Consider the following 56,333-nt stretch of genomic DNA (forward strand, 5'->3'; position numbering starts at 1 on the left):
ACATCGCCCGCGGCGCCGCCTCCGGCGACCTGGACGGCTACTTCGCCGAGCTGAACAAGAAGTGGTCCCAGGCACAGAAGACCGTCAACGGCTGACCCCACCGGCCCAGTTGACCGAGCGGCACGGCCGGAACCCCACCGGCCGCGCCGCCCACCGGGTGTCAGGACTTGAAGAAGGAACGGAAGATGACTGCACTGCAGAGGGACCGGGGCGCCGGAAAGCCCCCCGCGCAGGCCGCGGCGGACGGCGGCGCCGACCGGGCCGACCGGCGCCGCGCTCCCCGGCGCAAGGCTCTGCGCCGCCACTGGTGGTTCACGCCGTGGCTGTACCTGGTGGTACCGCTGGCGTTCCTGGTGACGTTCACGTACCTGCCGATCGGCGACATGATCGGCTACAGCTTCACCGACTGGGACGGGATCAGCCCGGAGCGCAACAACGTCGGCCTGGAGAACTACACCGACCTGTTCACCCGGCCCGAGCTGTTCAAGGTGTTCCTGGTCTCCGGCGTCTACCTGGTCGCCGCGGTGCTGCAGATCGCGCTGGCCCTGTACTTCGCCACCGTGCTGAGCTTCAACACCCGCTTCCGGAACCTGTTCAAGGGCATCCTGTTCTTCCCGTACCTGATCAACGGCGTGGCGATCGGGTTCGTGTTCCTGTTCTTCTTCCAGCCGCACGGCACCCTCGACTCGCTGCTGTCGCTGGTCGGCGTGCACGGCAAGCACCAGTGGCTCGGCGACCCGGACCTGGTCAACAAGTCGCTGGCGGGCGTGTCGGTGTGGCGCTACACCGGGCTGAACCTGGTGCTGTTCCTCGGCGCCATCCAGTCGATCCCGCCGCACCTGTACGAGGCCGCGGCGCTGGACGGCGCCAACCGCTGGCAGCAGTTCCGGCACATCATCGCGCCCAGCATCAAGCCGGTGATCAGCCTCAGCGCGATCCTCGCGGTCTCCGGCTCGCTCGCCGTCTTCGAGATCCCGTACATCATGACGGGCGGCGCCAACGGCTCGCAGACCTTCGTCATCCAGAGCATCAACATGGCGTTCAAGTTCGACAAGTTCGGGCTCGCCTCGGCCAGCGCCGTCGTGCTGATCGTCCTGATCCTGATCGTCACCTGGATCCAGCGCCGCCTGGTGCCGGAGGAGAGGGTGGAACTGTCGTGACCACCAACGCCGCTACGAACGACCGCCGCCGTTTCCACGCCCGCTCCGCCGCCGCGTCCGGTGCCAAGTACCTGTCGCTGGTGCTGGCCAGCGCCGTGGTGCTGGTGCCGCTGCTGGTGATCCTGTTCACCTCGCTGAAGACCCGCAAGGAGGCCCTGGCCACCGGGCCGCTGGACCTGCCCGCGAACTGGTTCAACTTCGAGAACTTCAAGATCGCCTTCACCCAGGGCCACATGATGCCGGCGTTCCTGAACACCGGGATCATCCTGCTGGTCTCCGTCACCGGCACCGTGCTGATTGGCTCGATGACCGCCTACGCCATCGACCGCTTCGAGTTCCGGTTCAAGAAGCTCGTCATGGCCGCGTTCCTGCTCGCCAGCCTGGTGCCGTCGGTGACCACCCAGGTCGCCACCTTCCAGATCGTCAACGAGCTCGGCGCGTTCAACAGCCGCTGGGCGCCGATCCTGCTCTACCTCGGCACCGACATCATCTCGATCTACATCTTCCTGCAGTTCATCCGCTCCATCCCGGTCTCGCTGGACGAGGCGGCCCGGCTCGACGGCGCCAACTCGTTCACCATCTACTGGCGGATCATCCTGCCGATGCTCAAGCCCGCCATCGCCACCGTGGTGATCGTCAAGGGGGTGACCGTGTACAACGACTTCTTCATCCCCTTCCTGTACATGCCCTCCACCGACCTGGGCACCATCTCCACCTCGCTGTTCCGCTTCCAGGGCCCGTTCGGCGTCAACTGGGAGATCATCTCGGCCGGCGCGATCCTGGTCATCCTCCCCACCCTGGTCGTCTTCCTCGCCCTGCAGCGCCTCATCTACGCCGGCTTCGCGGCCGGCTCCAGCAAGTGAGCCGCCGCACCGGGGGGAACGGGCGGCGGTCGGCAGGGAACGCGCGGCGGCACCGCACCTGCGCCGCGGTGCCGCCGCGCGGGGAGCCGGCGGGACGGGAGGCGGGGCGATGAGCGGACGCGTCACCATCCGGGAGGTCGCCGCCCTCGCCGGGGTCTCGGCCGGGGCCGTCTCGCTCGCGCTGAACGACCGGCCCGGGGTGTCCGCGTCCACCCGGGAACGGATCCGGGCCGCCGCCGAACAGCTCGGCTGGGTGCCCAGCCAGGCCGCCCGCAGCCTGGCCCGGCTCGCCCCCGGCACCGACACCGTCGGGTTGGTCATCACCCGCCCGGCCCGCCAACTCGGCCTGGAACCCTTCTACATGGAGTTCATCTCCGGCATCCAGAGCGTGCTGGAGGAACGCTCGGCGACCCTGCTGCTGCGGCTGGTCCGCGACCGGGAGCAGGAGATCGCCGTGCACCGCACCTGGTGGCGCACCCGCCGGGTCAGCGGCTCCGTCCTGGTCGACCTCACCGAGGCCGACCCGCGGATCCCCGCGCTCGCCGCGCTCGGCATGCCGACCGTCGCGGCGGGCCACCCCGGCCTGGCCGGAGGGGAGTTGGCCGCCGTCTGGACCGACGACTCGGCCGCCGTCGAGGACGCCGTCCGCTACCTCGCGATGCTCGGCCACCGCCGGATCGCCCGGGTCGGCGGCGACCCCGGCCTCGGCCACACCGCGATCCGCACCAGGGCGCTGGCCGCCGTCGCCGCACAGCTCGGACTGGAGCCGCCCCGCAGCGTCCCCACCGACTTCTCCGGCCAGGCCGGGGCCCGCGCCACCCGGATGCTGCTGGCCTCCGCCCACCGCCCCACCGCGATCATCTACGACAACGACATCATGGCCGTCGCGGGCATCTCGGTCGCCGCCGAGTTCGGCCTGCACGTCCCCGCCGACCTGTCCCTGATCGCCTGGGACGACTCCCAGCTGTGCCGCCTCACCCACCCCGCGCTGTCCGCGATGAGCCACGACGTGCACGGGTACGGGGCCCTGGTCGCCCGCACCCTGTTCGACGTCATCGAGCACCGCGGCGCACCCGTCGGACCGGCCCCCACGCCCGTCCTGGTGCCGCGCGGCAGCAGCGCCCCGCCGACCCACTGACCGCCCCTCCCGCAGACTCCCGGTCCGTCCACGACTCCCTTTGAGGGTAAGGAAGTTCGCGGACGGGCCGGGGCACCACCCGCCCGGAGCGCACCCGATGACCGCCGACCTGCTCACCACCACGATCCGCCGCTACGCCTGGGGCTCGACCACCGCGATCGCCCACCTCACCGGCCGCCCGCCCACCGGCGAACCCGAGGCCGAACTCTGGATGGGCGCCCACCCCGGCGCCCCCTCCCGGATCGACCGCGGCACCGGGAGCGAACCGCTCGACGCGGTCATCGCCCGCGACCCCGCCGCCGAACTCGGCCCCCGGGTCGCCGACCGCTTCGGGCCCCGACTCCCCTTCCTGCTCAAGGTGCTGGCCGCCGAACACGCCCTGTCCGTGCAGGTCCACCCCACCTCCGCCCAGGCCGCCGCCGGGTACGCCGCCGAGGACGCCGCGGGCGTCCCGCTCGACGCCCCGCACCGGATCTACCGCGACCGCAGCCACAAGCCCGAACTCATCTGCGCCCTCGGCGAGTTCGATGCCCTCTGCGGCTTCCGCGACCCGCACGCCACCGCCGACCTGTGGCAGCGCCTCGACCTGCCGGTGCTCGCCCCCTGGATCGACACCCTGCGCACCGCCCCCGCCGGAGCGGCCCTGCGCACCGTGCTGACCGGCGCGCTCGCCGCGGACCGCTCCCGGGGCGAACAGGCTGCCGCCCAACTCCCCTCCGCCCTGCGGAAGTTGGCTGACAGTGCCGACCCGGACGCGGCGAGCTGGGCCGCGTACCTGGCCGCCGCCCGCGACTACCCCGGCGACCCCGGCATCCTCGCCGCGATGCTGCTCAACCACGTCCACCTCGGTGCCGGGCAGGCCCTCCACCTGGACGCCGGAGTCCCGCACGCCTACCTGCGCGGACTCGGCGTCGAGATCATGGCCAACTCCGACAACGTGCTGCGCTGCGGGCTCACCCCCAAGCACGTCGACACCGCCGCCCTCGCCGAGGTCGTCGACTTCCGGCCCACCGCCCCGCACCGCGTCCCCGCCGTCCCCGTCGGCCCCGGCGAACTCGAATTCCTCACCCCCGCCGAGGAGTTCACCCTCTCCCGGATCGAAATCGGCGCCCCCGCCGTGCTCGACGACGACGGCCCGCAGATCCTGCTCTGCACCCGTGGCACCGTCCACCTCCACGACGACTCCACCCTCGGCCCCACCCTCGGACCCGGCGAATCCGCGTACGTCCCGGCCGCGAGCGGGCCGCTGCGGCTGGCCGGGGACGCGACCGTGTTCCGGGCCAGGGTGCCGCGGGCCCGCTGAAACGGCGGCATGCTCGTGGGGCGACGGGGAACGAACCCCACGAACCCGTCCGTCCGTCCACCCGTCCACCCACCCGTCCGTCCACCCGTCCGCCCGCCGCCCGGCGACCGTCACCCCGGGCGGCGGGCCCCCGCGCGAGGAGAGCCGCATGCAGCCCGCCGCCACCGTCCTGTTCCAGGGCGACAGCATCACCGACGCCGGACGCGACCGCGCCCGCCCGGACGACCTCGGCCGCGGCTACGCCGCCCTGGCCGCCGCCGCGCTGCCCGGCACCACCACCGTCCTCAACCGCGGCATCGGCGGCGACCGCCTCACCGACCTGCGCGCCCGCTGGGAGACCGACACCCTCGCCCACCGGCCGGACCTCGTCTCGCTGCTGATCGGCGTCAACGACACCTGGCGCCGCCACGACAGCGGCCTGGCCAGCCCCGTCGACGCCTGGGAGGACGAGTACCGGGAACTGCTGCACCGCCTGCACGCCCACTGCGCCCCCCGACTCGTCCTGATCGAACCCTTCCTCGTCCCCGTCACCGCCGCCCAGTGGACCTGGCGCGAGGACCTCGACCCGCGCATCCAGGCCGTCCGCCGCCTCGCCGCCGAGCACGACGCCCTGCTGCTCGCCGCCGACGGCCTCCTCAACCAGGCCGCCCGCACCGCGGGCGACCCCGCCCTGATCGCCGCCGACGGCGTCCACCCCACCCCCCTCGGCCACCGCCTGCTCGCCGACGCCTGGCTGGCCCTGGTCACCGAGGGGGCGTGAACCCGGCCGTCGCCGCCGCCGAAATCCGCTGGACGGGGTCCGTAGGGTCGACCGCATGACGTACGAGATCTCGTTCTGGCGGGTGCCCGAGGGCAGCACGCTGGAGGACGTCCAGGCGGAGCGGAACGCCGCCTACGACGCCTGGGTCGCCGGGACCGGCGGGGACGACTGCTACCCCCACGGTCTGACGGAGCGCCACCGCGCCGACTGGGCGCGGCTGCTGCGGCGGATCACCGAGGAGATCGGGCCCGGCGAGGCCGAGGAGTTCCCGTACGGCCTGGACTTCTGGCGGATCGGCCCTGACGGCGCCTTCCAACTCCAGTACACCGGCGACACGGCGAGCATCGAGATCCCTCACCGTCACCCGGGCGAGGCCGCGCTCCCGATCACGGACGCGGCGTACCGGGCCGCCCGGATGGTCGAGGAGGAACTCGGCCTGCTGGGCCACGACCACGAGGTCGACCAGCCCGTCCGCACCGGCGACCCGCGCCGGGCCGCCGCCCGCCTCGGCGGCGTCGCAGCCTGGGCGCAGCGCACCCTGGGCTGAACCGGCCGTCGGCCCGGCGGCCCGGCGGCCTACGGCCGGAAGCGGACGGGGGAGGGGCGGGCGTGCCGGGCGGGGCGGTGCGCGCACTATCCTCCCTGACATGACCAGCAGCCCTGCCAGCAGCTCCCGCGGTGCCCGACCGACGATGAAGGACGTCGCGGCCGCCGCCGGGGTCGGGCTGAAGACGGTCTCCCGGGTCGTCAACGGCGAGAGCGGCGTGACCCCCGAGATGGCCGCCCGTGTGCAGGCCGCGATCGAGGCGCTCGGCTTCCGGCGCAACGACAGCGCCCGGCTGCTGCGCACCGGCCGCACCGCCAGCGTCGCGCTGCTGCTGGAGGACATCAGCGACCCGTTCTCCTCCGCGCTCTCCCGGGCCGTCGAACAGGTCGCCGCCGCCGAGGGCTGCCTGCTGTTCACCGGCTCCAGCGCCGAGGACCCGTCCCGGGAACGGGAGTTGGCACTCGCCTTCTGCGCCCGCCGGGTCGACGGACTGATCGTCGTCCCGGCCGGGGACGACCACCGCTACCTGCTGCCCGAGATCGAGTCCGGCACCCCCGTGGTCTTCCTGGACCGCCCCGGCGCCGGCATCGACGCCGACGCCGTGCTCAGCGACAACGCGGGCGGCGCCCGGGCCGGCACCGCCCACCTGATCGCCCACGGCCACCGCCGGATCGGCTTCGTCGGCGACCTCCCCACCATCCACACCGCCGCCGAACGCGCCCGCGGCTACCGCGAGGCGATGGCCGCCGCCGGACTGCCCGTCGACGAACGCTGGGTCGACTGCGGCCCCACCGACCGCGCCCGGGTCGCCGCCGCCGTCCACCGCCTCACCACCGGCCCCGACGCCGTCACCGCCCTGTTCACCGCCAACAACCGCGTCACCCTCGCCGCCCTCCACCACCTCCCCGCCGACCGCCGCCCCGCCCTGGTCGGCTTCGACGACCTCGAACTCGCCGACCTCCTCACCCCCGCCCTCACCGTCGTCGCCCAGGACCCCGTCGCCCTCGGCGCCCTCGCCGCCCGCCGTCTCTTCGACCGCCTCGCGGGCGAGAGCACGCCCCCCGCCCGGCTGGAGATCCCGACGCTGCTCATCCCGCGCGGCTCGGGCGAGACGCCGCCCGGCGGGCGCTGAGAGCGGAAGCGACGGTTCTTCTCTTCAGGCCCCGGGGTTCTTCAGGCCCGGTGGTAGACCAGGTCCAGCCAGTAGCGGTGCTCCTCGTCGAGGAGGTGCGGCGGCAGGGCCGCGATCCAGTCGGCGACCTCGGGGCCGACCGGGAGCTCGCGGTAGAAGCCGAGGCGGAGGTCGGGGAGGCGGGCGGAGTGCAGCCAGTCGCCGACGGTGCGGATGAGGTGCCGTTCGGCGGTCGGGGTGCGGGCCTCCGTCCAGGCGGCGAGCCAGGGGGTGACGGCGCCGGTGGCGACCGCCACGGTCTCCAGGGCCTCGGACGCGTTCGCGCAGTGGCTGGCGAGGGTGGCGGACCACCAGGCGTCCAGGACCTCCCGGACGAGCTCCGCGTGCTGCCAGCCCGACCAGTCGGCGGCGACCAGGCGGGCGGCGACCAGCGGGCCGTCGACGTGCAGCGTGCCGGTGGTCAACTGCCGCAGGATGCGCGGGGCGAGGCGCCGGTACAGGGTGGGGAAGTCGCCCCAGTGGTCGGGGCCCTTCGCCGCCACCGAGTGCAGCAGCCGGTCCGGGACCAGGTCGGGCGGCCCGGAGAGGGCGGCCAACTGCCCGTCGGTGTAGCAGTGTCCGCAGCCGTCGACCACCGGCCCGGGGCGGGCGGTGCGGGCGAGGGCGTCCAGGGCGTGGTGCAGGCGCTGCTGCGCGGTCGTCATGCCGTGTCCCTGCTGGGGTACTCCACCGGGTCGCCCGGCGAAGATTGCGACGCTACCAGGAGCCGATGTGCCGCCCCGCGCCGGGGACCTGACAGGATGGTGACCCGCAGGTGGCGGGTACGCGAGGGACGGGGTGAGCAGCAGGATGCAGCGCCGGGTGACGATCCGGGACGTGGCGGCCCGGGCCGGGGTGTCGGCCGGCGCGGTCTCGCTGGCCCTCAACGACCGGCCGGGCGTCTCCGACGCGACGCGGCGCCGGATCGTCGAGGCGGCCCGCGAACTCGGCTGGTCGCCGAACCTCGCGGCCCGCTCGCTCGCCCAGGGCGACCGGGTGCACACCGTCGGCATGGCGCTCACCCGCGGCGGCGCCGGGCTGGACCAAGTGCAGATGGCGCTGATCGGCGGCATCGAGCAGGTCCTCGCCGAGCGGCCGTGCGCGCTGCTGCTGCACACCGTCCCGGACCGGGACGCCGAGATCGCGCTGTACCGGCAGTGGTGGCAGTCCGGGCGGGTCAACGGATCGGTGCTGGTCGGCGTGGTCACCGACGACCCCCGGCTGGAGCCCGTGCACAAGCTCGGCATGCCCGCCGTCGCGGTCAGCCAGCCCGCGCTGTCCGGCCCGTTCCCCGCCGTGTGGACCGACGACGCCGCCGCGATCGCCGAGGCCGTCCGCTACCTCGCCCTGCTCGGCCACCGCCGGATCGCCCACGTCACCGGCCCCGCCCCGCTCGGCCGCACCCTGCTGCGCGGCGACGCCTTCACCGCGACCGCCGCCGAACTCCCCGGCGTCACCGCCCGCAGCCTCCCCACCGACATCTCCGCCCACGCGGGCGCCCGCGCCACCCGCACCCTGCTGACGGCCGCCGACCGGCCCACCGCGATCGTCTACGACAACGACCTGATGGCCGTCGCCGCGATCGCCGTCGCCGAGGAGCTCGGGCTGCGCGTCCCGCAGGACGTCTCGCTGGTCGCCTGGGACGACTCCGACCTGTGCCGGATCACCCGCCCCCAGCTGTCCGCCCTCAGCCACGACCCGTTCGCGGTCGGCGAGGAGGTCGCCCGCTGCCTGCTGGAACTCATCGACGAGGGCCGCGCCCCGTCCCGCCCGGCCGGCACCCCGGTGCTGGTGCCACGCGGCAGCACGGGGCCCGCGGCGCGCTGAGGCCTGCGGCACGCTGAGGTCCGCGGCGCGCTGAGGCCCGCGGCGGGCTGAGGGTCGCGGCGCGAGGCCGCCTACGGCACGTCGCGGCGGCGCAGGGTCCGCAGGGCCATGGCGAGGGTGACCTCGGTGCCGTCGCTCCAGGAGCAGACCTCCAGCCAGGAGAGGTAGCCGCCCCGGGCGAAGGCCAGCACCTCGCCGGGGCAGTCACCGTCCTCGGTGCGGATCAGGGCCTCGGCGGCCACCACGGTGCGCGGGCCGGACGGCGCGGGCCGGACCGCGGCCGTGTCGAGGTCGAAGTGGGCCGTGCCGCACCCGCACGTGCAGCGCTCCCGCACGCGCAGGTGCGGCAGTTGGGCGCGCAGTGCCAGGTGCACCGGATCGTCGCCGCCGAGGAGCACGTCGAGCACCCCGGCCACGTCGGGAGGAAGGTGCTCGGGCATGCCCGCACCGTACCCCACCTGCACCGTCACCTCACCTGCCGGGTTCCGGGGCGCACGCCCCGGGCGGCGTCCACATCACCCGGACCCGGTCGGCGGTCGCGTCGTAGCCGAGCAGCGGCTCGGTGCCGCCGCCCTCGGAAAAGAGCGGGACCGACCTGCCCAGCCGCCGTCCGATCGCTGCCAGGAAGCCGGACAGCACGTCCAGCCTTTCCTGGCTCTGGAGTTCGCGCAGGTCGACGTCGAAGTCGATCGCCTCGTCGGAGAGGAAGCGGAAGATCGCGCAGACCTCCGGGGCCGGCCACACCAGCAGGTTCGGGCACTCCGCGTCGTCCGGGCGGGAGAGCACGGCCCCGGCCCGCGGCAGCGGCAGCACCGCGTCGCCCTCGCGGTACTCGTGGGCCCAGCCCCGCTGTTGGACCAGGTCGAGGACGGCCTGCCAGTCCGCCGCCGTCGTGCCCGTGACGAACGCATCCGGCAGGTAGCCCCCCTCGGACGGGTCGAGCAGCCACGCGGTCAGGTCGTCCCAGAACAGGTCGGTCATGCCGCCATCCTGCCCTCCGGACACCGCCGGACCGAACGGATTTCCGGGCGCCGCAGCCCCGACGGGGAGTCAGCCGCGGCCCCGACGGGAGGTCAGGTGCGGAGCAGCGCGAGGGCGAGGGCGAGGGTGCGGGCCCGGCCGGACAGCGAGGCGTCCCCTCGTGCAGCCCGCCCACCAGCTCGGCCGGCCCGCCCCGCCGCGCCCCCGGGAGCAGGTCGCCGACCGCGGCCGCCACCCGCAGCGCGAGCCGCCGGGTCTCCTCCGCCGGAGCCGCCAGGCACGGCAGCAGGGCGGGCAGCACCCAGCGGGGCGTGCAGCGCCGCGCGGGCCGGGAACGGGACGGCGGCGGCCGACGCCGAGTGGACCGGGCCCCGGTGGCGGATCGCGTTCACCGGCTCGTCCTGCGCCGCCGCGACGGCCGCCGGGCCCTCCCCGTACAGGGCCGCCGGCAGTTCGGGCAGGTCCGCCGCCGGGCCGTACGCGGACGGGACCCCACCGCCGCGGGGCTCAGTCGGCGGGCGGGGCGGCGGTGGAGCCGCGGGGGGTGAGCTGGGGGGCGAGGTCCTCGTAGCCGTCGACGGGGCGGCCCGCGACGAGGTCGAGGAGGGTGCGGGCGGCGTGGGCGCCGTAGGCGTGGATGTCGCGGGTGAGGGCGGTGAGCGGGGGGCGGACGACCTGGACGAGGGGGGAGTCGTCCCAGGCGACCAGGGAGAGGTCCCGGGGGACGGAGAGGCCGAGTTCCTGGGCGACGGAGAGGCCGGCGACGGCGGTGATGTCGTTGTCGTAGAGGATCGCGGTGGGGCGGGTGGGGGAGAGCAGCAGGCGGCGGGTGGCGCGGGCGCCCTCCTCGCCGGTGTAGTCGGTGTGGACAGTGGGCAGCGCGTCCAGGCCGAGGTCGGCGCAGGCGGCGGTGAAGGCCTCGTCGCGGATGGCGGTGTGGACCAGGCCGGTGAGTCCGGCGACGCGGCCGACCCGGCGGTGGCCGAGGGCGGCGAGGTACTCCATGGTCTCGCGGACGGCGGCGGCGTCGTCGGACCAGACGGGGGTGAGCCTCCCGGAGCCCGAGGGGTGGCCGATGACGACGGTGGGCAGGCCCATCTCCTCCAGCGCGGGCACCCGGGCGTCGTCGCGGCGCAGGTCGACCAGGATCGCGCCGTCGATGTGGCGCTCGCCCCACCAGCGGCGGTACGCCTCCAGGCCGCGTTCGTGGTCGGAGACGACCTGGAGGGCGAGCGAGTAGGAGGCGTCGGAGAGGACCTTCTCGATGCCGCCGATCAGCTCCATGAAGAAGGGCTCGGTGCCGAGCATCCGGGCGGGCCGGCAGAGCGCGAGCCCGACGGCGGCGGCCTTGGCGCCGCTGAGGGCGCGGGCGGCGCTGTTGCGGACGAAGCCGAGTTCCTCGGCGACGGCGGCGATCTTGGCGCGGGTGGCGTCCGAGACGCCTGGTTGACCGTTCAAGGCGTTGGAGACGGAGACCTTGGACACGCCCACGATCTTGGCGATGTCGGCGATGGTCGGCCGCTTCGCCGGCGGGCTCTGCTGCTGGGACACCTGCTCCACGGAACCTTTCAGGACTGCTCGTCGACCGCCCGTCGACCGTTCTGGTGCCGGACGCGGACCTGCTGTGCCCTCTCAAGCTACTACGCGCACCCCGCTCCGCTGTAGCCCGGCGCCCCTACCGGGAGGGTGTTCGCAACAAACGGTTAACCAGGCGTTGACAACGATGTCGAGCCGCCAATACGGTCTTCACGCCTTAATCGGTTAACTGCCGATCGGGCAGGCCGCTGGACGCCTGCCCCGCGCACGAGGAGCACCTCCCCGCAAGACCCGGTGCGGACGGCACGCCCCAACGAACGTCGCCGTCCGCACCGCCGGCCCCGAGCCCCCGTGATTGGGACACCCGGCGGCCGGGGCACCTCACACCCGCACCTCCCACCCCCACAGCCGGGACGAAAGGCACTCGCGTGAACCCGAGACTCCAGCACCACCGCTCCACCGCCCCCACCCGCTCCACCCGCTCCACCGCCCCCACCTCCACCCGCCGCTCCGCCAGGCGCCTGGCGCCGATGGCGTTCCTGCTGGCGGCCTCCGTCGCCGCGGCCGGGCTGACCCTCGGCCGGGCCGACACCGCGCAGGCCGCCGGGGCGGACTCGTTCGCGACCCGCTGCGGCGTGCACTTCTGCCTGGACGGCAAGGAGTACTACTTCGCGGGCACCAACACGTACGACATGTTCACCTACGGCGGCAGCTACGGCGACACCGAGACCCAGTTCATGGACAAGGCCCGGATCGACGCCCAGTTCGCCAACCTCCAGGCCGACAAGGTCGACGTGGTGCGGCTGTGGATGTTCAGCCACGAGAACTGGCACGGCTTCGAGAAGTCGAAGGGCGTCTACGACGAGCAGGAGTTCGCCCAGTTCGACTACATCATCCAGTCCGCCAAGGCGCACGGCATCCGCCTCGTCCCGGTGTTCGAGAACTACTGGGAGGCCTACGGCGGCATCGACACCCGCCTGCAGTGGGAGGGCCTCTCCGGCGGCCAGCCCGGGCGGGCCGCGTTCTTCGACAAGACCCGCTGCCCGGGCTGCTTCACCTCGTACAAGAACTACATCTCGTACGCGCTGAACCGGGTCAACCACTACAGCGGCGTCAAGTACAAGGACGACCCGACCATCTTCGCCTGGGACCTGATGAACGAACCCCGGTACCAGGACCAGAGCGCCGCCGAGAACGTCAACGGGACGACGCTGCGCGCCTGGGTGGACGAGATGGGCGCGTTCGTGAAGTCGATCGACTCCAAGCACCTGCTGGGCGTCGGCCTGGAGGGCCACGGCAGCAACTACGGCTTCGGCGGGGACGAGGGCAACCCCTTCGTCCACGTGCAGCAGTCGCCGTACATCGACTACACCTCCGCGCACCCGTACCCGACCGAGTCCTGGGCGAACCTGAGCCTCGACCAGACCAAGGCGCTGATCCGCTCCTGGATCACCGACTCGCACGACAAGGTCGGGAAGCCGTTCTTCATGGGCGAGTTCAACGTCCACAACGTCGACCGCTCGGCCTGGTGGGGGCAGCTCTACCCCGACTTCGAGGCCGCGGGCGGCGACGGCAGCGCGTTCTGGTGGTACGCGGACCGCAGCGTGGACGGGAAGTTCGGCGTGCTGGCCGGGGCGCCCGAACTGTCGGTGTTCCGCGCCCACTCGGACCGGATGCGTGCCAAGTCCGGTCTGACCAGCGGGACTTCCAGCCCGACGGCGAGCGCGAGTGCGAGCGCGAGTGCGTCCGCCAGTGCGTCGGCCAGTGCCAGCGCCAGTGCGAGTGCCTCCGCGTCCGCGTCCGCGAGCGCGTCCGCGAGTGCCTCCGCGTCCGCGAGTGCCAGTGCCAGTGCGCCCGCCGGGAGTTGTGCGGTGCACTACGGGCTGTCGGACTGGGGCAGCACCTTCAACGGCGACGTGACGGTGAAGAACACCGGCAGCGCGCCGGTCAACGGCTGGCAGGTGGCGTTCGCGTTCCCCGGTGACCAGAAGGTCACCAACATGTGGAACGCGGTGCCGGTGCAGACCGGCAAGCAGGTGGTGGCGAGCAACCCGGCCTCGTACAACACGGTGATCGCGGCCGGCGGCAGCGTCAACTTCGGCTTCAGCGGCAGCTCCAGCGTGGGCACCAACGGCGTTCCGGCCGCCTTCACGCTCAACGGCAAGGCCTGTAGCACCTACTGACGGACAGTCAATTCACTTCGGCTGCCCGGTGGTCGCCCGGTGAGGGGCGGCCGCCGGGCGGTCGGGCACGAGCAAGAGGGAAGCGATGCGCAGAGGATGGGCCGCCCTGGGGTCGGCGACCGCACTGGTCCTGGCCCTGGGCGGGTGCACCGGCGGGGGCGGGCCCGCTCCGCTGGAGGGGGTGGTGGCGGAGGCCGACCGGTCGAAGGTGTCGGGGTCGATCACGGTGCTGACCAACCGGGTCGACCAGGTGAACAGCGGGCTGCTGAAGAAGTACGCGGCCGAGTTCAACGAGCTCTACCCGAAGGTGGAAGTGCACTTCGAGGGCTTCGTCGACTACGAGGGCGAGGTGGGCAAGCGCCTCGCCGAGGGCGACTACGGTGACGTGCTGCTGATCCCGGACGACCTCCCGGCGGGCCAGTTCCCCACCTACTTCGCCTCGTTGGGCAACGCGCGGGAGCTGTCGGACACCTTCGACTACATCGACTACGGCACCGTCGACGAGCGGGTGTACGGCATCGCGAACATCGGCATCGCCTCCGGGATGGTCTACAACAAGGCGGTGTGGGCGCAGGCGGGCATCACCGAGTGGCCCGCCACGCCGGACCGGTTCCTCGCCGACCTGAAGGCGATCAAGGAGAGGACCGGGGCGATCCCGTACTACACCAACTACCACGACGGCTGGCCGCTGCGGCAGTGGACGGACGCGATCGGCGTGCCCAGCTGCGACAACACCGCGCGCGACAAGCTGGCCGCCACCGCCGCACCCTGGGCGCCGGGCGGCGACCTGCACGAGATCGACGGCCTGCTGTACCGGATCGTGCACGGGAAGCTGGCCGAGTCCGAGCCGCAGAGCACCGACTGGGAGCAGTCCAAGAAGCTGCTCGGTACCGGCCGGGTGGCCACCATGGAACTGGGCTCCTGGGCGATCGCGCAGATGCGGGAGGCCGCGCGGGACGCGGGCGCGGATCCGGACGACATCGGGTTCATGCCGCTGCCGGTGCAGCACGACGGGCACTTCTGCACCGTCGTGCAGCCGGACTACAAGTACGCGGTCAACGTGCACTCGGCGCACCAGGACGCGGCCAAGGCCTGGCTGGAGTGGTACGTCACCCGCTCCGGCAGCGCCGCCGCGGAGGAGTCGATCTCCGCGGTGCGCGGCGCCCGGCTGCCCGCCTCGCTGCAACCGCTGGACGACCGGGCGGTGCGGATGATCCCGCAGACCCGGGAGCAGCTGGCGAAGGTCGACGCGATCGACCGGGCCGCGGGCATCGGCCTGGACGCGCCCGACTACCGGCGCAAGCTGGTCGACCTGGCGGCGGGCACCGCCCCCGGCGACCTGGACTCCTACTTCGCGGACCTCAACCGGCGCTGGGGCCGGGCGCAGAAGGCGGTCGGCTGAGTGCTCCCGCCGGACCGGCCCGTCTGGTGAACCGGTAAACCTGCTGTCCCGCCCAGCCCGCCCGTGGCTGGTGGGGCAGCAGTGCCGTTCCCGGCTTTCCAGCAGTTCGCGGGCGAGTCGGCGGGCACTGAAACTCATCAAGGTATTCACATAACCGGTTTATAGACAGGGCCGCTCCGGCGGGGTTACGGTTCTGCTCGCGCCGCAAACCCGACCACCGGTCCGGCCGAACGACCAAGGAGCCGCACGCATGAAGGACACCACCCCGCTCGACCAGGGCTGGAGCCTGCACCACGAAGGGGACCGGCTGCCCGCCACCGTTCCGGGCTGCGTCCACACCGACCTGCTGGACGCCGGGCTGATCCCCGACCCGTTCCTGGACACCAACGAGCTGGAGGTGGCCTGGGTCGGCCGCCGCGACTGGACCTACACGCTGGAACTGCCCGCCCACGGCAGCCGCCACGAGCGCACCGACCTGGTCTTCGACGGCCTCGACACCGCCGCCACCGTCACCCTCGGCGGCACCGAACTCGGCTCCACCCGCAACATGCACCGCCGCTACCGCTTCGACGCCACCGGCCTGGACGGCGAACTGCAGGTCGCCTTCACCAGCGCCTACACCGAGGCCGAACGCGTCCGCACCCTGGTCGGCGACCGGCCCAACGTCTACCCCGAACCGTTCCAGTACATCCGCAAGATGGCCAGCAGCTTCGGCTGGGACTGGGGCCCGACCCTGCCCAGCGCGGGCATCTGGAAGCCCGCCCGGCTGGAGCACTGGTCCACCGCCCGGATCGCCGAGGTCCGCCCGCTGGTCACCGTCGACGGCAGCACCGGCCTGGTCGAGCTGCACGTCACCGTCGAGCGCACCGCCACCGGCACCGGCCGCCCGCTCACCCTCCGCGCCTCGGTGGCCGGCGCCCTCGCCGAGGCCGTCCTGGACGGCGACACCGCCGTCCTCACCCTGGAGGCCGCCGACGTCGCCCTCTGGTGGCCCCGCGGCTACGGCGAACAGCCCCGCTACGACCTCGGCCTCACCCTCGCCGACGGCGACGACCTGCTCGACGCCTGGCAGCGCCGGATCGGCTTCCGCACCGTCGAACTGCACCGCACCCCCGACGCCACCGGCACCCCCTTCACCCTCGCCGTCAACGGCGAGGCGCTGTTCGTCCGCGGCGCCAACTGGATCCCCGACGACACCCTGATCACCCGCGTCACCCCCACCCGCTACCGCCACCGCCTCCAGCAGGCCGCCGACGCCAACATCGACCTGATCCGGGTCTGGGGCGGCGGCATCTACGAGCAGGAGGCCTTCTACGAGGCCTGCGACGAACTCGGCCTGCTGGTCTGGCAGGACTTCCTGTTCGCCTGCTCCGCCTACCCCGAGGAGCAGCCGCTGCGCGGCGAGATCGAGGCCGAGGCCCGCGACAACGTGGTGCGCCTGATGCCGCACCCCTCGCTGGTGCTGTGGAACGGCAACAACGAGAACCTCTGGGGCTTCCGCGACTGGGGCTGGGAGGAGGAGCTCAAGGGCGACGCGGCCGGTGCCGACTCCTGGGGCGAGGGCTACTACCTCGGCGTGCTGCCCCGGATCGTCGCCGAACTCGACCCCACCCGCCCGTACGCGGCCGGCAGCCCCTGGTCCGGCAGCTGGGACCACCACCCCAACGACGTCGACCACGGCACCCACCACTCCTGGGAGGTCTGGAACCGCCAGGACTTCGCCGAGTACCGCGACAGCGTCCCCCGCTTCGTCGCCGAGTTCGGCTGGCAGGCCCCGCCCGCGTACGCCACCCTGCGCCGCGCCCTGCCGACCGAGGACCTCGCCGCCGACTCGCCCGGCATGCTGCACCACCAGAAGGCCGAGGACGGCAACGGCAAGCTGAACCGCGGCGTCGAGCGGCACTTCGAACTGCCCACCGGCCCCGGCGCGTTCGACCGCTGGCACTACCTCACCCAGCTGGTCCAGGCCCGCGCGATCGCCACCGGCATCGAGCACTGGCGCTCGCACTGGCCGCACTGCGCCGGCACCGTCGTCTGGCAGATCAACGACTGCTGGCCGGTCTCCTCCTGGGCCGCCGTCGACGGCGACGGACGCCTCAAGCCGCTCCACCACGAACTGCGCCGCCTCTACGCCGACCGGCTGCTCACCCTGCAGCCCGCCGACCGCGACGGCGCCCCCCGGATCGCCCTGGTCAACCAGGGCGCCGAGGCCTGGACCACCGCGCTGCGCCTGCGCCGCCTGGACGCCGACGGCCACGTCATCGCCGAGACCACCGCCGAACTCACCGCCGACCCCCGCAGCGTGCACCAACTCCCCGTCCCCGACGGGCTGCTGCCCACCGACGGCTCCGGCAAGGAATACCTGGTCGCCGACGCGGACGGCCTGCGCGCCGTGCACTTCCCCGTCCCCGACAAGGCCTTCGCCTACCCCGCCCCGGAGTACGACCTGGCCGTCGAGGAGACCGGGGACGGCGCCCACGAGGTGGTCGTCACCGCCCGCACCCTGGTCCGCGACCTGCTGCTGCAGGCCGACCGGATCGACCCGGCCGCCACTGCCGACCGCGGCCTGACCACCCTGCTGCCCGGCGAGCACACCACCATCCGGGTGCACGGCGTCACCGGCACGCCGACCGCCGAGCAGGTCCGGGCGGCCCTCTTCTGCGTCGAACCGTCCTGAACCGCCTTGCAGTAGACGGTAGTTGAGATCCGTGCCACGGGCCGGGCCCGCCTCCGGGCGAGCCCGGCCCGGGTGCGTGCGGGGCCCCGCTGTGCCTTGAATGGTCGCGGTGCCGCCGTCCAGCCGCCCGGGCCGTACGAGCGCACCGCCCGGGCCGCACGAGCGCTCCGGAGCACCACGCCCGCCGGGCCCGGCCGTCCGCCGCCGCCCGGCCCCGGATCGGAGACACCCATGCCCCACTGCACCACCCGCGACGGCGTCGAGATCTTCTACAAGGACTGGGGGAGCGGCCGCCCGGTCGTCTTCATCCACGGCTGGCCGCTGAACGGCGACGCCTGGCAGGACCAGCTGAAGGCCGTCGCCGACGCGGGCTTCCGCGGCATCGCCCACGACCGGCGCGGCCACGGCCGCTCCACCCCCGTGTGGGACGGCTACGACTTCGACACCTTCGCCGACGACCTGAACGACCTGCTCACCAGCCTCGACCTGCGCGACGTCACCCTCGTCGCGCACTCCATGGGCGGCGGCGAACTCGCCCGCTACATCGGCCGGCACGGCACCGCCCGGATCCGTTCCGCGGTGCTGCTCTCCGCCATCCCGCCGCTGATGCTCCAGGGCCCGGACAACCCCGAGGGCGTGCCGCAGTCCGTCTTCGACGGCATCAAGGCCGGCATCCTCAAGGAGCGCTCGCAGTTCTGGAAGGACTCCTCGGTCGGCTTCTTCTCCGCGAACCGCCCCGGCAGCAAGGCCACCGAGGGCAACAAGGACGCCTTCTGGTACATGGCCATGGCCGAGACGATCCAGGGCGGCGTCGCCTGCGTGGACGCCTTCGCGCACACCGACTTCCACGAGGACCTGAAGAACTTCGACGTCCCGCTGCTGGTCGTCCACGGCGACGACGACCAGATCGTCCCGATCGACGCCACCGGCCGCAAGACCGCCGCCCTCGTCCCCGGCGCGGTGCTCAAGGTCTACGAGGGCGGCTCGCACGGCATCGCCCTCGTGCCCGGCGACAAGGAGAGGTTCAACCAGGACCTGATCGAGTTCCTGAAATCCTGAAGTCCCGACGCCCCCTCCGGGCGGTTCCGGCAGGATGCACGGCATGACCGCCACCCCCGCCACCGCCCGGCAGGCCGCCCGCGACGCACTGGAGGGCCTGGCCCTCGGGGACGCCTTCGGGGAGCGCTGGTTCAAGCTGTTCCGGACGCCCGCCGAGGCGTTCGAGCAGATCCGGACCCGGCGCACCCCCGAGGAGGCGCCCTGGTACTGGACCGACGACACCGCGACCGCCCTGTGCGTGTACCGGGCACTGCTCGACTACGACGGGATCGGCCGCGACGGGATCGGTCGCGACGGGATCGGTCGCGACGGGATCGGCCGCACCCGGCTCGCCGCGATGTTCGGCGCCACCTTCCTCGCCGACCCGGGCCGCGGCTACGGCCGCGGCATGAAGCGGCTGCTGCCCGTCCTCGCCGAGCACCCGCAGCGCTGGAAGGACGAGGCCGTCACGCTGTTCGACGGGCAGGGCAGCCTCGGCAACGGCGCCGCGATGCGGGTCGCCCCGCTCGGCGCCTGGTTCGCCGCGGACCTCGACGAGGCCGCCGAGCAGGCCGTGCACTCCGCCGAGGTCACCCACGCCCACCCCGAGGGCATCGCCGGGGCCGTCGCCGTCGCCCTGGCCGCCGCGCTCGCCGCCCGCGGCCGGACGGACGCGGGCGGCCGGCCGGGCGGACGGCCGGGGAACGCCCCGGCCGGGGCGGAGCTGCTGCGTGAGGTCGCCGCCCGCACCCCCGGCGGGGCGATCCGCGAGGGCGTCACCGCCGCCGCCGACCTGCCCGCCGCGACGGAGCCCTGGCGGGCCGCCGACCTGCTCGGCAGCGGGCAGCGGGTCCGCGCCTCCGACACCGTGCCGTTCGCACTCTGGTCCGCCGCCCATCACCTCGACAGCCTCACCGACGCGCTGTGGACCACCGCCGAGGGCCTCGGCGACGTCGACACCACCTGCGCCATCACCGGCGGCGTGGTCGCCGCCCGCACCGGCCTGTCCGGCGTCCCGGCCGCCTGGCGGGAGCGCCGCGAGGAGCTGCCGGGGTGGGTGGCGCACCCGGGCGTGCCGGGGGAGTAGCGCCGCTACCCGGCGGGCCGTAGCGGTGCTGAGCGGCGGGCCGTAGCGGTGCTGAGCGGCGGGCCGTAGCGCCGCTACCCGGCGGGCCGTAGCACCGCTAAGCGGCGGGGGCGTCCAGCAGGGCGAGTTGGGCGGCGGTCAGGCGCAGGGCCCCGGCGGCGAGGTTCTGCCGCAGGTGCTCGGGGTTCGTCGTGCCGGGGATGGCCAGCACGTGCGGGCCGCGGTGCAGCGTCCAGGCCAGCCGGACCTGGGCGGGCGTCGCGCCGTGCGCGGCGGCGACGGCCCGGACCCGGGCGTCCCGTTCGGTGCCGGGGGCGGCCTCCCGGGCGGTGCCGGAGATGGCGAAGAACGGGACGAAGGCGATGCCGAGTCCGCGGCACAGCTCCAGCAGCCCGTTCTCGTCGGCCAGGCGCCGGTCCAGCCCGTAGGAGTTCTGCACGCACACCACGGGGGCGATCGCCCGGGCCTGGTGGACGTGCTCGGGGCGGGCGTTGGACAGGCCCAGGTGCCGGACCAGCCCGGCCCGCTGCAGCTCGGCGAGGGCGCCGAAGTGCTCGGTGACGGACTCCACGTCCGGCCCGTTGCGGCGCAGGTTGACCACGTCGAGGTGGTCGGTGCCGAGCTGGCGCAGGTTCTCCTCGACCTGGGCGCGCAGCTGCTCGGGCCGCGCCATGGTGTGCCACTCGCCGTCGGGGGTGCGGCCGGGCCCGACCTTCGTCACGACGGCGACCCGGTGGCCGCGCCAGCCCGCCAGCGCCCGGTTGAGCAGTTCGTTGGCGGAGCGCAGCGGCGAGAAGTAGAACGAGGCGGTGTCGACGTGGTCGACGCCCTGCTCGAACGCGGCGTGCAGCAGCCGGACGGCCGCCGCCCGGTCGATCGGCGGGCCGTCGGAGTTGCCGTGCATGCCGTTGCCGGTCAGCCGCATCGCGCCGTAGCCGATCCGGTTCACCTCCAGGTCGCCGAGCCTCCAGGTGCCTGCCGTCGCTGCGTCGCCCATGCGCACGTCCCCTCCGTCGGATGCCAGGAGACGGAGTATGGGCCGGTCAGGGGGTGGGCCGACAGGGCCCGCGGGTGCGGGGAATCTCACCTCCGGACGGGGAACGAACGCATCGGCGCCGGGAGTTGGATCCGGTGTACGAAGGGACGTCGACCGGCCGCCGAGCGGCCGTCGGCGGGCTCGGGGGAGGGGGTCGGCGGGGGCGGCAGCAGCGGATAGGCTGACCCGGCTGGTTCTTTGCCGAAATTTTCCTGTGCGCCGTACGACGTGTCGACGGCCTTGTCCTGCCCAGACGGAGGTACTCCGCCTTGCACGTCGACCAATGGATCAACGACGTCCCACCGACCCTGGTGTACGTCATCATCGGCCTGATCATCGGCCTGGAGAGCCTGGGCATCCCGCTGCCCGGCGAGATCGCCCTGGTCACCGCCTCGCTGCTGGCCGCCAAGGGCACGGTCAGCCCGTGGGGCGTGGCGCTCTGCGCGATCGCGGGCGCGATCATCGGCGACTCGATCGGCTACGCGATCGGGCACAAGGGCGGACGGCCGCTGTTCGAGAAACTCGGCCGCAAGTTCCCCAAGCACTTCGGGCCCGACCACCTGGCCACCGCCGAGCGGCAGTTCCAGCGCTGGGGCATGTGGGCGGTCTTCTTCGGCCGCTTCGTCGCGCTGCTGCGGATCTTCGCGGGCCCGCTGGCCGGCACCCTGCGGATGCCGTACTGGAAGTTCCTGATCGCCAACGTGCTGGGCGGCGTGGTCTGGGCGGGCGGCACCACGCTGCTGGTCTACCAGGTCGGCAAGGTCGCCGAGAAGTACCTGCAGGGCGCCTCGTACATCGGGCTGGGCGCGGCCGTGCTGTTCGGCGCGGGCTCGGCGCTGTGGCTCAAGCGGAAGGCCAAGAAGTCCCGGGCCGAGCACCCGGAGCAGTCCGGCGGCAAGAGCGGCGAACCGCTCGCCGAGACCTTCGCGGAGAGCACCGACTGACCCCGCGCCGCCGCCCGTCCGAGGCCGCCGCGACCCCACCGGGTCGCGGCGGCCTCGGCGTGTCCCGGCGCGTGCCCGGGTAGGTTCGGCAGGCCCGAAGTGATCGCGAAGTGGGGAGAGCCATGCAGAACGACCCGCAGCTGTGGAGCGCGGTGGACGAGTACGCCGAGGCGCTGCTGATCGGCCCGGACGAGGCCCTGGACGCCGCGCGGGAGGCCGCCGACGAGGCCGGGCTGCCGCAGATCGCGGTCGCCGCGAACCAGGGCAAGCTGCTGCACCTGCTGGCCCGGATCCGCGGCGCCCGGCGGATCCTGGAGATCGGCACGCTGGCCGGCTACAGCACCATCTGGCTGGCCCGCGCCCTGCCCGACGGCGGCACCCTGACCACCCTGGAGCTCGACCCGGCGCACGCCGCCGTCGCCACCGCCAACCTGGAACGGGCCGGCCTCGCCGACCGCGTCGAGGTCCGCCTCGGCCCGGCCCTGGACACCCTGGCGCAGCTGGTCGCGCAGGGCGGCGAACCGTACGACTTCTTCTTCGTCGACGCCGACAAGGCCAACATCCCGCAGTACGTCGAGGCCGCCCTCGCACTGGCGGGCCCCGGCGCGGTCGTCGTGGTCGACAACGTGGTGCGCGAGGGCCGGCTCGCCGACGCCGACAGCACCGACCCGGCGGTGCTCGGCGTGCGGCGGATGCACGAGCTGATCGCGGGCGAGAAGCGGCTGGACGCCACCACCGTGCAGACCGTCGGCAGCCGCGGCCACGACGGGTTCACCCTGATCAGGGTCCTGGAGGGGTAGCCCCGCCGGGGCCCCGCGCTCCCGGCGGCCGGGGCCGAGGTGGAAGACTGGGCGGCATGCGCATCGGACTCCTCGGCACCGGCCCCTGGGCGGGCTTCGTGCACGCCCCCGCCCTGGCCGCCCACCCCGACGTCACCTTCGCCGGACTCTGGGGCCGCCGCCCCGAGGCCGCCGCCGAACTCGCGGCCGTCCACGGCGTCCCCGCCTACCCGACGGTCGACGCCCTGCTGGCCGACGTGGACGCGGTCGCGGTCGCCCTCCCGCCGGACGTGCAGGCCGAGTACGCGGCCCGGGCCGCCCGCGCGGGCAAGCACCTGCTGCTGGACAAGCCGGTCGCCGCGACCGTCGACGCCGCCCGCGCCGTCGAGGACGCGGCCGCCGCCACCGGCGTCGCCTCGGTGGTCTTCTTCACCACCCGCTTCGGCCCCACCCAGGAGGCCTGGATCACCGAACAGGCCGCCGCGGGCGGCTGGTTCACCGCCCACAGCCACTGGATCGGCTCGGTCTTCACCACCGACAGCCCGTTCGCCGCCTCCCCCTGGCGCCAGCAGAAGGGCGCACTGTGGGACGTCGGCCCGCACGCCCTCTCCGTCCTGCTGCCCGTCCTCGGCGAGGTCGACCACCTCACCGCCGCCCCCGGCCCCGCCGACACCACCCACCTGGTGCTCCGCCACCGCGGCGGCGCCTCCAGCACCGTCACCCTCAGCCTGACCGCCCCGCCCGCCGCCTCCGCGAACGGCGCCGCCGTCGAACTCCGCGGCACCACCGGCGTCACCGCCCTCCCCGACCGCGACACCGAGGCCACCGACGCCTTCGCCCGCGCGATCGACGCCCTCCTGGCCGCCGCGGCCACCGGCACCCCGCACGCCTGCGACGTCGCCTTCGGACGGCAGGTGGTCGAGGTCCTGGCCGCCGCCGAGGAACAACTGCTGCGCGGCGGACGGTAGCCGACGGCGGGCCGGGGCAGGGGACACGGGCCGGAGCACGGGCGGGGGACGGTCAGAGCGGCTCGGAGCGCTCCGCCGCCGCCGGACCCTCCCGCACCGCCCGCTCGACCTGCTCCTCGGTGCAGACCCGGGCCGGCGTCTTGCGGAGGTGCGCCTCCCGGCCGATGCGCACCCCGGGGAGGTTCGCGGCGTACATCGGCACTGCGGACCTTCGCCGAACGTCCACCGGGGGCGGTAGCCGGGCCAGGGTGCCCGGGGCGCGCCCGGGGCACGGTCAGGGGCCGGCGGGGCGGCGGTCGGCCGGGCGGCGGGGCGGGATCGGGGTGGCGGGGAAGTCGCGGGGGCCGGTCCACAGGGCCGGGACGGCGTCCGCGCGGCGGGCCAACTCGTAGGCGACCGCCTCGTAGTTGACCCGCCAGCCGCGGAAGTGCGGCCAGGCCTCGGCGACCGTCCGCTCCAGGCCCATGCCCGCGGAGGTGACCAGCTCCGCCGCCGCGTCGAACTCCGCGAAGGACAGCCGGATCGGGCCGTCCGGGTCCGGGTCCGGTTCGAAGGGGATGCGCAGCGCCGTCGCGATGTCGCGCAGCGCGGTGAACCCGGCGCGCAGCAGCAGCCGGGCCTCGGGCGGGGCCGAGCGCGGGTTCAGGGCCAGCTGCATCGCGGCCGCGTCCATCACCGCGATCAGGCCCACCACCCAGCTGCGGTACGGCTGCGGCGAGCGGAACGAGATCAGCACCGGGTAGTTGGAGTGCCCCTCGCCGAGGTCCGCCGCCAGCCGCTCCCAACTCCGGTACAGCTCCGGCAGTTCGCCCTCGGTGCGCACCAGCGCCTGCCGGGCCAGCAGCTCCGGGCCCCAGGCCGGCTCGCCCGCCCGCGACTGCAGCAGCGTCACCTCCAACTCCCGCCGGTTGTACGCCCCGTAGAGCGTCGGCAGGTAGGCGATCAGCAGCGCGATGATCAGCGGGCCGTTCGCCGCCGCCAGGAAGTCGATCACCGACAGGTGCAGCCGGTCGCCGCTGGCGAAACCCAGCGTGAACAGGCTCGACCCGGCCTCCCGGAACGCCACCCGCCACCCCAGCTCGGACGTCCCGCGCAGCAGCAGCGTGTACGCGCACAGCGTCGACACCAGCCAGCAGCCCAGCATCCCCAGCAGGATCAGCGGCGCCAGCCAGGTCTGCGCCCGGTCGATCGCCCGGTAGCCGCCGAGCGGCGCCGCGACCGCCCGCACCACCCGGCGCAGCACCGACCACAGCCGGATCACCAGCGCCGAGTACAGCCCGCGCGGCACCACCAGCGTCCGCAGGATGCTGGCCGCGGTGGCCAGCAGCAGGACGGCCCCGGCCAGCGTGAAGATCACTCTCATGCGGTCATTGTGACGTCCGGTCGGCCTGGGCCGGACGAGGGTCCGGTCGCCGGTCCGTCCGCAGCCCCGTCCGCCGGTCCGGTCGCCGGTCCGTCCGCCGGGCGGGTGCGCAGTCGGCCGCGGGCCGCCAGCCGGTCGAGGCGGCGCTGTTCGGCGGCGGCCCAGCGGGTGGCCCGCTCGGGGGTGAGCGAGGTGCCGTGGCCGACGTGCAGCCGGGTCGGCCGGAGGGCCAGCATCGCCCGCAGGCTGGCCAGGTTGGCCCGCCGGTCGTCGTGGAAGGGCGGGTTGGCGGGGCGTCCGGGCAGCAGCCCCATGAACGAGTTGGCGATCAGGTCGCCCGCGACCAGCTCGCCGTCCCCGGTCAGCACCGACACCGCCCCCGCCGTGTGGCCGGGCGTCGGCACGATCCGGGCGTCCACCCCGAACTCCGCGAGCGCCGTCGGCCCGTTCACCAGCACGTCCGGCACGAACGGCTCGGCCCGCACGTGCAGGGCCCGGCCGCGGGCCATCAGCCGCCCCATCGGCCCGGTCGGCAGGTACGGCTCGCGCACCCGGCCGGTGGTGTACGGGGGCAGGTCGGCGACGTGCGCGGCGATCGGCGCCCCGGTCAGGCGGCGGAGCTCGGCGGCCGCGCCGAAGTGGTCCAGGTGCCCGTGGGTGACCACGAGCAGCGCGAGGTCGGTCGGGTCGACGCCGTGGGCGGCGAGCAGCTCGGTGACCCGGCGGCCGCTGCCGGGCGTCCCGGCGTCCACCAGGACGGGGCGGCGGCCCTTCAGCAGGTAGGTGTTGACGGCGCGCCGACCCAGGACGGGCAGGCGGACGACCTCGATGCGGGGCATGCGGGTTCTCCTGAACGGTGAAGTGGGTTCCGGACATCGGACACGGGGTGTCGCGGGGCGGTGCGGCAGGTCTCAGCGGCTCTCGGCGGCTCTCGGCAGGTCTCGGCAGGTCCTGTCAGGTCTCAGCGGGCGGGGCCGGGTGCGGGCGGAAGCGGCGGCGGTACTCGGCCGGGGTGGTGCCGGTGCGGCGGCGGAACGCCCGGTGCAGGGTCTCCACGGTGCCGAGCCCGCAGACCGCGGCGACCTCGGGCAGCGTCCGGGAGCCGTCCTCCAGCAGGCGGCGGGCGGCCTCCACCCGCAGCTCCTCCAGGTAGCCGGCCGGGGTGCGCCCCGTGTCGGCGCGGAACACCCGGCCGAAGTGGCGCACGCTCAGGTGCACCCGCCCCGCCATCTCCTCCAGCGGGACGGGCCGGTGCAGGTTCTCCACCAGCCAGCGGCACAGTTCGCCGATCCGGTCGTCGGCGCCGTCCTGGACGGACAGCGGAACGCTGAACTGCCGCTGCCCGCCCGGCCGTTTGACGTACATCACCATCGCCCGGGCGGTCTCCAGCGCGACCTGCGGGCCCAGGTCCTCGGCGACCAGGGCCAGCGCCAGGTCCAGCGCCGCGGTCACCCCCGCGCAGGTCCAGATCCGTCCGGAGCGGATGAAGATCGGATCGGCGTCGACCGCGACCTCCGGGTGCTCGGCGGCCAGCTGACCGGCCGTCAGCCAGTGCGTGGTGGCCGGGCGCCCGGCCAGCAGCCCCGCCGCGGCCAGCACGTGCACGCCCGCGCACACCCCGCCCAGCCGCCGGACGTGCGGTGCCGCCCCCGCGACCCAGCCGACCAGCTCAGGCGGGACGACGGCCCGCAGCACCCCGCCGTCCGGCGCCATCGCCCCGGCCACCAGCAGGGTGTCGACCCCCGGGCCGACCTCCGCCAGCGCCCGTTCCGCGACCAGCCGCACCCCCGCCGCCGTCACCAGCGGCCCGGCCACGGGCGCGACGACCTCCACCCGGTACCCGGGCGCGGCCGGACCGGCCAGCCGGGAGGCGACCGAGAAGACCTCGGCCGGACCGGTGACCTCCAGCAGCTCGACCCCGGGGAAGGCGGCGATGACGACGGTGCGCGGCTCGGACACACCACGATCCTCCCGGCGGCGGCACCGCGGCCACAAGGACGGGTCCCTGACGGATCAGGACACCGCCGGGCGGGTGGCCCGGCCGCCCGACGCCCGCCGCCCGGCCGCCACCACCGCGGGCCGCCCGCGTGAAAGCATCGGGACGACCGCCCGCCGCCCGCGAGAGAACCGAGCCCCGACGTGCCCGTGCCGACGCCCCCCGACGCGCCCGTGATCCGCATCGACGCCCCCGGCTCCTTCCCCCGCGCCGTCTTCCGGGAGCGCCACCCCGTCCTGGTCCGGCAGGTGCTGGACGCGCTGCCCTACGGCCCGCGGCAGCGGGCGGCCCTGGAGGAACTGCTCGCGCGCAGCACCGGCGGCGCCCCGCTGGAGCCGCTCGGCCCGGACGCGCCCGACGCCGCGCAGTGGCGGGCCTGGGGCGGAGGGCTGTGGGGGCGGCCGTGGGACGAGGCGCCGTTCCTGTGGGCGGAGAGCTGGTTCTACCGGCTGCTGCTGGAGGCCACCGGCTACTTCCGTCCGGACGGCGCCTGGCGGGGGGTCGACCCGTTCGCACCGTTCAAGGCCGCCGAACTCACCGGCCCCGCCGTGGACGCCGAACTGGCCGCCCTGGACGCCCTGCCCCCCGACCCGCGCCCCGCCCTGCTGGCCGCCGCCCTGTGGGGCAACCGCGCCGACCTCAGCTTCCAACTCACCGCACGCGACGGCGACCGGGCGCCCGACCTGGTCGCCGACGACGGCGCCCGGCTCTGGGCCGCCCTCGAACGCGCCCCGGGCGGCCGGGTCGGCCTGGTCGCCGACAACGCCGGACGGGAACTCCTCCCCGACCTGGTGCTGGCCGACCACCTGCTCACCTCCGGCCTCGCCGGACACGTCGCCCTGTACGTCAAACCCCAGCCCTACTTCGTCTCCGACGCCACCACCGCCGACGCCCTCGTCACCCTCGCCCGCCTGCGCACCGCCCCCGGCCGGGCCGCCGCCGCGACCGGCGAACGCCTGTGGCGGGCAACGGCCGACGGCACCCTGACCCTGCGCACCCACCCGTTCTTCTGCGCCCCGCTGCCCTACGCCGCGATGCCCGCCGACCTGCGCGCCGAACTCTCCGGCGCCACCCTGACGATCCTCAAGGGCGACCTCAACTACCGCCGCCTGCTGGACGACCGCCACTGGCCCGCCACCACCCCCTTCGCCGCCCTCACCGCCCACTTCCCCACCCCCGTCGCCGCCCTGCGCACCCTCAAGTCGGACGTCCTGGCGGGCGTCGCCCCGGACACCCTCGCCCGCCTCGACGCCACCGGCCCCGACTGGCGCACCAACGGCCGCCACGCCCTCGTCCAGGTCCGCGCCTAGGCTGCCCGGTCCGCCCCCGGTCGCCCCTGGAGCGCGGCGCCGTAGCCCGTCGACCCCGCCAGCAGTCGGCGGTGGCCCGCCGCGCCGGGCTCCCGCGCGGCGGTGCGGCGGGCGATCCGGCGCGCCTCGGCCAGCACCGGGGCGGCCTCCGGCAGGTGGTCCGGGTGCTCCAGCGGGAAGGCGAGGGCGAGCAGGTCGCGGACCTCCCCGTCCGGGCAGGCGGTGAAGCACTCGGCGGCGGCCAGCCAGAACCGCGGCCACAGGTCGGCGTACGGCTCGGCGGGCCGGTGGGCGAGCCGCAGCGCCTCCAGGTAGCGCTCCGGCAAGCGCTCGCGGGGGAGCGGGGCGCTGCGGTGCTCCGCCGCCAGGACGGCGAGCGGGGCCGGGTCGCGGTGGAAGGGCAGGTGGTAGGCGGCCGCGGCGGCGTTCCCGCGCTGCTGCCAACTCCCCTGGTGCATAAGGGCGGTGAGACCCTCCAGGGTGGCCCGGTGGCCGATCGCGCCGACCAGCGGACCGATCAGCTGGGCGTTCCACGGCCGCTCCCGCACGAGCAGCCCCAGCACCCGCCCGGCCAGCCGCGCGGTCGCCGCCCGGTCCGCCCCCAGCGCCGCGCCGAGCGCCAACCGGGCGGCCTCGACCCGCTCGTAGGCGTCCTGGCCGTCCCGGCCGTCCCGGTCGTCCCGGTCGTCCTGGTCGTCCTGGCTGTCCTGCTCGTCCTGGCCGTCATGTCCGCCCCGTCCGGTGCCGCGGCGCTCCGCCTCGGCCAGCAGCGCGCCGAACGCATCCAGCCGGGTGGTCAGTTCGGCGTCCTGGTCGGTCAACTCCGTTGCCCCTCCGTCCGATCCGCGCCGCCCCGTAGTCGTCCTCCCGGACGCCGGTGCCCACGACGACGTCCACGCGCCCGGGATCGCCCGGCGTGGGCCAGTGGGCCAGGGCGGGCGTGTCCTCCAACTCCCAGTAGCGGGCCGGCCCGCCGTCCGAGGGGGCCGCGGGGTTCAGGCGCCGGTGCGGCCGTCGAGCAGCTCGCGCAGGACGTCCAGGTGGCCGTTGTGGCGGGAGGTCTCCTCGATCAGGTGCAGCAGGATCCAGCGCAGGTCGACGTGGCGGCCGTCGCGGATCGGCTGCTTCGCGGTGGCGTCCAGGCCGTGCGCGGCGACCAGCTCCCGGAAGCGGGCGGACTGCTCCTCGTACTCGGCGAGCAGTTGCGGCAGCGGGACGTCGACCGCGGTGCGCATCTCCGGGTCCGGGTCGTCCTCGGTGGCGTGGACGAGCGGCCCCTGCTCCTCGGCGCCGAGGAGGACCACCTCCAGCCAGTAGTGCTCGACCCAGCGCAGGTGGCTGATCAGGCCGCAGGGCGTCATCAGCGGGGAGCCGGGCAGCGGGGAGCGGCGGGCGTCCTCCGCGGAGAGGCCCTCGCACTTGGCGCGGGCGGTGGCCCGGGCGTAGTCGAGGAAGGTGGTCAGCTGGGTGCGCTCGTCCCAGGAGGGCGGCGTGTCGGTTCGCTCGGTCATCGCGGGCAGTCTGCCCGACCCCTGACGGGACGTCGACGGGTTTTCGCCCGGACGTCGACGGGTTTTCGCCCGGACGGCGCCGGGGCGCGGCCCGGGAGAGGGTGCACCCCGGCCGGGCGGCGAGCAGCGGGGCGGCGGCGAAAACCGGTTGGGGGAGCGGGGCGCGGACGGGTAGAAAGGCCGGGTTTGCCGGACGGGCGACGGGACGACGTCGCACGAGGGTGCACGAGGGTGCACGAGGAGAGGAGCACGGCATGGCACTGCCGGACGGAATGACGGTGCGGCCCGCCGCGGTCGCGGACGCGGCGGAGGTCTGCGCGCTGCTGAACCGGGTGGACGAGATCGAGACCGGCGAGGCGGGCACCGACCTGGCCGAGGTCGAGCAGGAACTCGCCCACCCCGAACTGGACCTGGCCGCCGACAGCTGGCTCCTGCACGACGGCGACGGGCAGTTGGTCGGCTACGGGCTGGTGCGCGACCGCTCCGGCGGCGAGCGGATCGACCTCGACCAGTACCTGCTGCCCGACCAACTCGCGGGCGGACTCCACCTGTTCGACCTGATGGAGGCCCGCGCCGCCGAACTCGCCCGCGGCAACGGCGCCGAGCGGGCCGTGCTGCACCTGCTGCTCAACAGCACCCCCACCACCGACACCGACGCGATGCGCGCCCGCGGCTGGCGGCTGGCCCGCCGCCACCACTCCCTGCACCGCGCGATCTCCCCGGCCACCGACCCGCTGCCCGAGCCCCCGGCGGGCGTCCGGCTGCGCGACTGCACCGAGGAGGCCGACCGGCAGGTCGCGCACCGGCTGATCCAGCAGACCTTCGCCGAGCACTACGACTTCAAGCCCCGCACGTACCGGCAGTGGCTCCAGGACATCGGCGCCGAGACGGTCGACTGGTCCCTGGTGTGGGTCGCCGCGCTCGACGGCCACGGCGACGTCGCCGTGCTGCGCACCGGCGTCCGGCCGCCCGGCACCGCCTGGGCGTCCAACATCGGCGTGCTGCCCGCCGCCCGCGGCCGCGGCCTCGGCGGCCACCTGCTGCGGCACTTCTTCGCCGCGCACGCCGCCCGCGGCCTGACCGGCGCCGGCCTGGGCGTCGACACCGAGAACGCCACCGGCGCGATGGAGCTCTACCTCAAGAACGGCATGGAGCTCCAGTTCGCGGTCGACACCTGGGAGTTGGTGCTGCCGACCGCAGCCTGAACCCCGCCCCCGCCACCAGCAGAGGAGGACGCCGACCGTGTACGACGCCCGCACCGCCGCCGACTACCGGGCGGCCCGTGAACTCCCCCGCGAAGGCCTGACCGCCTGGCGGGAGGCGATCGCCGAGCACGCCGCGCCCCGCCCCGGCAGCACCCTGGTCGACGTCGGCGCGGGCACCGGGGCCTTCGCCACCGCCTTCCGCGACTGGTACGGCGTGCACGTGCTGGCCGTCGAACCGGCGCCCGCCATGCGGGAGTTGATCCCGGCCGGGGAGGGCGTCACGGTGCTCGACGGGCGGGCCGAGCAGCTGCCCGTCGCGGACGCGGCCGCGGACGCCGCCTGGCTCGGCTCCGTCCTGCACCACCTCGCCGATCTCGACGCCGCCGCACGGGAGTTGCACCGCGTGCTGCGCCCCGGCGCCCCGGTGCTGATCCGCAACGCCTTCCCCGGCCGGTGCGAACGCGACCTGCGGGTGCGGTACTTCCCCGAGACCGCCGCCGGGATCGACGACTACCCGAGCGTGCGGCGGGTCACCGAGGCGTTCGCCGCGGCCGGGTTCACCCGGGTCGCCCTGCGCTCGCTGCCGCAGCGCTCCGCCCCGACCCTGGCCGCGTACGCCGCGGGCCTGCGCCGCGCCGCCGACGGCAAGCTGCGGGCCCTGGACGACGACGCCTGGGAGGCCGGGCTGGCCCGGCTGCGCCGCGCGGCCGCCGAGCGGCCGGAGGAGCCCGCCGTCAGCTGGATGGACCTGCTGGTGCTGCAACGGAGTTGAGACGGCCGCCTCGCCGCACACCGCCTCGCCGCACACCGCCTCGCCGAGCCCCGGCACCCGCCCGCGGCCGGTGCGGGGCGTGTTCCGGCCGGGGGCGGTGCGCGGTGCGAACGCGGTGCGAACGGCGTGCGGGCGGTGCGGGCGGTGCGCGGTGGCGTCAGCCGTTGGCGAGGGCCTGGACGCGGTCGAGCGCGCCGTTGAAGTAGTCCTGGTCGCCGGGCAGCGTGCCGGAGTCGGAGTACTGCCAGATGGTCTGGTACGTCCAGCCGGCCGGGAGGGTGCCGACCGCGGTGGAGTAGCGGGCTATCCAGAGCGGGCTGGTGGCGGCGAAGGAGCTGTTGTTGCCGGTGCAGGTGCTCCACCAGTTGGTGGTGGTGTAGATCACCGGGTAGCGGCCGGTCTTGGTGTGCACGGTGTTGGAGAAGTCGCGGATCCAGCTGACCATCCCGGCCTGGCTCAGGCCGTAGCAGGTCGCGCCGTACGGGTTGTACTCGATGTCGAGGGCGGGCGGCAGGGTCTTGCCGTCCTTGGACCAGCCGCCGCCGTGGGCGACGAAGTACGCCGCCTGGGTGGCGCCGCTGGAGACGTTCGGCAGTGCGAAGTGGTAGGCGCCGCGGATCATCCCGACGCTGTAGGAGCCGTTGTACTGCTGGGCGAAGTACGGGTTGGTGTAGCTGGTGCCCTCGGTGGCCTTGACGTACGCGAACCGGCCGCCGTTGGCGTACGCGGTGCTCCAGGCGACGTTGCCCTGGTAGCCGGAGACGTCCATGCCCTTGGTCTGGGTGGCGGCCAGTGCTGCGAAGGTGCTCGCGGTGTCGGCTGTGTCCGTCGCGCCGGTGTCCGCCGCGTCGGCCTGTGCGTTGCCGCGGCCCTCGTGGGCGGGGACGGTCGAGCCGGCGTAGTCCAGTTCGGGGTGGAAGCCGGGCGGGGTGGCCGGCTTGGCGGCCTGCGCGGGGGCGGCGACGGCGCCGAGGGTGCCGGCGAGCAGGGCGGCGGTGGCGGCCGCGGTGGCGGCGCGGCGCAGGGCGCGGGTGGTGCCGGAAGCGGGCATGACGACTCCTCAATCCGGTGGCGGCGGCCGGGGTCGGCCGCATGCGGAGAAGATATAGTCATGGCCCCGTCAGTCAACAGAGTGTTGAAACCACATATCGAATGAACGTATGTAGAGCGAACATCCATAGGTGTGACAATTGAACGCCCGTACTTCGCAAAGATGTTGACGGAGCGACAGGAGCGACAGGAGTGGCGACCCGCTGGCGCACCCACCCGCCCCGGCGGTAACGTGTCGACGCGCGTCCCGCTGCCGGGACGACCGGAACGGACGTGGACCAACCGAAGCGGGCCCGGGCGACCGGCCCGGCGCGAGGAGACGGGGGAGCGGTGCCGGACGGACGCCTGCTCGCGGTGAGCGACCTGCACGTCGGCATCGCCGAGAACCGGGCCACCCTGGAGGCCCTGCGCCCCACCGGCCCCGACGACTGGCTGATCGTCGCCGGGGACGTCGCCGAACGCGTCCGCGACGTCGAAGCCGCCCTGCGCCTGCTCGCCGACCGCTTCGCCAAGGTCGTCTGGACGCCCGGCAACCACGAACTGTGGAGCACCGCCGACGACCAGGCCGACCTCGCCGCCCCCGCCCGCTACCGGCTCCTGGTCGAATGCTGCCGCGCCCTCGGCGTCGCCACCCCCGAGGACCCGTACCCCGTCTGGCACGGCCCCGACGGCCCGTACGCCGTCGCCCCCGTCTTCACCCTCTACGACTACAGCTGGCGGGTGCCCGGCGTCACCGACAAGCAGCAGTCGCTCGCCCGCGCCCACGCCAACGGCATCGTCTGCACCGACGAGTACCGGATCGACCCCGCACCGCACCCCGCCGTCGAGCACTGGTGCCGCGAACGCGTCGAGGCCACCGAGAAGGCGCTCGCCGCCCACGACCCCGCCCTGCCCCTCGTCCTGGCCAGCCACTGGCCGCTCGACCGCCGCCCCACCGACGTCCTCCACCACCCCGACTTCGCCCAGTGGTGCGGCACCGACCTCACCGCCGACTGGCACCGCCGCTACAACGTCGCCGCCGTCGTCTACGGGCACCTGCACATCCCCCGCACCACCTGGTACGAGGGCGTCCGCTTCGAAGAGGTCTCGCTCGGCTACCCGCGCGAATGGCGCCGCCGCGGCCACCCGCGCGGGCTGCTCCGCCAGATCCTCCCGCACCCCGCGCCGCCCGAGCAGCCCGTCCCCGCGCCGCCCGCCCCGCCCGAGCAGCCCGTCCCCGCGCCGCCACCTGCGTCCTGAACGCCGTTGACGGTGGCGGGCGCTAGCCTTCGCGGGAGAAACGGCACGGGGGAGGCAACACGGTGGGAACGCTCGAACTGACGACGGACCAGGTGCTGCGGTGGCGCCTGCACCGGCAGCACCTCGGCGCGGCGCCGACGGCCGACGGCCCGCCCACCGACACCGCCTCCGCCTCCGCCGCCGATGTCGCCGCCGTCGTCTCCGTCGTCGAACGGCTCGCCGGAGTGCAGGCCCAGGTCCCGTCCGCCGCCGAGCTCGCCGTCGCCCTGCGCACCGGCCCCGCCGCCCCCGCCGCCCTGCGCACCGCCCACGCCGAGGGCCGCCTGCTGCGCACCTGGGCCCAGCGCGGCACCCTGCACCTGCTCGACCCGCGCACCGCGGCCGACGCGCTCGCCCTGATCGGCTCCGCCCGCACCTGGGAGAAACCCGCCTGGGTCAGGGAGTTCGGCGCCACCCCCGCCCAGGTCGCCCAACTCGTCGAGGCCGTCGGCGAACTGCTCGACGGCACGGTCCTGACCAGGGAGGAGCTCACCGCCGCCCTCGCCGCCGACCCCCGCTTCGCCCCGCTCGCCGAACAACTCGCCTCCGGCTGGGGCACCCTGTTGAAACCCCTCGCCTGGCAGGGCGTGCTCTGCCACGCACCCGCCCCCGGCGGCCGCGCCGCCTTCACCCATCCCGCCAGCCACAGCCCCGACTGGCCCGGCCTCCCCCCGGTCGACCAGGCCGGCCCGCGCCTGCTCACCGCCTACCTCGGCGCGTACGGCCCCGCCGGGCTCGACCGCTTCGACGCCTGGCTGTCGCGCAACAGCCTGCGCAAGACCGTCCTCAAGGGCTTCGCCGCCGCCCTCGGCGACCGCCTCACCGACGTCACCGTCGACGGCGCACCGGCCCTCGCCCTCACCGAGCACCTCGACGACCTGGCCGCCACCCCGCCCGCCCCGAGCGTGCACCTGCTCGGCCCCTACGACCAGTACGTGCTGGGCCCCGGCACCAAGGCCACCGAGATCCTCCCCGCCGCCCACCGCACCGCGGTCAGCCGCACCGCGGGCCGGATCGCCCCGCTCCTGCTCGTCGACGGCCGCATCACCGGCACCTGGGAGCAGGACGGCCCGACCGTCACCGTCACCCCCTTCGACCAGCCCCCGCCCGGCACCGGACTGCGCGCCGCCGCCGAACGCCTCGCCACGGCCACCGCCGCGCCCGGCCTCACGGCCCGGGTGGACGCACCGACCACCGGAGGATGAGCCGCCCGCCCACCGGCACCCCCCACGGAGAGGAAGGGACATGACGCCCCCCACGACGGCACCCCGACCCACCCGCTCGGTGCGCGCCCTGCTGCGCACCCCGTTCCGGGCCCGCACCTACCGCTACCTCGGCTTCGCGCTGTGCGCCCCGCTCGGCGCGCTCCTGCTCTACGCGAGCACCCTCGCGATGCACTACGCCGTCACCCACGGCGCCGAACCGGCCGCCCCGCTGATCCTGCTCGCCGCGCTCCTCCTCACCGGGCTGCTGCTCCCCGCCTTCGACCGCCTGCGCATCCGCTGGTTCTTCGGCGAGCACCTCCACGGCCCCACCACCTTCCGCCGCGGCGCCGCCCACCTCCTCACCGGCACCCTGCTCAGCGCCCTCACCGCGGCCCTCACCCTGGGCTGGGCCCTCGTCTCCGCCCGCAACCTCAGCTACCCCCTCTGGGGCTGGCGCTCCTACCCCGACCCCGCCTGGGGCGGCCCCACCCCCCTCGGCGTCGTCACCACCCACTTCCTCGGCGGCGGCCTCACCGTGTTCTTCCTGCTCCCGCCGCTGGTCGTCTGGCTCACCGGCCGCCAACTCGCCCTCGCCCGCCGCCTGCTCCCCGCCACCGCGCAGCCGCACCCGCAGCCCGTCCCGGCCCCGCAGTAGGCCGGCCGCCGACCGGAGGACGCGCCCGCCGGGAGCGGGACCAGCAGGACCAGCGGGAGCAGGACCAGCGGGAGGGGGAGCGGGAAGCGGCGCGGCCGACCCCCGGCCCGGGGCCGACCGCGCCGGTCGGTGGGGGACGCGCTCCCGGCGTCCCGGACGTACGCATCCGGCCCCCGGGCTCGCGGTCCCGGCGGCGGGGCGCGCTGTGGCACCATGGCGGTTCCGGCGCCCCGCCGTGACGGCGCCGCCAGCAACCCCCGCCGAAGGAGAGCGCCGATGACCGCCGCCGAGCCGACGTCTACCCCGACCGCCCCGCCGGTGGCAGCCGCCGGGCCGGTCTTCCGGACGGCCGGGCCCGCGGACGTCCCGGCCCTGGTGGCGCTGGTCGAGTCGGCGTACCGGGGAGAGTCCAGCCGGGCGGGCTGGACCACCGAGGCGCACCTCCTGGAGGGGCAGCGCACCGACGAGGCCGCCGTGGCCGAGCTGCTGGGGCGCCCCGACTCGGTGGTGCTGCTGGTGGACGGGGACGGCGGCGGCCCGGTCGCCTGCTGCCACGTGGAGCGGCGCGGCACGGCCGCGTACTTCGGCATGTTCTCGGTCTCCCCGACCGCGCAGGGCGGGGGCCTGGGGCGGCGGGTGCTGGCCCGGGCCGAGGAGTGGGCCCGGGTCGAGTGGGGCGCGACCGCGATGGAGATGACGGTCATCGAGCAGCGCCCCGACCTGATCGCCTGGTACGAGCGGCGCGGGTTCGCCCGCACCGGGGAGTTCGAGCCCTTCCCGTACGGGGACGAGCGCTTCGGCGTGCCACTCCGCACCGACCTGCGCTTCGCCAAGCTGGCGAAGCAGCTGGCCGCACCGTCCACACAGCTCGCCGCACCGTCCGCGCAGCTCGCCGGGCCGTCCGCGCAGCGGTCGCGCTGACCGCCGCGCCGACGGCCCGGGCACTACCGCTGCCGTTCCCGTTCCTGCTTCCGCCCCTGCTCCCGCGTCACCACTTCGACGGCGCGGGCGGGGCGACCACCGGCGGGCGGTCGTCGCAGGTGAGGGTGTTGGGCAGCTCCCAGGAGGCCAGCCAGTCGCCGGTGGTGCCGCCGCCGGAGTTGCCGCCCAGGTCGGTGACCGAGAACTCGGAGCCGGCCGGGGTGAAGTGGAAGGTGCCGCAGTTGTTGATGCCGACGGCGCCGACGTTGCGGGCGGTCACGTCCTGGAAGCTGGCGGACCCGGCGACGCGGGCGCTGAGCACCGAGGTGCCGGTGCCGTCGATCTTCACGTCCTTGAACGCCAGGTTGGACAGCTCGTACTGGTCCTTCACGCCCCACTCGGCGACCGCCATGATCGCGTTGTAGGTGGAGTCCAGGTAGTGGTCGCCGGTGACGGCGACGTCGGCGTCGATGTCCCGGTCGAGCACCTCGAACCAGATCGCGCCGAGGCCGATGTTCCAGTTCAGCTCGTACGTCCCGGCCCGCACGGTGGTGTTGTCGGTGAAGTGCAGGTACCCGGCGAACGGCTCGGCCCCGAAGCGGGAGCCCGCGTGCAGGCCGGAGCCCTCGCGGACCGGGTCGGCGACCAGGTTGTTCGAGACGGTGGTGTCGGTGCCGCCGTAGACGGCGATGGCGTTGGCCAGGGTCGGCGACTGCACGGTGTTGTGGTCGATGGTGATCCGGGCGTCCGCGGTCTTCTCCGACCAGAGCGCGATGCCGTCGTCGCCGGTGTTGCGCAGGAAGTTGTCGCGGATCAGCGAGTCGGTGACGCCGGTGTGGAAGTTGATGCCGTCGGCGACCTGGTCGGCGATCTGGTTGCCGGTGATCGTCAGGTTCGTCATCGGGCCGTCCAGCCAGATGCCGACCTTGGTGTGGTGGATGTACAGGCCCTCGATGCTGGAGTCGCTGAACGCGCCGCCGACGCCGTTGACCTGGTCGGTGTCGATCCGCTCCCGGACGTCGCCCTCGATGGCGAAGCCGGAGAGGTGGACGTTGCGGCTGCCGCCCTGCGCCGCGTCCTTGCCGTAGATGCCGACGCCGGTGTGCACGCTCCCGTCGGGGGCGGGGGTGGCCAGGGTCTGCTGGGTGCCCTTGAGCACGGTGTACCAGCTGCCCGCGCCGACCAGCGTCACGTCGTCGACCACCAGGTGGCGGTTGACCTGGAACACGCCCGGCGGCAGGTAGACCGGCAGGTGCAGGGCCTTGGCGAGCTCGACCGCCCGCTCGATCGCGTCCGCCGAGTCGCGCCGCCCGGTCGGGTCCGCGCCCAGCGCCAGCACGTTGACGGCCTTCCGCTCGACGTGCGGCGCGGCGACCAGCTGCGAGTCCAGCAGGTCGATCGCCGCCCAGGGCGCCTTCGACCCGGCGGGCAGCGCGACGCGGACCCTGTCGCCCGCCCTGTAGGTGCGGCCCAGCAGCAGCCGCTGCTCGTCGTACATGTGGCCGGGCCGGAACGGGGTGGCGACCGTCGGCGCGGGGGTGGTCGCCGCGGGCACGCAGCCGCACTCGGTGATCCACCAGTCCGGGTGCAGCAGCCCGGCCTTCGGGTCGTTGGTGAACGGGTACTGGTTGTACAGCCAGGAGTACTGGCTGGTGGCGGAGAGCTGGCGGCGGTCCCTGCCGTTGACGGTGACGTCCAGCGGCGCGGTGGTCCCGCCGCCGTCCGCCGCGTCCGGGAGGCTGTAGCGGACGGTGATCGCGTTGGCGGCCGCGGGCAGGGTGAACTCGACGTACTGGCCGGGGGCCAGCTTCACCGCGCTGCGGCCCGAGGCCTCCGCGGCCAGGGTGTACGCGGTGCGGTCGGCGGCGACCACGCTGCCGGTGGTGGCGGCGTGCTCGGCCTCCTGCTCCTGGAAGTCGACCCGGGCGCCGCGGCCCGCGGTCAGCGCCGGGTCGATCCCGGCCCGGGTCACCACGGCGCCGCCGGACGCGGACGCGGCCTGCGCGGCCGGGGCACACAGCGCCACCCCCAGCCCGAGCACGGAGGCGACCACGACCGCCCCGGCACGGGCCGAACGGGGGAGGACGGAACGGGAGGGGGAGGCGGGGGCAGCAGTCATCGGGGACCGGCTCTCTGAAAGGCGTGGTGGAGGTGAGCCGACAGTAGGGGGGCGTGCCGCACCACCACAAGAGAGTTGCGCAGAAATTTCTACCCGATGTCAGATTCTTGCGACCGAAGAGTCAATCGTTGCGGTGCGATCGGCCTTCCACTCCACGTACCGGCCCGACTCCCGGGTCAGGCCCGCCAGGAACCACAGCAGCAGCGCCGTGTCGTCGCCCCACCCCAGCAGCGGCAGGAAGTCCGGCACCGCGTCGACCGGACTGAGCAGGTAGACCCCCACCGCCAGCGTCAACGCCGCCAGCTTCCCCGGCCCCACCCCCGGGTACCGCCCCGCCAGCGCGTCCCGCACCAGGCGCGGCAGCGCCCGCACCCGCGCCACCGGCCCCGGCGCGCCCGGCCGCCGGGCCTCCCGGTACAGCCCCCACGCCGACCGCGTCACCGCCAGCCCGTCCAGCCCCCGCACCCGGGCCGCCCTGCCCTTGCCACTGCCCATGGGGACCTCCCGGGACGAACGCGTCGATTCCCTCCACGGTACGGGACCGCACCCGCCGGACCCGGGCCCGTACCGAAACCGCGACACACCCGTGCGGACCCGGGACACGCCGCCCGGCGCGCCGTGGGAGTGCGCCGCACGGGGGCACGGCCGATGCTGGCCGCATGACGAGCACGAACGCGAGCACGAGCAGCAGCAGTGGCGGTAGTGCCGCCGAGGAGCCCCTGGTCCGGGTCGCCGAGTTCCGCACCGACAGCCGCTACCGGCTGGTCCACTTCCGGGACGCGGGCTGGAAGCCGCTGGCCCCCGAGGAGTTCGAACCCGAGGTCCACCGCCACTTCCCCGACCTCGACCCGCGCGACCCCGCCCGGGTGCACTGGGACGACCGCCCCTGGGAGTGGCCCGCCTGGCACCCCGGCGAAGCCTGACCCGCGCCCCCGGGCGCGCCGCTCAGCGGGTCGCTCAGCGGGTCGCGGCCAGCAGCGCCAGCACCTCCGCGGTGGTGCCGGTCTCGCCCAGCCGCGGGAAGACCCGCTGCACGCTGTTGCGGTGCGCCTCCGCGTCCAGGTCGCTCATCGCGTCGACCGCCAGCGTCACGTGGTAGCCGTGCTCGTGCGCGGCCCGGGCGGTCGACTCCACGCCCATGCTGGTCGCCACGCCGGTCAGCACGATCTGCGTCACCCCGCGGCGGCGCAGCTGCACGTCCAGGTCGGTGCCGTGGAAGGCGCCCCAGTTGTGCTTGGTGACCACCAGGTCGGACGGGTCCAGCAGCTCGTCGGAGAGCTTGTCCCACCCCGCGGGCCGGGCCGCCCCGGAACCGCCCCGGTTCTGCTCGGTCCGCCCCGGCGGCACGTCCCCGCCGTCCGCGGCGAAGGACACCCGCACCAGCACCACCGGCAGCTTCGCGGCGCGGAACGCCCCGGCCAGCGCGATGCTGCGCTCCAGCACCTCGCGGGCCGGGTGCGGGGCGGTGGGGGCAGCCAGGATGCCCTGCTGGAGGTCGATGACGACCAGGGCGGTGTTCGGGTCGAGCGCGGTGACGGACACGGCGGGCCTTTCGTCGGGGCGGTGCGCGAACGGCCCGGGGCCCGGACCGTCCAGTTCCACTGCGCAGGTTACCTGCACAGTTCGGACGGCCCGGGCCCCGGGCCTCGGGCCCAGCCCGCTCCGGCTCGGCCTCCTCGGGCCCACCCCGCTCCGGCTCGGCCCGCTCCGGTTCAGCCCGCCAGCTGCGCCTCGATCGCCGCCACCAGCTCCGCCGACTCCGGCTCGGTCCGCGGCCGGAACCGCCCCACCACCTCGCCGTCCGCCGACACCAGGAACTTCTCGAAGTTCCACTGCACGTCCCCGGCCTCGCCCGTCGCGTCCGCGACCTCGGTCAGCCGCGCGTACACCGGGTGCCGGTCCGCCCCGTTCACGTCGATCTTCTCGAACAGCGGGAACGACACCCCGTACGTCGTCGAGCAGAACTCCTGGATCTCCTCCGCCGACCCCGGCTCCTGCCCCATGAACTGGTTGCACGGGAACCCGAGCACCGTGAACCCGCGCTCCCCGTACTTCTCCTGCAACCGCTCCAGGCCCGCGTACTGCGGCGTCAGCCCGCACTTCGACGCCACGTTCACCAGCAGCAGCACCTTCCCGCGGTGCGCACCCAGCGAGGACGGCTCCCCCGCCAGCGTCCGGATCGGGAGCTCGAACAGCGAATCCACCATGACCTGCAACCTGCCTTCTCCGAGTCGACGTGCCAACGCCCCCGAACCTACCCCGTCGCCCCGCCCCGACGGGGCCTCCCGGGCCGCCGCGCCCCGGACCGGAGCACCGGGGCCGCGCGGGTGAGCGGCGGCCGACTTCACCGCCGCTGGTGCGGCGTCCGGCCGTTTCACCCGACGAGGAGGGACAGTGGACGGGACCCTCGGCCGCGGACCGCCCCCGGGCCGGGGCGTGTTCCGCCGCCTGACGGCCACTCCTCCGCAGGGGAACACATCGATGACCGACACCGGCACGTCCTGCCGCGACCTCCGCGCTGCGGTGATCAACTGCACGCTCAAGCGGCCCCCGGAGCGTAGCCACACCCAGGGGCTGATCGACATCAGCACCGGCATCATGGAGCGCCAGGGCGTGCAGGTCGAGGTGCTGCGAGCGGTCGACCACGACATCGCCACCGGCGTCCGGCCCGACACGACCGAGCACGGCTGGGAGGCCGACGAGTCGCCCGTCCTCTACTCCCGGCCCCTGAACACCGACATCCTCACCCTGGTCGGCCCGCTCTGGGCGGGCGGAACACTCTGCCTGCCGCCAATCCCGCGTCGTCCGCGACGAGGACCCGCGTGACCTGACCTCCGTCCAGTCCCAGGAGCACACCGGTCGGGCCTGGGCCGCACGGGAGGTGTCCCGAAACAAATGATCTTGACGGCTCTGTTTCCGATGATGGGGATCTGTGAAATTGGCTCTGACCGGAGTTCCGTGAACGCTCCTGTAGGTTCTTCCGGGCTCGCGCGAGCGGGTTCCGGCGAAGGTAAGAGGGAGTGACCGTGGCTGACGAACGGCTTGATGCCGAGTGGCTTCGCGGCTGGTGTGAGCAGACGGATGCGGCGCTCGCGAAGCTGATGGGGTCGTTCCAGACGCGGTTCGGCTTCGAGCCGGCCAGCAACGTGGTCGTGCTCGCTGCGGAGGCGAGCCATCATGCCACCGACGAACTCGTGGAGTTGACGCCGATTCCCTCGGACCTGACCACGATGTACTGGGTGATCGACGAGGTCTCCTTGCCCGATGTGCAGAGCGGCTACTTCATCCACCCGGCCTCGCTGGTCGCGGACCACTTCCGCGAGTACGGGACCGTCCAGATCGACGGGGAAGAGCCAGCCCTGGTCTTCGCCAGCGACGGGGGTGGCCATCTGTTCGCACTGGCGGGCTCCGGGCGGATCTGGAGGTCAACCACTGCCTCGTGGTTCGACCGGTTCGACCTTGCTGCGGCCACTCTCCAGGAGTTCCTTGAGGGGCTCTCTCGGCAGATCAGCGGCCAGCTCTGACAGTTGGGAGAAAGGCGAGTCGACTCAAGGTCGGAGGAGGACCCGGATCTGCAGGAGTCGGAACGAGGCCCGTCCGCACATGGCTCTTTGAGTGTTTTAACCCGGTTCACGTTGCCTTCGACCTTGCCGGAGCTCCAATCGAGGGTGAGGCCGGCGGTGATGGCGGCGAGGCCCTGGCGGAGGAATCCGGCGAACGAGCGCATCGGTGCGGAGGCGTCCTGGTCGGCCTGGTCGATCCAGTCCGGCAGGAGCGTGCCGAGGCGGTTGGTCGTGAGGTCGTGGAAGCATCGGGCCAGGTCGTAGGCGCGGGCGGGTTCGGCGGTTCCCTCGCGCGGGGAGGCGACGTGGCGGCGCACGGCCAGGACGCTGCCCCGGTAGGCGCGTTCGGTGATCTCGCGGAAGAGTTGCTGGGCGCTGGTGCATCCGGCGGTGAACCGGCTGTTCAGGTAGGGCTTGAACGGGCCGATCAGCCCCTGCTTGCTGGCGCCGAACTCCCTTGCCGATGCGAGGAGTTCGTCCAGATGGGTGATCTTGAAGCGGCGGACGGTCTTGCGGTCGAGCCCCGAGCGGCGGGCGATGGCGCTGATCGTCCACTTCTGCTCCAGCGGGCGGTGGACGTCCGTGTAGCGGTTGCGGGTGCGTTCGACGATCGGGGTCCGGGGCAGTTGGAGAACCGGCAGCTTGATTGTCGGCGGCCCGGGCGACACTTCCTGGTCGCCGTGTTTGCACAGGCAGGAGCGGTGCTGACGTACACGGTCTGATCGCTGATCCCGAGGTCGGCCGCGACCTGCTCGACCGGCCGTCCGGCGTCGATCAGATCAAGGACCTTGCGGCGGAACTCGGGCGGGTAACTACGGGGCGCGCACGCCTCCCTGGTTCATCGGAATGTCTCCTGTCCTGCAAGCCGACTCCTCCGAACTCGGGGCACATCAAGGTCTCTATCGAACCCGGAACGGCTCAGGTCCGCTTCTCGCGGATCGCCATCCGCGGCAGGGCCTGAGCCACGACACCCGATCGGCAGAAACCCGTGCTCGCGCCGCCATCCGTCCGGGCGGCACATCAGGTTGAACATGTTCAAATCTGATGCCATGATGAGGCGCTCTCGACCGATCCGCCTGCCCCTTCGTGCTGTCGGCCGGATGTGTTCGCACACGTTGAACAGGACAGATGGCCATGCTCAAGAAGGCGACGCCGAGGCGTTGGCGGTGGGTCGTACTCGGCGCCGTGGCCCTGCTCGCGCCGCTGGCCCTCCTCTCGGCAGCACGTGCTGGCCTGGTGGGCTACCAGCGCCCCGACGAAGTCACGGTCGACCAGAGCGACATGCTCGGAACCTGGAAGGACGGCTACGGCATGACGTTGCAGCTGGGACCCGACCGCCGGGCCACCGCTGACGGCATTCCGGGCACGGCCCCGTGTGAACGCGACGGCACTTGGATGTTCTACGTCCGCCTCGAATCCGGCACCTTCGTCACCGAACGGAGCGCCACCGAGGGGCAGGTGGCATCCGCCACCTTCGGCGAGTCGGTGGATTGCCACTTCGACCTGAGCGTCTTCCGCATCCACGGCGAATACGTCCTGTGCACGGTGGAGGACCCGGACAGCTACTGCACCGACCGCGAACTCCTGCACAAGACTCCCGAACCCAATGCCCCCGCCGCCGTCCCGTGATCGAAGCCGGGGTCGACGCCGGCGAGCGGGACGGCCTTACCGGCGACGAGCGCGAGGAACTGGCGCGGCTGCAGCGGGAGAACCGCTGCCTGTGAGAGGACGTCGAGGTTCTCAATCGGGCCACGGCTTTCTTCGCGACGGCGACCCGGTGACGGTCCACCCGTTCATCGAGGCGGAGCAGCAGGCAGGCCACAGCGTCAAACGAGCGTGTGAACTGCTCAGGGTCTCCCGTGCCGCCTTCTACGCCCGCCGCAACGGCGAACCCGGGCCCCGCGCCGTCCGCGACGCCGAGCTGACCTAGGAGATCACCGAGATCCATGCCGCACTCAGGGGGAAGCTACGGAGCCCCGCGCGTCCACGTCACCCTCTGGCAAGGCCGTGAACGGTGCGGGCGGCGCCGTGTCGCGCGGCCGATGCGCCAGGCCGGGCGGCAGGCCGGCACGGCCGGCCTGCCGCCTTCACACCGCGGCGGGCCGGTCCCCGGCTGGGCCGGGCTTCGAGACAAGGGGAGACGGCCGAGCCAAACCGCGCCGGATCCGGATGCTCTCACCACTCGACGAGAGGTGAGGAGGCGTCCTGTGGCGACGTACCGTTGTGCGACATCCGGTCTTCCGGCGGCCGTTGAGCGGATCAGCGTGATGGCCGGGGGAGGGTGGTGCTTCGTCACCTGCAGCCGAGAGGGCGCAGTTGCGGTCGCTTCGGCGCCGGGCGGCAGGACCGACGAAGCCGACCCCCGCGGTTCCTCGCCCACCCGCATGGTGAGGACCGGAGCTGATCCCCTCTCGATCACGATGCGGGGAGCCGAGCCGATCTCGTTCCGGATGGTGCACCGGGGCGTCCGGGGCAACGGCAAGGTTCGGGTGGGTCACCGGAATTGCCACCGCCCTGCTGCTCTCGGCGCCAAGCAGCGCGGTTGCGGTACGGGCCTGGCGGAGAAGCGCTCTGCTGCCAGGTCCGGCCACGGCGCGAAGCCCGAGATCAAGATCGCGTTCCGGCTGACCGAGGCGCCTTCGTTCGGGGTGTTCGAGTTCGCCACCTCGTCGTGGACGCTGGAACCCGTACTGCGGGCGTTCGCGGAGGGCCGGGCGTCGCTGCGATGCGAGCTCAGGATCGAGTCCCGCTGCTTCGAGACGTCCGACGGCGTGCAAGTGACGTACCACGAGCCGGTGCTCGTCCTCGGCTGAGCCGTTGGAGCGGGATCACGGTCCGACCGGGTGAGCCTGTCAGCCGGTCGGACCCGTGGCTGGTGAGCTGACCCGAACGACCTGAGCAGCAGCAGAAGGAGAGGAAGCCATGCCCGCGCCTGGCACGTCGTACGGTGACCTTCGAGCCCTGGTGATCAACTGCACGCTGAAGCGATCGCCGGAACGGAGCCACACCCAAGGGCTCATCGACATCAGCACGGGAATCATGGAACGCCAAGGCGTGTCGGTCGAAGTCCTTCGGGCCGTCGACATCGACATTGCGACCGGCGTGTGGCCGGACATGACGGAGCACGGGTGGGAGAGCGACGAGTGGCCGGTCATCTACTCGAAGGTGATGGCCGCTGACATCCTTACGCTAGCCGGGCCTGTGTGGCTGGGAGACAACTCCTCCGTCATGAAGCGCGTCATCGAGCGGCTGTACTCCTGCTCGTCGGTCCTCAACGAGCACGGCCAGTACGCCTATTACGGCCGGGTCGGCGGCTGCCTGATCACCGGTAACGAGGACGGCGCGAAGCACTGTGCGATGAACGTGCTGTACAGCCTCCAGCACCTGGGGTACACGATCCCGCCTCAGGCGGACGCGGGCTGGGTCGGTCCGGCCGGGCCGGGGCCCTCCTACCTGGACGAGGGCTCGGGCGGGCCGGAGAACGACTTCACGAACCGGAACACCACGTTCATGACGTGGAACCAGCTGCACCTGGCGCGGATGCTGAAGGACGCGGGCGGGATTCCGGTGCACGGCAACCAGCGCTCCGAGTGGGACGCGGGCTGCCGCTTCGACTTCGAGAACCCCGAGCACCGGTAGGGATTTTCGCCGGACCTGGCGGTCCTGGTCGGCGGTGCTCTCACGGATGCGACAGCGAGGGGGACTTGGCAGTGGCGTCGGTGAGGGCGGCGGTGATCCGGTCGTCGCAGGCGAGCGTAGGTGTCGGCCGTCAACGCCGCCGCCCGGTTCCTCAAGGACGACCCGGAAGGCCTGCGGCAGCTCGTGGACTCCGTCGACCTGCTCGCACACTCCCCGCGGCCACCGGGCAGCGCGGAGTACGGCTCCGCGAACCTCCGCCGGATGCATGTGGGCCACTACCGCGTGATGTACGAGATCACCGGACCACCGTCACCATCATCGTCATTCACCTCGGCCGGATCGGCTGAACACACTCACAGTCACCACAACCCCGGTCGCTGGCAGAACCACCCCGCGGGCGCGGGGAGCAGTGGGGAGCAGCGCTGGACGTGCTCCCCGGCCACCGCCGCCCGGCCGCGGGGGCCCGAGGCGGTCGGCTCGGCGGTGGCGGTGGCGGGGGAGTCGGGAAGTGGGTGCGGGGGGCGGCCGGCGGCCTCGCGCACCGGGTGGCGGGCCGCCGGGCGGTCGCTCCGGTCGGCGGTGCCGCGGCGGCGAAGGCGGGTCCGCGCCGACTCCGGCCCCCCACCCGGTCCTTCACCGACCGCAAGGGCCGCTCGCCGAACTCGGCCGGGAGGCGCACCGCTTCTCCGACGGACAGCCGTGAGCCGGCCGGCGCGCCCCCCGGACCCGATGACCGTGCTGCGCCGCTTCCTGCTGGTCCGGGGAGTCCGCCGACCGTTCGCGACGCCGCGTCATGGCGGCGTCGCGCCGGACGGGCGGGAGCGCGCTGTCAGGGGGTGGTGAGGTCGAACCGGTTGACCGTCACCGAGCCGCCGAGCGCCTGCGTCGCGTAGTTGAAGACGGCGAAGCGGTAGCCGGGGTAGAACTGCCAGGCGTTGCCCATGGTGAAGCCGGGGCCGAGCCGGGTGAAGTTCACGCCGTCGGTGCTGTAGGAGAACAGTGCCTGCCGGCCCGTGCCGGGCCGGATGTCCGCGTTGACGCGCAGCCAGATCCGGCTGCCGGTGACGGCCGCGCTCGCCGCTTCGGTCCCGGTGCTCGTGGTGTTCCAGTTGCCGTCCATGGCCAGGCCGTTGGTCATGACCAGCCGGGTCACGCCGTTGTCCCGTCTGAGCCCGATCCAGGCCGACGAGTCGCGCAGCATCGCCAGCCCGGCCCGGTCGCCGTCGCGCATCCCGGAGGCGTCGAGCTGGACGGTGGCGGTGGAGGAGGGCCCGAGGATGCGGTGGGTGAGCGTGTTGCGGGCCGCGTAGAGGTCTCCGGTGACGGTCGCGGTCTGCAGGCGCAGCCCGTTGCCCGCGGACCACTTCGTGTTGTCCGGGTTGTGGTTCCACTCCCACTCGGGGCCGAGGGCGGCCGTCGTGAAGGCGTCGCTGCCGGTGGGCGGCTTGACGGTGTGCGAGGAGGCGGGGATGTTCGGGCGCGGGTAGGACGCCCCCCAGGCGCCGTTGACGGTCTGCAGGACGGGCCACCCGTCCGCCGTCCACGTCACGGGTGCCAGCACCGGGACCCGTCCGCCCGGGTAGGCGTCGACGAAGGCCATGTAGTACCAGTCGCCGTTCTGGGTCTGCACCAGTCCGCCCTGGTGCGGCACCCCGCCGCCGGCGATCGGCCCGGGGAGGTTGAGCAGGACCTGGTGCATCTCGTACGGGCCGAAGGGGCTGCTCGACTTGAGGACGTACTGGCCGTTGGCGGGGTGCGTGACGAAGATGTAGTAGCTGCCGTTGCGCTTGTAGAAGCGCGAGCCCTCGATGGTTCCGACGCTCGACGGCGAGGTGAACACCGGCTGGGCCTTCACCTGGCTCAGGCCGTCGGCGGACAGCTGCGCGACGCTGATCGTGGTGTTGCCGTACGCGACGTACATGGTGTCGTCGTCGTCGACGAGCAGGCCCGCGTCGTAGTAGCAGTTGTTGATCTGCGAGCGTTTCTGCCAGGTGCCGTCGACCGCCGTCGCGGTGTACACGTAGGTCCGGTTGTACTCGACGCAGCCGATCCAGTAGAAGTTCCGGTTGCTGGGGCGGTAGTTGAGGGCCGACGCGTAGACCCCCTTGACGTACGCCTGTCCCCCGCTGAGGTCGTACTTGGCGGAGCCGAAGTCGAGGCTCGGCACCGAGTGGCCGGCGAACTCCCAGTTCACCAGGTCGTAGGAGCGCAGGACGGGCGCTCCGGGCGAGTAGTGCATCGTCGAGGCCGAGTAGTAGTAGGTGTCGCCCACCCGGATGATGTCGCCGTCCGCCAGGTCCTCCCAGAGGACCGGGTTCGCGAACGTCCCCGTGCCGCCGCCGGTGACGGGGACGAGTTGCCACTGCTGGTTGGCGCCGCCCCAGTCCTGGTACTGCACCACCTTTCCGCCGTCCGCCGTGGAGGCGTTCTGGACCTCGACCGCCTTGCCGCTGTTGCGGTTGAGCAGCCGGATGTACCCGTCCGCCGAGTCAGCGAGCCGGAACTGCTGGTTGGTGCCGTTCAGGTCCGTCCACTGCACGACCGGCGCGCCGTCGGCCGTCGACCGGCCCTGGACGTCCAGCACCTTCCCCGAGTGCCGGTTCTGCAGCCGGAAGTAGCCGCCGCCCGAGTCGAGGAAGCGCCACTGCTGGTTGTCGGCGTTCGACCGCGCCCACTGCACCACCGACGAGCCGTCGGCGGTGCCGAAGTTGTAGTCGTCCATCGCCTTGCCGCTGCCGCGGTTGACCAGTACGTACCAGGTGCCGGTGTCCACCGTGGCCGCCGCCGCGGGCAGGGGCGTCACCGCGGCCAGCAGACCGGCGAGCAGTGTTCCCACCAGGGTCGCCACCCAGGCCGCCCGTCGGCGCGGGCCGTTTCGTCGGGTTCTCATCCCGTCTCCGATCGAATGGATTGTTAGCGCTAACAATTTTGCTCGGAGGGCACGGCGCACATGCCGGGGAGAAGAGCCCGCGCCCCCGCCCGGGGCTGCCCGCTGCAGTGAACACCTGTACCTGACAGCTCGTCAAGGCGTCCGGCGGCAACCGGTACGGGGAATCCCGCCGTCCGAGGGTTTCGCGGGTGTTCACCCGCCGGACACGAGCCGGTCGCGGTCGTGGCGAGCGGCCCGGAGAGCGTCGTCCCCGCCAGGTAGAACCTCGACGAAGGAACGACCATGACGACACGTCCGGCGGCCCGCATCTCGACCCTCGTGCTCTGCACGGCGCTGGCGGCCTCGTTCGCCCTCCCCGCCCGGGCTTCCGGGATCCCGGCCGTCCGGGCGAAGGCCGAGACCGCGCCGCTGTTCGACGACGAGGCCGGCGGCAACGCCAACGCGGACGATCCGGCGATCTGGCGCAACGCCGCCGACCCCGGCCGCAGCCTGGTGATCGCCACCGCCAAGCAGGGCGGCCTGCGGGTCTACGACCTGGACGCGCGGCAGGTCCAGTCGATCCCCGCCCCGGCCGGACCGGGCGAGGACGACAAGCCCGGCCGCTTCAACAACGTCGACCTGGTCCGGGGCCTGCGACTCGGCGGCGCCCGCACCGACGTCGCGGTGGTCAGCGACCGCGGCAACGACCGGCTGCGGATCTACCGCATCGACCGGGACGGGCCCGGCGGCCCGCTCACCGACGTCACCGACCCGGGAGCGCGGCCGGTCTTCTCCGCCGACCAGGCCGAGACCAACGAGCAGCGGACCGCGTACGGCCTGGCCACCTGGACCGACCGCGCCACCGGCCGCTCCTACGCGCTGGTCAGCCAGCGCAACCGCACCCGGATCGCGCTGCTGGAACTGCTCGCCACCCCCGCCGGCACCGTCGACTACCGCCAGGTGCGCACCCTCGACCTACCGTCCTCCTTCCGGCTGCCCGACGGCGCCACCTGGACCCCCTGCGCCGAGCCCGGCGAACTGCCGCAGGTCGAGGGCATGGTCGTCGACCCCTCCGACGGCACCCTGTACGCGGGGCAGGAGGACGTCGGCATCTGGCGCGTCGACGCGGGCCTGACGGGCACCCCGGTGCTGATCGACAAGGTGCGCGAGTACGGCGTCCCGGGTGCGTACGACGCGCAGACCGAGGAGTGCACCCCCGGCACCGACCCCGGCTACGGCGGCGAGCACCTGACGGCCGACGTCGAGGGCCTGACGCTGGTCACCGAGGCGGACGGCGACGGCTACCTGCTCGCCTCCAGCCAGGGCGACGACACCTTCGTCGCCTACGACCGCGAGCGCGACGACGACAACGAGTACGAGGGCGCCTTCCGGATCACCGCGGCCTCCACCGCCCTCGACGGCTCCGAGGTCTGCGACGGCGCCGCCGCCCTCAATGCCCCGCTCGGCACCCGCTACCCGCACGGCCTGCTCGTCGTCCAGGACGGCCGGGAGACCCCCGGCGACGGCGACCGCGAGGCCACCGGCTTCAAGTTCGTCGACCTCGGCGAGGTCCTCGACGCCGTCGACTGATCCGCGGACGCGGCGGGCGCACGGCGGCGCGCCCGTGTGCCCGCCGCGTCGTCGGACTCCACCGGGGCCGGTCGGACTCCGGCGGGACGGGACGGCGGGACGGGACGGCTGGACGGGACGGCGGTCCGGAGTTCCTGCCCGGCGGCGGCGCTCGGCCTCAGTGCTCGAAGAGCACCAGGGAGCGCCCGCCCCGGCCGGCCGCCATCCGTTCGAAGGCGGCGGGGATGCCGTCGAGGGGGATCCGGTCGGTGATCAGGGCGTCCAGGTCGAGGCGGCCGCCGCGCACGTGCGCGGCGAGCACCGGCACCGTCTCGTCCGGGTCGCAGTTGCCGTAGACGCAGGCGGTCAGGGTGCGGGCGTAGTGGAAGAGCTCCAGGGCGGAGAAGGAGACCGTGTCCTGCTTGCCGCCGATGCCCACCACCGTCGTGCGGCCGCCGCGGCGGGTGGCGGACCAGGCCGAGCGGATCGTCGCGCCGCGGCCGACGCACTCGAAGGCGTGGTCGGCGCCGCGACCGCCGGTCAGTGCCCGGACGGCCGCGGGGGTGGAGTCGTCGGCGAGCAGGTACTCGGTGGCGCCGTGGCGGCGGGCCAGCTCCGCCTTCTCCGGGGTGACGTCGACGGCGACCAGCGGCGAGGCCCCGGCGAGCCGGGCGGCCTGGAGCACGGCCAGGCCGATGCCGCCCAGCCCGTACACCACCACCGACTCCCCCTCCCGCACCCGGGCCGCGCTGTGCACCGCGCCGTAGCCGGTCAGGACGGCGCAGCCGAGCAGGGCGGCGGAGGCGAGCGGCACGCCGGCGGGCAGCGGGAGGACGGCCCGGCGGTCGACGACCGTCTCCTCGGCGAAGGCGCCGACGCCCAGTCCCGGGTGGAGCCCGGTGCCGTCCGGCAGCACGGCGTAGTGGCCGGTCGACGCGGCGCCGGAGTTCTCGCAGAGCCAGGGCTCGCCGATCGCGCAGGCCGGGCAGGCGCGGCAGGCCGGGGCCCAGTTCAGGACCACCGGGTCGCCGGGCGCCACTGAGGTGACGCCGTCGCCGACCGAGACGACGGTGCCCGCGCCCTCGTGCCCGAGGACCAGCGGGAAGGCGGCGCGGAGCATGCCGCGGGCGATCGACAGGTCGGAGTGGCAGACGCCGGCGGCGGCGAGCCGGACGCGGACCTGGCCCGGTCCGGGGTCGGGCAGGTCGATCTCGGTGATCTCCAGCGGGGCTCCGGCGGAGCGCAGGACGGCGGCACGGACCATGGCGGTCACCTCGGTGGTGTTCTCGGTGGACTTCGGGGGGTGTTCTCGGTGCCGTTCCGCCGCACTCCGGGTGCCGGCGGAGACCCGCGGCGCGGGCGGCGCGCGCAGGCCGCGGGGGTCAGAACTGGAGCGACTTGGTCTGGAGGAACTCCTCCAGGCCGTGCCGGCCGAGTTCGCGGCCCACGCCGGAGCTCCTGCGGCCGCCGAAGGGGGCGAGCGGGTTGAAGCGGCCGCCGTTGATGTCGACCTGGCCGGTCTCCATCCGGCGGGCGAAGGCGACGGCGGTCCCGTCGTCGGCCGCCCAGACGGCACCGGCGAGGCCGTACTCGGTGCCGTTGGCGAGGGCGAGGGCGTGTTCCTCGTCGTCGTAGGGCAGGACCACCAGCACCGGGCCGAAGATCTCCTCCCGCACCGCCCGGGCGTCCGGGGCCAGGTCGGCGAGGACGGTGGGGCGGACGTAGTAGCCGCGGTCCAGCCCCTCGGGGGCGCCCGGGCCGCCGGCCACCAGGCGGGCGCCGTCGGCGACGGCGCCCGCGAGGTACTCCTGGACGCGCTCGCGCTGGCGGGCGCTGACCAGCGGCCCCACCCGGGTGGCCGGATCGGACGGGTCGCCGGGGACGTACTTCGGGGTGGTGGCGGCGGCGATCGCCAGGGCCTGCTCGTACTGCTCGCGGTGGACCAGCAGCCTGGTCCAGGCGGTGCAGGTCTGGCCGGAGTTGGCGAAGACGTTGGCGAGGGTCGCGTTGACCGCGCGGGCCAGGTCGGCGCCCGGCAGGACGACGCAGGCGGACTTGCCGCCGAGTTCCAGGGAGAGCTTCTTGAGGCCGCGTCCGGCGCTCTCACCGATCAGGCGGCCGACGGCGGTGGAGCCGGTGAAGGAGACGACGTCCACGCCGGGGTGGGCGGCGAGCGCCGCACCGACCACCGTGCCGAGGCCGGTGACCAGGTTGAACACGCCGGGCGGCAGGCCGGACGCGTCGACGAGGCGGGCGAACAGCCGGGCGGTCAGCGGGGTCTCCTCGGACGGCTTGAGCACCACCGTGCAGCCCGCCGCGAGGGCCGGGACGACCTTGGCGACGATCTGGTGCAGCGGGTAGTTCCACGGGGTGATGGCGGCGACCACCCCGGCGGGCTCCGCGCGGACGGTGGAGTTGCCGACCTCCTCCTCGAAGGCGTGACCGGCGAGGACGTCCAGGAAGGCCGAAGCCACCGCGATCGGGGTGCCGGCCTGGACCGCGTCGGCGAAGCGCGCCGGGGCGCCGAGTTCGGCGGTGACGGTCGCGGCGATCTCCGCCCGGTGGGCGGCCAGGCCGTCGCGCAGCCGGGTCAGTGCGGCGAGCCGCTCCTCGCGGGTGCTCGCGGCCCAGCCGGGGGCGGCGGCGCGGGCGGCGGCCACTGCCGCGTCCACCTCGGCGGCGGTGCCCGCCGGAACGGTGGCGATCGGCTGCTCGGTGGCCGGGTCGAGCACCACGATGGTGTCCGGCCCGGCGGCGGGCCGCCAGCAGCCCCCGATGTACTGGTCCGCGTAGTGCTCCATCCGGTGCTCCTCGGCGTCCGCTCCCCATTAAACTAGCAGTGGTAGTTAACCCGTGGACGGGCAGCCGGTGCAAGGGGCCCGCGTCGGACGGCACGGCGGGGGGTCGCAGGTGCCACCCGCCTCGTGCCCGCCGGAGCGACTGCCGACCGGACGGGGCCTAGCGGAAGCAGGAGGCGAGTTCGACGCGGGAGCGCACGCCGAGCCGGGTGAAGACGTTCCTCAGGTGGTACTCGACGGTGCGGACGCTGAGCACCAGCGCGTCGGCGACCTCCTGGTTCGTGGCGCCCCGGGCCACCAACTCGCAGATCCGCGCCTGCTGCGGCGTCAGTTCCGCGGCCGCTCCGCCCCCGCGGTCGCCGGGGGAGCGCGTCCGGGCGCCGGTGGCGCGGAGCTCGGCGGTGGCCCGCCGGGTCCAGGAGGCGGCGTCGAACCGCTGGAAGATCTGCACCGCCTCCTGCAGCAGTTCGCGCGCCGGGCCCGGCTTGCGGGCCCGGCGCAGCCGGTGGGCGTGGAACAGCTCGGTCTTGGCCAACTCCAGTACGGCACCGTCCCGCTGGTGGAGCAGGGCGGCCTGCCGGAACTGCTCGTCGGCCGCCGCGTCGTCGCGCTCCAGCAGCGCGTGGCAGCGGTGGGCCAGGGCGAGGCGGGCGGCGCTCGTCCCGCTCGCGGCCCAGGCGTGGTAGCCCCGCAGCGCTTCGGCCGCGTTGGCGCGCCGGTCGCAGCGCACCGCCGCCTCCACGAAGTGCGGGGTGGCCAGTTGGCGGATGACCAGGTTGGTCTGGCGGCCGACGGCGTCCTCGGCCATGCCCGCCAGCCGGGCCAGCGCGTCGGCGGGCCGGTCGTCCGCCAGGTCGGCGCAGGCGGACGCCCAGCGGCCGAACGCGGCCGGCCGGCCCAGCCCCCAGGCGGACACCTGCCGGGTGACGGACCGCACCCTGGCCGCCGCGTCCTCCCCGTCGCCCCGCAGCGCCGACACCAGGGCGAGCACCGCGAGGTGGTCCACCGCGAGGTTGCGCTGCCCCGTCCGGCGGGCCAGCCGCAGCCCGTCCAGGGCCGCCTCCTCGGCCGCCGCGCAGCGGTCGGTCAGCAGCGCGGCCAGGGCCTGGTACACGAGCGCGGCGGGCACCAGGGCGGCCTCGCCCCGGCGGCGGGCCGCGTCGGCCGAGGCGGCGGCGAAGGAGTGGGCGCGGGCGGCGTCGCCCAGGGTGTACGCGGCCTGTGCGGCCCACAGGGCCCAGTACGGATCGGCAGCGCCCCCGGCCAGCCGCATCACGTTCCGCAGCAGTCGGCCCGCCTCCCCGTACCGCCCCTCGAAGGTGGCCGTCATCCCCGCGAAGTGGTCGGCGACCAGGTGCGCGGCGGGGGTGTCGTCGGCGTGCCGCAGGGGCCGCGCCCGCTGCGCCAGCGCGGAGTACCCGGCGAAGTCGCCGGCGAGGAAGGCGGCCTCACCGGCCAGCATCAGCGCGCGAGCCGCCGACTCGCGGCAGTCGTCCGGGAACAGGCCGGCCGCCAGGGAGAGGTGGCGGTACGCCTCGGAGGGCGCGCCGTCGCGCAGCAGCAGCTCCCCCTCGGCCAGGCTCCGCACCGCGTGCGTGCCCGCGGGCACGCCCTCCGGCGGCACCCGGTGCAGCAGCGCCCGGCTGCGCTCGCTCCCGCCGGCCAGGAAGGCGTGCCGGGCCGCCAGCGTCAGCCACCGCTCCCGCAGCCCCGGCCGCGGCGCGAAGTCGGCCGCGTCCTCCAGCACCGCGTCGGCCGTACGGTGGTCGGCGCGGTCGGTCGCCCGTTCCAGCTCCGCGGCGGCCCGCTCGGCCGGTCCCGTGCCACCGGCCAGCCGGTGCAGCGCCCGGTGCGGCCGGAACCGCCCGGGGTCGAGCACGTCGGCCAGGAGGCGGTGCGCGGCGTGCCGGTCGGCCAGGGGGACCTCGGCGCGCAGCACCTGGCGCAGCAACCGGCCCGGCACGGCCGTCGTGCCGTCCTCGGCGGGCGCGACCAGCCCGCTGGCCAGGGCCGCGTCGACGGCGCCGGGGTGCCACCCCGCCCGGCGGGCGGCGGTGTGCAGCGCGTCCGGGGCGAGCGGGCCGCCGACGAGGACGGCGGCGACCACGGCCCGGGCGCCGTCGGGCAGTTGACGGAACCGTCGGCCGCAGTCGGCCCGCCACCTGCTGTCCGGTGGCAGGACGAGCGGGCCGCGGCGGTCGTCGGCGCGGGCGGCGGCCGCCAGTTCGGTCAGCGCCAGCGGGTTGCCGGCCGCGAGGGCGAGCGCCTCGGCCGCGGTCGCCGGACACAGGCCGTCCGGACGTTCCGGGGGCGCCGCGTCCGCCAGCAGCAGGCGGGCCGCGGCGTCGTCCAGCGGTGGCAGCCGCAGCGTGTCGATCCCGTCCAGGGCTGCGAGGGCCGGGTGCCCGGTGACCGCGGTCAGCAGCAGGCCGGCCCGCAGGCCGTGCACCCGGCGGGCGAGCAGGCCGATCACCTGCAGTGACACGCGGTCCAGCCGGTGCGCGTCGTCCACGCACAGCAGCAACGGGCGCCCGGCGGGGGAGGCCGCCAGCACGGCGCGCAGCGCCGAAGCCACCGCCGGGGCCGCCTCCGGCGGGCAGCGGCCCGCCAGGACGTCCGTCAGGACGCCCGTCTCCCCGCCCGGGGGCGCCGGGAGGTCCTCGGCCAGGCGCAGCAGCAGGCGCTGGCACCACGCCCACGGCAGCGCGGCCTCCGACTCGACGCCCCCGAGGCGGTGCACGGCGCACCCGGCCGCCGAACCCGCGGCGGCGGCCAGGAGCACCGAACGCCCGCTGCCGGGCTCGCCCGTCACCACGACGGCGGCGCCCCGCCCCGCGCGCAGCCCCGCGAGCGTGTCGTGCAGTCTCCGCTGCTCCTCGGCGCGGCCGTGCAGGCGGACCGGCGCACGGGCGGCCGTGGTGCTGTCGCTCTCGCTGTCCATGACCGCAGTGTGCGGGGGGAGGCCAGGGAGCGGAAGGGAGTTGACGCGTGTTCGCCACGCTCCGACGGCGGCCGCGGCGACGGGTGGCGGCGACGACGGCGACGGGTGGCGCGGTCGAGCCGGGCGGAGGACCGGTGGTTCCACCGGTCCGCAGCGGGCCGGGCACGCG

The 56,333-nt window shown here is 74.3% G+C and carries 51 protein-coding genes and 3 pseudogenes; 33 read left to right on the forward strand and 21 right to left on the reverse strand.

The window, feature by feature from the left end:
- Window positions 1-194 precede the first annotated feature (194 nt).
- The 7 genes from OO57_RS15950 (at window position 195) to OO57_RS15980 (ending at window position 6,903) form a co-directional block, all read left to right on the forward strand.
- Window positions 195-1,160 carry a carbohydrate ABC transporter permease gene (locus tag OO57_RS15950; RefSeq protein ID WP_418909890.1) on the forward strand — a complete coding sequence of 322 codons (966 nt, stop codon included), beginning with the start codon at window positions 195-197 and terminating at the stop codon, window positions 1,158-1,160.
- A gap of 71 nt (window positions 1,161-1,231) precedes the next feature.
- Entirely contained in the window at window positions 1,232-2,023 is a 792-nt protein-coding gene (locus OO57_RS15955; RefSeq protein ID WP_234337364.1) for a carbohydrate ABC transporter permease, read from the forward strand.
- 109 nt (window positions 2,024-2,132) lie between these two features.
- The gene (locus OO57_RS15960; RefSeq protein ID WP_033253138.1) at window positions 2,133-3,161 is read left to right on the forward strand and encodes a LacI family DNA-binding transcriptional regulator; all 1,029 of its coding nucleotides are present in this window, start codon (window positions 2,133-2,135) and stop codon (window positions 3,159-3,161) included.
- 97 nt (window positions 3,162-3,258) lie between these two features.
- Window positions 3,259-4,464, forward strand: coding sequence for a mannose-6-phosphate isomerase, class I (gene manA, locus OO57_RS15965; RefSeq protein WP_033253139.1), 1,206 nt, complete (start codon window positions 3,259-3,261; stop codon window positions 4,462-4,464).
- A 148-nt stretch (window positions 4,465-4,612) separates the two neighbouring features.
- A complete protein-coding gene (locus OO57_RS15970; protein WP_033253140.1) occupies window positions 4,613-5,224 on the forward strand; it encodes a GDSL-type esterase/lipase family protein in 612 nt (203 codons plus the stop codon).
- A 55-nt stretch (window positions 5,225-5,279) separates the two neighbouring features.
- On the forward strand, window positions 5,280-5,771 hold the full coding sequence (locus OO57_RS15975; RefSeq protein WP_033253141.1) for a hypothetical protein: 492 nt from the start codon (window positions 5,280-5,282) through the stop codon (window positions 5,769-5,771).
- Window positions 5,772-5,871: 100 nt separating this feature from the next.
- Window positions 5,872-6,903: a LacI family DNA-binding transcriptional regulator gene (locus OO57_RS15980; RefSeq protein ID WP_033253142.1), complete on the forward strand. Its 1,032-nt coding sequence runs from the start codon at window positions 5,872-5,874 to the stop codon at window positions 6,901-6,903.
- Between the two features lie 41 nt (window positions 6,904-6,944).
- On the opposite strand, the gene OO57_RS15985 is transcribed toward OO57_RS15980, so the two are convergent.
- Window positions 6,945-7,607 (reverse strand): hypothetical protein, encoded by a 663-nt coding sequence (locus OO57_RS15985; protein ID WP_033253143.1) that lies wholly within the window; start codon window positions 7,605-7,607, stop codon window positions 6,945-6,947.
- A gap of 145 nt (window positions 7,608-7,752) precedes the next feature.
- Here OO57_RS15985 and OO57_RS15990 point away from each other — a divergent pair, with 145 nt between their 5' ends.
- Window positions 7,753-8,769 carry a LacI family DNA-binding transcriptional regulator gene (locus OO57_RS15990; RefSeq protein ID WP_033253144.1) on the forward strand — a complete coding sequence of 339 codons (1,017 nt, stop codon included), beginning with the start codon at window positions 7,753-7,755 and terminating at the stop codon, window positions 8,767-8,769.
- Window positions 8,770-8,840: 71 nt separating this feature from the next.
- Here OO57_RS15990 and OO57_RS15995 read toward each other — a convergent pair whose 3' ends face one another.
- From OO57_RS15995 to OO57_RS16005, 3 genes are all read right to left on the reverse strand, one after another.
- The gene (locus OO57_RS15995; protein ID WP_033253185.1) at window positions 8,841-9,209 is read right to left on the reverse strand and encodes a hypothetical protein; all 369 of its coding nucleotides are present in this window, start codon (window positions 9,207-9,209) and stop codon (window positions 8,841-8,843) included.
- Between the two features lie 31 nt (window positions 9,210-9,240).
- On the reverse strand, window positions 9,241-9,750 hold the full coding sequence (locus tag OO57_RS16000) for a hypothetical protein (protein ID WP_033253145.1): 510 nt from the start codon (window positions 9,748-9,750) through the stop codon (window positions 9,241-9,243).
- 507 nt (window positions 9,751-10,257) lie between these two features.
- Window positions 10,258-11,310, reverse strand: a complete 1,053-nt coding sequence (locus OO57_RS16005; RefSeq protein WP_234337361.1) for a LacI family DNA-binding transcriptional regulator — start codon at window positions 11,308-11,310, stop codon at window positions 10,258-10,260.
- A gap of 404 nt (window positions 11,311-11,714) precedes the next feature.
- Between OO57_RS16005 and OO57_RS39500 the strand changes: the two genes are divergently transcribed.
- The 5 genes from OO57_RS39500 to OO57_RS16030 all read left to right on the forward strand — a co-directional run bounded on the left by OO57_RS39500 (window position 11,715) and on the right by OO57_RS16030 (window position 19,673).
- Window positions 11,715-13,469, forward strand: a complete 1,755-nt coding sequence (locus OO57_RS39500) for a cellulose binding domain-containing protein (protein ID WP_051777701.1) — start codon at window positions 11,715-11,717, stop codon at window positions 13,467-13,469.
- Between the two features lie 85 nt (window positions 13,470-13,554).
- Window positions 13,555-14,871: an ABC transporter substrate-binding protein gene (locus OO57_RS16015; protein ID WP_033253146.1), complete on the forward strand. Its 1,317-nt coding sequence runs from the start codon at window positions 13,555-13,557 to the stop codon at window positions 14,869-14,871.
- Between the two features lie 250 nt (window positions 14,872-15,121).
- A complete protein-coding gene (locus OO57_RS16020) occupies window positions 15,122-17,548 on the forward strand; it encodes a glycoside hydrolase family 2 protein (RefSeq protein ID WP_033253147.1) in 2,427 nt (808 codons plus the stop codon).
- Window positions 17,549-17,779: 231 nt separating this feature from the next.
- Window positions 17,780-18,607, forward strand: a complete 828-nt coding sequence (locus tag OO57_RS16025; protein ID WP_033253148.1) for an alpha/beta fold hydrolase — start codon at window positions 17,780-17,782, stop codon at window positions 18,605-18,607.
- Window positions 18,608-18,650: 43 nt separating this feature from the next.
- Window positions 18,651-19,673, forward strand: coding sequence for an ADP-ribosylglycohydrolase family protein (locus tag OO57_RS16030; protein ID WP_033253149.1), 1,023 nt, complete (start codon window positions 18,651-18,653; stop codon window positions 19,671-19,673).
- Between the two features lie 97 nt (window positions 19,674-19,770).
- Here the strand turns inward: OO57_RS16030 and OO57_RS16035 are convergent, their stop codons facing one another.
- Window positions 19,771-20,670, reverse strand: coding sequence for an aldo/keto reductase (locus OO57_RS16035; protein ID WP_033253150.1), 900 nt, complete (start codon window positions 20,668-20,670; stop codon window positions 19,771-19,773).
- Between the two features lie 308 nt (window positions 20,671-20,978).
- Here OO57_RS16035 and OO57_RS16040 point away from each other — a divergent pair, with 308 nt between their 5' ends.
- From OO57_RS16040 to OO57_RS16050, 3 genes are all read left to right on the forward strand, one after another.
- Entirely contained in the window at window positions 20,979-21,653 is a 675-nt protein-coding gene (locus OO57_RS16040) for a DedA family protein (protein ID WP_033253151.1), read from the forward strand.
- Window positions 21,654-21,775: 122 nt separating this feature from the next.
- Window positions 21,776-22,453 carry an O-methyltransferase gene (locus OO57_RS16045; RefSeq protein ID WP_033253152.1) on the forward strand — a complete coding sequence of 226 codons (678 nt, stop codon included), beginning with the start codon at window positions 21,776-21,778 and terminating at the stop codon, window positions 22,451-22,453.
- A 56-nt stretch (window positions 22,454-22,509) separates the two neighbouring features.
- Window positions 22,510-23,400, forward strand: coding sequence for a Gfo/Idh/MocA family protein (locus OO57_RS16050; protein ID WP_033253153.1), 891 nt, complete (start codon window positions 22,510-22,512; stop codon window positions 23,398-23,400).
- A 52-nt stretch (window positions 23,401-23,452) separates the two neighbouring features.
- On the opposite strand, the gene OO57_RS43850 is transcribed toward OO57_RS16050, so the two are convergent.
- From OO57_RS43850 to OO57_RS16065, 4 genes are all read right to left on the reverse strand, one after another.
- Window positions 23,453-23,596, reverse strand: a complete 144-nt coding sequence (locus OO57_RS43850) for a hypothetical protein (RefSeq protein WP_158715137.1) — start codon at window positions 23,594-23,596, stop codon at window positions 23,453-23,455.
- A gap of 78 nt (window positions 23,597-23,674) precedes the next feature.
- Window positions 23,675-24,763: a hypothetical protein gene (locus tag OO57_RS16055; RefSeq protein WP_033253154.1), complete on the reverse strand. Its 1,089-nt coding sequence runs from the start codon at window positions 24,761-24,763 to the stop codon at window positions 23,675-23,677.
- Complete coding sequence (locus OO57_RS16060; protein WP_081973712.1) at window positions 24,760-25,602, reverse strand: MBL fold metallo-hydrolase; 843 nt, start codon at window positions 25,600-25,602, stop codon at window positions 24,760-24,762. Before OO57_RS16060 ends, OO57_RS16055 begins: the two co-directional genes overlap by 4 nt.
- Before the next feature lie 115 nt (window positions 25,603-25,717).
- A complete protein-coding gene (locus OO57_RS16065) occupies window positions 25,718-26,722 on the reverse strand; it encodes a GlxA family transcriptional regulator (protein WP_033253155.1) in 1,005 nt (334 codons plus the stop codon).
- A gap of 186 nt (window positions 26,723-26,908) precedes the next feature.
- Here OO57_RS16065 and OO57_RS16070 point away from each other — a divergent pair, with 186 nt between their 5' ends.
- Window positions 26,909-28,069, forward strand: coding sequence for a damage-control phosphatase ARMT1 family protein (locus OO57_RS16070; RefSeq protein ID WP_033253189.1), 1,161 nt, complete (start codon window positions 26,909-26,911; stop codon window positions 28,067-28,069).
- Here OO57_RS16070 and OO57_RS43855 read toward each other — a convergent pair.
- Window positions 28,066-28,890 (reverse strand): hypothetical protein, encoded by an 825-nt coding sequence (locus tag OO57_RS43855; RefSeq protein WP_033253156.1) that lies wholly within the window; start codon window positions 28,888-28,890, stop codon window positions 28,066-28,068. The genes OO57_RS16070 and OO57_RS43855 overlap by 4 nt on opposite strands.
- A gap of 174 nt (window positions 28,891-29,064) precedes the next feature.
- Window positions 29,065-29,580, reverse strand: a complete 516-nt coding sequence (locus tag OO57_RS16080) for a DinB family protein (protein WP_033253157.1) — start codon at window positions 29,578-29,580, stop codon at window positions 29,065-29,067.
- A gap of 254 nt (window positions 29,581-29,834) precedes the next feature.
- On the opposite strand from OO57_RS16080, the gene OO57_RS16085 reads away from it, so the two are divergent.
- Complete coding sequence (locus tag OO57_RS16085) at window positions 29,835-30,785, forward strand: GNAT family N-acetyltransferase (RefSeq protein WP_033253158.1); 951 nt, start codon at window positions 29,835-29,837, stop codon at window positions 30,783-30,785.
- 37 nt (window positions 30,786-30,822) lie between these two features.
- Window positions 30,823-31,557, forward strand: a complete 735-nt coding sequence (locus OO57_RS16090) for a class I SAM-dependent methyltransferase (RefSeq protein WP_033253159.1) — start codon at window positions 30,823-30,825, stop codon at window positions 31,555-31,557.
- A gap of 157 nt (window positions 31,558-31,714) precedes the next feature.
- Here OO57_RS16090 and OO57_RS16095 read toward each other — a convergent pair whose 3' ends face one another.
- Window positions 31,715-32,608, reverse strand: a complete 894-nt coding sequence (locus OO57_RS16095; RefSeq protein WP_033253160.1) for a lysozyme — start codon at window positions 32,606-32,608, stop codon at window positions 31,715-31,717.
- Between the two features lie 329 nt (window positions 32,609-32,937).
- Here OO57_RS16095 and OO57_RS16100 point away from each other — a divergent pair, with 329 nt between their 5' ends.
- The 4 genes from OO57_RS16100 to OO57_RS16115 all read left to right on the forward strand — a co-directional run bounded on the left by OO57_RS16100 (window position 32,938) and on the right by OO57_RS16115 (window position 36,666).
- A complete protein-coding gene (locus OO57_RS16100) occupies window positions 32,938-33,846 on the forward strand; it encodes a metallophosphoesterase family protein (protein WP_106974001.1) in 909 nt (302 codons plus the stop codon).
- 62 nt (window positions 33,847-33,908) lie between these two features.
- The gene (locus OO57_RS16105) at window positions 33,909-35,090 is read left to right on the forward strand and encodes a winged helix DNA-binding domain-containing protein (RefSeq protein WP_033253161.1); all 1,182 of its coding nucleotides are present in this window, start codon (window positions 33,909-33,911) and stop codon (window positions 35,088-35,090) included.
- A 40-nt stretch (window positions 35,091-35,130) separates the two neighbouring features.
- Window positions 35,131-35,745 carry a hypothetical protein gene (locus OO57_RS16110; protein WP_033253162.1) on the forward strand — a complete coding sequence of 205 codons (615 nt, stop codon included), beginning with the start codon at window positions 35,131-35,133 and terminating at the stop codon, window positions 35,743-35,745.
- 276 nt (window positions 35,746-36,021) lie between these two features.
- Entirely contained in the window at window positions 36,022-36,666 is a 645-nt protein-coding gene (locus OO57_RS16115) for a GNAT family N-acetyltransferase (RefSeq protein ID WP_051777705.1), read from the forward strand.
- 67 nt (window positions 36,667-36,733) lie between these two features.
- On the opposite strand, the gene OO57_RS16120 is transcribed toward OO57_RS16115, so the two are convergent.
- Both OO57_RS16120 and OO57_RS16125 read right to left on the reverse strand, forming a co-directional pair.
- A complete protein-coding gene (locus OO57_RS16120) occupies window positions 36,734-38,785 on the reverse strand; it encodes a glycosyl hydrolase family 28-related protein (RefSeq protein ID WP_033253163.1) in 2,052 nt (683 codons plus the stop codon).
- Window positions 38,786-38,884: 99 nt separating this feature from the next.
- Window positions 38,885-39,280, reverse strand: coding sequence for a YkvA family protein (locus tag OO57_RS16125; RefSeq protein WP_081973713.1), 396 nt, complete (start codon window positions 39,278-39,280; stop codon window positions 38,885-38,887).
- A gap of 164 nt (window positions 39,281-39,444) precedes the next feature.
- Between OO57_RS16125 and OO57_RS16130 the strand changes: the two genes are divergently transcribed.
- Window positions 39,445-39,708 carry a hypothetical protein gene (locus OO57_RS16130; RefSeq protein ID WP_063737572.1) on the forward strand — a complete coding sequence of 88 codons (264 nt, stop codon included), beginning with the start codon at window positions 39,445-39,447 and terminating at the stop codon, window positions 39,706-39,708.
- 34 nt (window positions 39,709-39,742) lie between these two features.
- Here OO57_RS16130 and OO57_RS16135 read toward each other — a convergent pair whose 3' ends face one another.
- Window positions 39,743-40,327, reverse strand: a complete 585-nt coding sequence (locus OO57_RS16135) for an isochorismatase family protein (protein ID WP_033253194.1) — start codon at window positions 40,325-40,327, stop codon at window positions 39,743-39,745.
- 170 nt (window positions 40,328-40,497) lie between these two features.
- Complete coding sequence (locus OO57_RS16140; protein WP_033253164.1) at window positions 40,498-40,992, reverse strand: glutathione peroxidase; 495 nt, start codon at window positions 40,990-40,992, stop codon at window positions 40,498-40,500.
- A 274-nt stretch (window positions 40,993-41,266) separates the two neighbouring features.
- Here OO57_RS16140 and OO57_RS16145 point away from each other — a divergent pair, with 274 nt between their 5' ends.
- The 8 genes and pseudogenes from OO57_RS16145 (at window position 41,267) to OO57_RS45550 (ending at window position 46,334) form a co-directional block, all read left to right on the forward strand.
- The gene (locus OO57_RS16145) at window positions 41,267-41,611 is read left to right on the forward strand and encodes a hypothetical protein (protein WP_199811267.1); all 345 of its coding nucleotides are present in this window, start codon (window positions 41,267-41,269) and stop codon (window positions 41,609-41,611) included.
- Between the two features lie 200 nt (window positions 41,612-41,811).
- The gene (locus OO57_RS16150) at window positions 41,812-42,309 is read left to right on the forward strand and encodes a hypothetical protein (protein ID WP_234337362.1); all 498 of its coding nucleotides are present in this window, start codon (window positions 41,812-41,814) and stop codon (window positions 42,307-42,309) included.
- Window positions 42,310-42,653: 344 nt separating this feature from the next.
- The gene (locus OO57_RS44725) at window positions 42,654-43,070 is read left to right on the forward strand and encodes a hypothetical protein (RefSeq protein ID WP_199811268.1); all 417 of its coding nucleotides are present in this window, start codon (window positions 42,654-42,656) and stop codon (window positions 43,068-43,070) included.
- Window positions 43,071-43,476: 406 nt separating this feature from the next.
- The gene (locus OO57_RS41115; protein WP_081973715.1) at window positions 43,477-43,977 is read left to right on the forward strand and encodes a hypothetical protein; all 501 of its coding nucleotides are present in this window, start codon (window positions 43,477-43,479) and stop codon (window positions 43,975-43,977) included.
- A 148-nt stretch (window positions 43,978-44,125) separates the two neighbouring features.
- Window positions 44,126-44,278 (forward strand): hypothetical protein, encoded by a 153-nt coding sequence (locus OO57_RS43860; protein ID WP_158715139.1) that lies wholly within the window; start codon window positions 44,126-44,128, stop codon window positions 44,276-44,278.
- Between the two features lie 277 nt (window positions 44,279-44,555).
- Complete coding sequence (locus tag OO57_RS40405; protein WP_063737573.1) at window positions 44,556-45,161, forward strand: hypothetical protein; 606 nt, start codon at window positions 44,556-44,558, stop codon at window positions 45,159-45,161.
- Between the two features lie 109 nt (window positions 45,162-45,270).
- The gene (locus tag OO57_RS16165; RefSeq protein WP_033253166.1) at window positions 45,271-45,987 is read left to right on the forward strand and encodes a flavodoxin family protein; all 717 of its coding nucleotides are present in this window, start codon (window positions 45,271-45,273) and stop codon (window positions 45,985-45,987) included.
- A gap of 120 nt (window positions 45,988-46,107) precedes the next feature.
- Window positions 46,108-46,334, forward strand: a pseudogene (locus OO57_RS45550) (type II toxin-antitoxin system RelE family toxin).
- A 482-nt stretch (window positions 46,335-46,816) separates the two neighbouring features.
- On the opposite strand, the pseudogene OO57_RS16170 reads toward OO57_RS45550, so the two are convergent.
- Both OO57_RS16170 and OO57_RS47385 read right to left on the reverse strand, forming a co-directional pair.
- Window positions 46,817-48,313 (reverse strand): annotated as a pseudogene (locus tag OO57_RS16170) (family 43 glycosylhydrolase); the annotation flags it as partial.
- Window positions 48,314-48,352: 39 nt separating this feature from the next.
- Window positions 48,353-48,877: pseudogene (locus tag OO57_RS47385) on the reverse strand (RICIN domain-containing protein); the annotation flags it as partial.
- 282 nt (window positions 48,878-49,159) lie between these two features.
- Between OO57_RS47385 and OO57_RS16175 the strand changes: the two are divergent.
- Window positions 49,160-50,446 carry a phytase gene (locus tag OO57_RS16175; RefSeq protein WP_033253168.1) on the forward strand — a complete coding sequence of 429 codons (1,287 nt, stop codon included), beginning with the start codon at window positions 49,160-49,162 and terminating at the stop codon, window positions 50,444-50,446.
- A 157-nt stretch (window positions 50,447-50,603) separates the two neighbouring features.
- Here the strand turns inward: OO57_RS16175 and OO57_RS16180 are convergent, their stop codons facing one another.
- The 3 genes from OO57_RS16180 to OO57_RS16190 form a co-directional block, all read right to left on the reverse strand.
- Window positions 50,604-51,689 (reverse strand): Zn-dependent alcohol dehydrogenase, encoded by a 1,086-nt coding sequence (locus OO57_RS16180; protein ID WP_033253169.1) that lies wholly within the window; start codon window positions 51,687-51,689, stop codon window positions 50,604-50,606.
- 118 nt (window positions 51,690-51,807) lie between these two features.
- Window positions 51,808-53,226, reverse strand: coding sequence for an aldehyde dehydrogenase family protein (locus OO57_RS16185; RefSeq protein ID WP_033253170.1), 1,419 nt, complete (start codon window positions 53,224-53,226; stop codon window positions 51,808-51,810).
- Window positions 53,227-53,383: 157 nt separating this feature from the next.
- A complete protein-coding gene (locus OO57_RS16190) occupies window positions 53,384-56,164 on the reverse strand; it encodes a helix-turn-helix transcriptional regulator (RefSeq protein WP_033253171.1) in 2,781 nt (926 codons plus the stop codon).
- Window positions 56,165-56,333 lie beyond the last annotated feature (169 nt).

Source organism: Kitasatospora phosalacinea, assembly GCF_000717185.1.
Classification (GTDB): Bacteria; Actinomycetota; Actinomycetes; order Streptomycetales; family Streptomycetaceae; genus Kitasatospora; species Kitasatospora phosalacinea_A.

Bases quoted from the DNA above. Each gene is read 5' to 3' on its own strand.
- OO57_RS15960 (WP_033253138.1), top strand. From the start codon at position 2,133: ATGAGCGGACGCGTCACCATCCGGGAGGTCGCCGCCCTCGCCGGGGTC.
- manA (WP_033253139.1), top strand. From the start codon at position 3,259: ATGACCGCCGACCTGCTCACCACCACGATCCGCCGCTACGCCTGGGGC.
- OO57_RS15970 (WP_033253140.1), top strand. From the start codon at position 4,613: ATGCAGCCCGCCGCCACCGTCCTGTTCCAGGGCGACAGCATCACCGAC.
- OO57_RS15975 (WP_033253141.1), top strand. From the start codon at position 5,280: ATGACGTACGAGATCTCGTTCTGGCGGGTGCCCGAGGGCAGCACGCTG.
- OO57_RS15980 (WP_033253142.1), top strand. From the start codon at position 5,872: ATGACCAGCAGCCCTGCCAGCAGCTCCCGCGGTGCCCGACCGACGATG.
- OO57_RS15985 (WP_033253143.1), bottom strand. From the start codon at position 7,607: ATGACGACCGCGCAGCAGCGCCTGCACCACGCCCTGGACGCCCTCGCC.
- OO57_RS15990 (WP_033253144.1), top strand. From the start codon at position 7,753: ATGCAGCGCCGGGTGACGATCCGGGACGTGGCGGCCCGGGCCGGGGTG.
- OO57_RS15995 (WP_033253185.1), bottom strand. From the start codon at position 9,209: ATGCCCGAGCACCTTCCTCCCGACGTGGCCGGGGTGCTCGACGTGCTC.
- OO57_RS16000 (WP_033253145.1), bottom strand. From the start codon at position 9,750: ATGACCGACCTGTTCTGGGACGACCTGACCGCGTGGCTGCTCGACCCG.
- OO57_RS16015 (WP_033253146.1), top strand. From the start codon at position 13,555: ATGCGCAGAGGATGGGCCGCCCTGGGGTCGGCGACCGCACTGGTCCTG.
- OO57_RS16020 (WP_033253147.1), top strand. From the start codon at position 15,122: ATGAAGGACACCACCCCGCTCGACCAGGGCTGGAGCCTGCACCACGAA.
- OO57_RS16025 (WP_033253148.1), top strand. From the start codon at position 17,780: ATGCCCCACTGCACCACCCGCGACGGCGTCGAGATCTTCTACAAGGAC.
- OO57_RS16030 (WP_033253149.1), top strand. From the start codon at position 18,651: ATGACCGCCACCCCCGCCACCGCCCGGCAGGCCGCCCGCGACGCACTG.
- OO57_RS16035 (WP_033253150.1), bottom strand. From the start codon at position 20,670: ATGGGCGACGCAGCGACGGCAGGCACCTGGAGGCTCGGCGACCTGGAG.
- OO57_RS16045 (WP_033253152.1), top strand. From the start codon at position 21,776: ATGCAGAACGACCCGCAGCTGTGGAGCGCGGTGGACGAGTACGCCGAG.
- OO57_RS16050 (WP_033253153.1), top strand. From the start codon at position 22,510: ATGCGCATCGGACTCCTCGGCACCGGCCCCTGGGCGGGCTTCGTGCAC.
- OO57_RS43850 (WP_158715137.1), bottom strand. From the start codon at position 23,596: ATGTACGCCGCGAACCTCCCCGGGGTGCGCATCGGCCGGGAGGCGCAC.
- OO57_RS16055 (WP_033253154.1), bottom strand. From the start codon at position 24,763: ATGAGAGTGATCTTCACGCTGGCCGGGGCCGTCCTGCTGCTGGCCACC.
- OO57_RS16060 (WP_081973712.1), bottom strand. From the start codon at position 25,602: ATGCCCCGCATCGAGGTCGTCCGCCTGCCCGTCCTGGGTCGGCGCGCC.
- OO57_RS16080 (WP_033253157.1), bottom strand. From the start codon at position 29,580: ATGACCGAGCGAACCGACACGCCGCCCTCCTGGGACGAGCGCACCCAG.
- OO57_RS16085 (WP_033253158.1), top strand. From the start codon at position 29,835: ATGGCACTGCCGGACGGAATGACGGTGCGGCCCGCCGCGGTCGCGGAC.
- OO57_RS16095 (WP_033253160.1), bottom strand. From the start codon at position 32,608: ATGCCCGCTTCCGGCACCACCCGCGCCCTGCGCCGCGCCGCCACCGCG.
- OO57_RS16110 (WP_033253162.1), top strand. From the start codon at position 35,131: ATGACGCCCCCCACGACGGCACCCCGACCCACCCGCTCGGTGCGCGCC.
- OO57_RS16115 (WP_051777705.1), top strand. From the start codon at position 36,022: ATGACCGCCGCCGAGCCGACGTCTACCCCGACCGCCCCGCCGGTGGCA.
- OO57_RS16120 (WP_033253163.1), bottom strand. From the start codon at position 38,785: ATGACTGCTGCCCCCGCCTCCCCCTCCCGTTCCGTCCTCCCCCGTTCG.
- OO57_RS16125 (WP_081973713.1), bottom strand. From the start codon at position 39,280: ATGGGCAGTGGCAAGGGCAGGGCGGCCCGGGTGCGGGGGCTGGACGGG.
- OO57_RS16130 (WP_063737572.1), top strand. From the start codon at position 39,445: ATGACGAGCACGAACGCGAGCACGAGCAGCAGCAGTGGCGGTAGTGCC.
- OO57_RS16140 (WP_033253164.1), bottom strand. From the start codon at position 40,992: ATGGTGGATTCGCTGTTCGAGCTCCCGATCCGGACGCTGGCGGGGGAG.
- OO57_RS16145 (WP_199811267.1), top strand. From the start codon at position 41,267: ATGACCGACACCGGCACGTCCTGCCGCGACCTCCGCGCTGCGGTGATC.
- OO57_RS41115 (WP_081973715.1), top strand. From the start codon at position 43,477: ATGGCCATGCTCAAGAAGGCGACGCCGAGGCGTTGGCGGTGGGTCGTA.
- OO57_RS16165 (WP_033253166.1), top strand. From the start codon at position 45,271: ATGCCCGCGCCTGGCACGTCGTACGGTGACCTTCGAGCCCTGGTGATC.
- OO57_RS16175 (WP_033253168.1), top strand. From the start codon at position 49,160: ATGACGACACGTCCGGCGGCCCGCATCTCGACCCTCGTGCTCTGCACG.
- OO57_RS16180 (WP_033253169.1), bottom strand. From the start codon at position 51,689: ATGGTCCGTGCCGCCGTCCTGCGCTCCGCCGGAGCCCCGCTGGAGATC.
- OO57_RS16185 (WP_033253170.1), bottom strand. From the start codon at position 53,226: ATGGAGCACTACGCGGACCAGTACATCGGGGGCTGCTGGCGGCCCGCC.
- OO57_RS16190 (WP_033253171.1), bottom strand. From the start codon at position 56,164: ATGGACAGCGAGAGCGACAGCACCACGGCCGCCCGTGCGCCGGTCCGC.